This window comes from Litchfieldia sinesaloumensis (genome assembly GCF_900156865.1).
Taxonomy (GTDB): Bacteria; Bacillota; Bacilli; order Bacillales; family Bacillaceae_L; genus Ferdinandcohnia; species Ferdinandcohnia sinesaloumensis.
In genome coordinates, this window is sequence record NZ_LT732529.1 from 4257177 (window position 1) to 4314847 (window position 57671).

Here is a 57671-nt window from a genome sequence, read left to right on the forward strand (position 1 = left end):
CCTTGTGAAGGAAAACAATGACATGCTTTCACGCATTGGACACCAGGAGCCAAGTGGTTTGCTAGGGCCGGTACGATTATTAATAGAAGCATAATGTAGGTTTGTAAAACAGGAATTACAATGTAATTCCTGTTTTATGTTACTCTTTTTCTATTTCTAAATAACTTAATAAACAACACCAAAAAAAGCACTAAAATACCATAAAGAAAAAGTGGTCTTTGTTAGTATGAGTGAGTAAGCGTATATCGCTGCGTATTAACTAATTTACCTCGATAAGTTCTCATAAAAAATAGGAGGATATAGCATGAGAAAAGTCTTAAATCTAAATCATTCTTGGAAATTTTCGAAGCAGCATGAAGAAATTATAAGTGAAGTTTCCTTTAATAATCAAAACTGGGAGGAAGTATCTTTACCACATACATGGAACGCAATTGATGGGGCGAATGGCAATGAATTTTACCGTGGTGCATGTTGGTATCATAAAAATCTTATGTTGCCAATAGAAGAGCAAAGAAACCATGTATTTATTGAGTTTGAAGGTGCAAATAGTGTAACCGATGTGTTCCTAAATGGTAAGCATCTTGGTCAACACCGAGGAGGGTATTCCACATTCCGCTTTGATTTAACGGAGAATTTTATTTTTGGTAAACCAAATGTGTTAGCTGTAAGAGTAGACAATTCTGACTTTAAAGACGTATATCCATTGAGAGCAGATTTTACCTTCTATGGTGGTATTTATCGTGATGTTAATTTAGTCGTTGTCAACCCAGTTCATATAGATTTATTGGATCATGGATCACAAGGTATTTATGTGATACAAGAAGAAGTGACAAATGAGTTGGCTAAACTTCGTTTGCAAACACGAGTTACAAATAATTTGAAGATAGACACCAAGGTTAGACTGTGGGTTGATTTGTTTGATCAAGTGGGTAATCAAGTCAGTAATCGAGCGGCGGAGGTAAACCTCAAAAGTGGAGAAACAAAACCTGTTGATTTAGCTTTATTTATTAATAATCCAAAGTTATGGAATGGCATGGAAAATCCACATATGTACGAAGCGCGTGTTTCCTTACAGAACTACAATGATACACTAGATGAAGTTATTGTCCCATTTGGTGTTCGGTATTTCCATGTTGACCCAAAACGCGGGTTATACCTAAATGGTAAGAATGTACGATTAAATGGTGTAGCTAGACATCAAGACCGAAAAGATATGGGATGGGCAATCACACATAAAGAGCATAAAGAAGATATGGAACTTATAAAAGAAATTGGAGCAACTTCTATTCGTCTAGCACACTACCAACATGATCAATATTTCTATGATTTATGTGACCATGAAGGGATTATTGTTTGGGCGGAAATTCCTTTCATTACTGAAATGTCTGAAACGGATTTAACCGGTCAGAATGCTAAGTTGCAAATGATAGAATTAATTCGTCAGAATTTTAATCATCCGTCTATTCTATTTTGGGGTATTCAAAATGAAATTCAAATTGGAAGCAAATATGAAAAAGAGGTTAGACAAGTTGTTCGTGAACTAAACCAATTGACAAAACAAGAAGATCCAACTCGCTTAACAACAATGGCCAATGTTTTCATGGTAGAGGATACAGATGAGTATAACTTTATGACAGACGTAATTGGATATAACAAGTATTACGGCTGGTACAATGGGAAAGCTGAGGACTTTGCTCCATGGTTAGATAGTTTTCATGAAATAAATTCTAATACGAGCCTTTGTATTTCTGAATACGGTGCCGAGGGAATTATAGAATACCATAGTGATGAACCAAAAGTGAAAGATTACACAGAGGAATACCACGCCCTTTATCATGAAAAAGTCTGGAAAATATTTGAGGAACGCCCTTTTTTATGGGCTACCTATGTATGGAATATGTTTGACTTTGGTGCGAATATTCGTGATGAAGGTGGTGTAAAGGGGCGAAACAATAAAGGGCTTGTCACATACGATAGAAAAGTAAAAAAAGATGCTTTCTTCATGTACAAGGCGCATTGGTCTAACGATCTATTTGTTCACCTAACAGGTAAACGTTATGTAGAACGTGCAAATGAAAAATCAGATTTTAAGGTATATACAAACTGTGAACAAGTTACGTTGTTTGTTAATGGTGAAGAAATTGAAACACAGTCAGCAATTGATAGAATTGTTGTCTTTAAAGATATTATTTTAGCAGACGGGTCAAACTACATACAAGTCAAAGCCCAGACTGGTGATTTGGTATTTGATGATCACGCATGGTTTGAGAAGGTAGCAAATGCAAATCTTAGCTATAATGCACCTGTAGATGATACGGGTAGGGTTGCAAACTGGTTTGACATACCTGAGTTTGATGATGATGAACTAATCGGGGACATTGAAGTCCCAGAAGGCGTGTATTCTACAGGAGATACGCTACAGGAATTGTTTGAAAATGATGAGACAAAAGATATTGTTTTAAGTATATTAGGGGATCTTACAAAAATTCCAATGTATGGCATGATGAAGGGATTTAAACTTGATGTACTTGCATCAATGGCCAGTGCAGAAGAAGGAGAAAACTCACTATTTGACGAACGCAGGCTTAAACGATTAAACCGAGAGTTAGTTAAGATTAAAAAGTAGAAATCTTAGATTGTTCTATTGAAAACGAAAATTAATTTTAGTAGTTTTAAAACAAGAAATTTACTACTGTTTCGGATATAGGAGGAATGAAATTAAGGTAACTTTAACAAACTTGATTGGTTAATAGAGAGACACAACATAGTGATGTTCGAAGGTATGCTACACAGATTAAGAAAGACTAGTTTAACTTACTTAAGAAATCAAAGTATAGGTCAGTATTGATGCTGTCACTTCAACTTATTTTGAGGATCCTTGTTGTGTCTTCTTTATAATATTTTCTCTAAATTGAGTGCTGAAAAACAAATGTTTAGTACAAATGTACCAAAAGTAATACTAAATTGCCATACTGATACCTATAGTTCTGCTAAGATTTACTCGTAAGCGCTTTATTATTTAAATTAATTTGAGGTATTAAAGCTAATTTGTTTAAAGGAGGGAAGAGGGAAAGGTAAATATGAAGATTGAACTGGATTATTTAGGAGATTAATTTTCTGAATAGTAAAACTATTTGGTCCAAAAGTATCATAATAAACGATTAGCTGTTAAATTTTAATTCTTTGAAAATTTGTGAGGGGGGAATTATGATGGATAAAAAGAAAGAGAAAGCGTTAGTAAAAGATCAAGTTGGAGAACAAGAAAACAACATTAATCGTGCCCAGATGTGGCAATTAATATTATTCCCTGCTGGTGGTTTTTCACAAGGTGTATTTATGGGACTAATGATGCTAGTTTCCTATTATGCAGCAGGTATAGTAGGACTCGGTACAGTGGTTGCCTCACTAGTTATAACAGGAACAAGGATATTCGATAGTATTACTGACCCTATTGTAGGTTTAGTTCTAGACAAAACTAAAGGAAAGTATGGTAAAGTGAGACCGTTTTTTCTGGCCGGATTCTTACTAATGTCTCTATCTACTTTACTAATGTTTTTTACAGCTCACCTTGCTCCCGAGGGGATAAAACTTGTTTATTTTATTTTATTATATGGAATTTATATTCTAGGTTACACTTGTACTGGGGTTGCGAATCTTTCAGGTCAAGCAATTATTACTAGAGACCCCAAACAGCGCCCAATACTAGGTGGTTTTCAGACTACTTACACTACTGTTTACTTTGCATTTTTCGGGATGTATCTGTCACTTTATTTAGTACCTAAACACCAAGGTTTTAATAATGCTTCTTTATTCCAAGAATTTGTTATTACTACAGTTATACTTTCAGGAATTTTAGTTACACTAGGTATACTTGCTATTTGGTCAAAGGATAGAGTTGAAAATTTTGGAATTGGGGAAGTAAATAATATTAAAGTTAAAGATATGTGGCAGGTTTTGAAAGGTAACCGTCCATTACAATTATTTGTATTATCAGCAACATCAGACAAACTTGCCCTACAAACCCAATCAAATCAGGTTATTGGAGTTATGTTGTATGGAATAATTATTGGAAATTACGCAATGAGTGGACAAATGGCAATACCTGGACTTGTAGTGAATTTATTAATGTTATTTTTGGGGATTAGATATGCTATGAAGTTTGGTACAAAAAAAGGCTATGTAACTGCGGTATGGGGCTGTATAATTGTATATTCTTCATTGTTTTTCCTTTTATGGCTAGGAGACCCTTCTCAAATAGGTTTCGATAATATCGGCTTTATGACAATTGCTTTTGTAATCCTAGCTCTTGCGGGTCCAGCTTTTATTTTGTTATCTTCTGGTCTCACATATCCGATGATACCTGATATTGTAGATTACGAAACTTCTAAAACTGGCCGCTTTGTGCCTGGAATAATATCAACTACTTATTCTTTTATTGATAAAATGGTTTCTTCACTTTCTCAAACAATTGTTGGTGTAGTTTTAGCTGGTATTGGGTTCAAAGCTGCATTTCCTGATGTAAACACACCATATTCTGAAAGCGTTTTTTGGGCAGCAATGTTCTTAAATATTGGTATAGTACTGATTGGATGGATTATTTCCTTAATTGCTATGAAATTCTATCCTTTAACTAAAGATAGAATGATAGAAATTCAAAAAGAATTAAATGCCAGACGAAAAGATAGTAAAATTGAAGAAGATAGAATGATAAACTAACAATTGAATGGAGTTTTAGTGAAAACTTGTGAAAACGGCTACAAATACGGATTGGAACTACTGAATGTAGGGAATCAGATAACTATAAAGGTAAACACCATTTCATCAATATGTTTTCGATTACCACTATAGCCACGCGGAGGTAGTGTCACGATTCGTTTTAAAATGAAACTGAAATAATAGAAGTTGTTAATAAAAGTGATGAATAGCAATTATCGAGTATTGTGAAAAAAGCCTTGAGAGTTAAGGATAGGATTGGAAGTTCTATGAATGTAGTTCAGGACTTTCAATCCTATTTTGTTATATGTAAATTCTACAGTTTGTTAATGAATGTAAGGGACGTACAATATACATATAGAAAGCCTATTTAAATATTAACCATTGTCGTAACTGGTGTTCTGATATGAAAGGTATTATTACTGAAGAGAACGGGGTGTGTAAATGAGGAAGGTCATGCTGTTTCTAGCTTTTATGTTCAGTTGTACGATTCTGATAGGTTCTTTTCCTTCAATTACAAGTGCATGTTCGTGTGCACAACCACCAAGTGTGGAGGATGAATTAGAACGTTCAAAAGCGGTGTTCAGTGGAAAAGTTATTAATATCAGAGAGAAACGAAGCCTAAATGGATACACCTCAAAGTCCGTTCTCTTTGAAGTAAACAACACCTGGAAAGGTGTAAAGCAATCGCAAATTATTATTACCACTGGTCAAGGTGGTGGAGACTGTGGGTTCGATTTTATAGAAGATGAAGAGTATTTAGTCTATGCTTACGAGTCAACGATGTACGGAGAAGAAACACTCATAACAATCATTTGTGATCGAACAACTGAATTGGGTTCTGCGCAGGAAGATTTGGAAATACTCGGTGAAGGGCAGCCTCCGATTGAAAAAATAGATCTAACGGATAAGCATGAAGGAAATCATCTATATATATGGGGTACAGTGATTTTAGCTACTGCGATAGTTTTGATCTTGATTATAAAAAGACGTAAAAAAACGATGGAATAATTATTTAATACAAGTAGCACAACTAGAAATTCTCACTAGTTGTGCCTTTTTAACGTTTCTTGTAAAGGATTTACAAGCCGTTATTGAATATAAATAGTTCCAACTATAGAATGAATAACCTGCAGCGTCAATTCTGTTTAAATTTAGGACACTTAAAAATTCATACCAACATTAAGAATTTATTGAAAGTCTATTAATCTAGATTTTTCAAAACGTCCTCAGGCCTTTCGTTGTGGAATTATAGATTATTTTTCAAACTCAAACAACATGATATAATACTATTGACTGAAAATTTAAATAAATAAATATTGGGCGGGGGAAATAGTGTGGATTTTGATGTAATTGTTGTGGGAGCAGGACTCGCTGGTCTCGTAGCAACAGCAGAAATAGCTGATGCAGGGAAAAAGGTCTTGCTTTTGGATCAGGAGCCTGAAGCCTCAATGGGAGGGCAGGCATTCTGGTCGTTCGGCGGTTTGTTCCTGATTGACTCACCTGAACAGCGGCGGATGCGAATCAAGGATTCCAAGGAACTGGCATGGCAGGATTGGATGGGAACTGCGGGGTTTGACAGGGAAGAGGATGAGGATTATTGGGGACGGAAATGGGCGGAAGCCTATGTGGATTTTGCTGCGGGAGAGAAGCGGGCTTGGTTATATAATATGGGAGTCCGGTTCTTTCCAGTAGTTGGTTGGGCGGAACGCGGCGGTTATCTTGCTGATGGACATGGCAACTCTGTCCCTCGCTTTCATATTGTTTGGGGAACAGGTCCTGCCATTGTTGCGCCTTTTGAACAACGGGTTCGTGAACACATGAAAAAAGGGCTAGTGGAGTTCCGTCCGCGGCATCGAGTTGATCAATTGGTAACCAATAATGGTGTGGTTGTTGGTGTAGGCGGTTCAATTCTTGTTCCTAGCTCTGCAGCCCGAGGTGAGGATAGCAGCCGAGAAGTGATCAGCAATTTTGAATATCGTGCCCAAGCGGTTTTGGTGTCGAGTGGCGGTATTGGTGGAAACCTTGACCTAGTCCGAAAAAATTGGCCAAGCCGGCTTGGAGAGCCCCCAAAGCAAATGGTTACAGGTGTACCGGCATATGTTGATGGAAGGATGCTTTCCATTACGGAGGAAGCTGGTGGACGAATTGTAAACCGGGATCGAATGTGGCACTACACAGAGGGACTTAAAAACTGGGATCCCATTTGGACTAATCATGGGATTCGAATTCTTCCGGGACCATCCTCCATTTGGCTGGATGCAACCGGCAAGCGTTTCCCAGCCCCAAATTTTCCAGGTTTTGATACTCTAGGCACTCTCGAAGCCATTAAAAAAACCGGTTATGACTATTCCTGGTTTATATTGACACAAAAAATAATTGAAAAAGAATTCGCCCTCTCAGGGTCGGAACAAAACCCGGACTTAACAGGGAAAAGTATTCGTAAAGTATTGGGACGGGCATTGCCCGGTCCATCTAATCCTGTAAAAGCGTTTATGGATCAAGGAGAGGATTTCGTGATTGCGAATAATCTGACCGACCTTGTTAAAGGCATGAATAAATTGACAGGAGAAAATTTACTGAATCTGTCTGATATTGAGCGGCAAATAAAAGCAAGAGACCGAGAAATCGATAATACCTTCACGAAGGATTTTCAGGTTACTGCGATACGAGGGGCCCGCAATTACCTTGGTGACAAATTGATTCGCGTGGTTTCACCACACAAACTATTAGATCCGCAAAACGGTCCGTTGATTGCCGTCCGTCTGAATCTTTTGAGCCGCAAAACTTTGGGAGGACTGCAAACCGACTTGTCGAGCAGAGTCCTGAATTCTGAAGGAAAGCCGGTTCCAGGGCTATACGCTGCCGGAGAAGTTTCTGGTTTTGGTGGCGGCGGTATTCACGGTTATCGTGCCCTTGAAGGGACATTTGTTGGTGGTTGTCTATTTACAGGACGTGTAGCAGGACGGGCAATAGTCGCTGAATTATCGTAAGGTACTTCTAAAATATACACATATGATAGTTTTTTCATTTTTAATGTTACTATGCGTACTCCAAGTGAAATCTTAATAGAATATAAGTGATAGGCTTAGAGGAGATTTTCCTTTAAGTCTTTTTAATTACAAAATTTCCACAAAATATTTAAAAACAGATGCCCCTTTTTCACCACCGCTTCTCTATAACAATGATGAAAGGGTGGTGCATTCGTATGAATTTAAAATCGGGCACAATTGATAGCTTTGAGTACTATTCAAAATTTGGAGACTTACCGGAGTTCAACAGACATATGGAGCTGTGGATGCTTAAATACAAGAATGACTTTTCAAAAGGCGAACTAGTAGGGTTAAAACGCCTTGTTCGTTATTCTGCAAAAATTCCGGGGATTTGCAATGCCAAGATTGGTACGATGCTGAAGTCCATCCATGAGGAATACAATGGAAATGGTGTGTCTCGTTCGACTTTTAAACGGATGGTTCAAAAAGCAGCGGCTTTAGGTATTTTTACAGTTTATGAAACCGAGCGAAAGAATGGCTCACAATCTAGCAATCTTTACGTGTTTAATCGTTACCCAAAAATGACTACAACCCACAATGAACCACCTAAAAAGGAAATTTTGAACCACCCTAAAGAAACTAGTAATCCTTTTAAAACTAAACAAGATATAAAAGTACGTAAAGACGCTCCTCTAGATTTCACATTTACGAGTGATCGTGTTCCTGTTTCCTTTGTGGAAGTAGTAAAACCATTTTTTCCTGAAGCAAAAATAATTGAGGAGTATTGGAAAATGGCGACAATTGCATCTAGTAAACACAACCGTGATCATGAGTGTGTAGATATAATTGAGCTATCTATTAAAGCCTTCAAACAAATGATTATCAAGCTAAAAAGAACTACGGTACACAATCCATTTGCCTATTTTTATGGGGTATTAACACGGAAGTTGGAAGAGTTATACTATCAGGAATTGGAAGAAGTAGAGGAATATTTCGCGGAAAGCATTAGCAAGCAGCGAAAAGAAGCATCAAAAAAATCAGAGCTATTTTTGTTACTTCAGGAGATATTGCCGCTTGCTTAGGTTGTAATCGTGCAAGTGTAACCCCGAATTAAGTGTGTTAAGTATCGATTTCTTTTATAACAAACCCTCTTGCCATTGTATTAAAAATACGGATGAGGCGATCTGTCATTTCACCGGGTGTGACATCAAAGTCCTGAGCAATCCAGTCCATAATTAACCCGGCTGTACCATATGCCATATAACGCTTTTGGTGGTAATCATCAACAGAAGACACGCCGTATTGAATATCAAATTTATTTTTCAATAAATTAAAGATCGCTTCAGGCAGTTGCTGGTGAATATGTGGCAAGGTATCTTTTAATAGTATTAATGTAAAGTAATCACGGTGATCGTAAATATAATACAACAAGTCGAAGGAGTTTGTTGTTAACTCTTTTACTTGTACCCGACTATCGCTTTGGTATTTAGACATGCTGTAATACTGAATGGCTTCAAACATTTCATCCATTAACTCTTCAACAAGATCATGTATGTTTTGATAATACACATAATAGGTTGTTCGATTAAATTGTGCGTAATCAACGATGTCCTTTACAGTGACATGACTATATCCCTTTTTATGTACCATTTCAATAAATGCCTTTTTTAAGAAATTCTTAGTCCTTATTGCTTGGGTGGAATTAGGTTTCATCATATTCCTCTCCTATTAGACAGATTTGATGAAAGTGTGGGTTTCCTCAACATTATAGCAAATTTTAAGGATGGTTTATAGAAAGAGAAACCTAGTAAACTATAATTGTAGCTAGAATTAGTAGGGGAGTTACAAGAAAAAAATTGAGCAATTTGGAGGAGATAGTATGAAAGGTTGGCTATTTTCAGGTACAAATAAACCACTCGAATTGATTGAAAAAGAAGATCCGAAAGCGATTCCAGGTCACGTAGTAATAGACGTGAAAGCTGCTGGTCTGTGCCATTCAGACGTTGCAGCATTAGAAGATCCAGGTTGGATGCCACTTTTCCCAAATGGTCCTGTTATTATGGGACATGAGTTTGCTGGGGTTGTTATTGAAGTAGGTGAAGGTGTAGAAAATATTAAAGTTGGCGACCGTGTTGGAGCTAACCCAATGAATAGAGAAACAAAAGTAACGGCTGGGTATAACTATGACGGCGGGTATGCGGAAAAAGTGCGTGTTCCTGCAGATCAATGCGTAATCATTCCTGAAGGCGTTTCCTTTATAGAAGGGGCAGCTTCAACAGATGCAGGGATCACAGCTTATCGTGCTCTTTTCAGTATTGGACAAGCGAAAGAAGGTACAAAGCTAGGAATTATCGGAATCGGTGGTCTTGGTCAATTTGCTCTTCAAATGGCATTGATTAAAGGGTGCGAAGTGTACGCAACAGATGTTTCTGAAGGAGCTCGAAAACTTGCTGGAGAACTAGGGGCACATAAAGTATTCGATACGGTTCTAGATATGAAAGAAGCAGAATGTGACGTTATTGTGGACTTTGCTGGTTTTGGCCAAACAACTTCTGACGCACTGGAAGCTGTAAGACCAAAAGGAACAGTTGTCATTGTTGGTATGGGTAAATTAGAATCTACTATCAATACTTACTTAATGATCACAAAAGAAATTAAGCTTTTAGGAAGCAATGGTGGGTCGGTAGAAGACCTAAAAGGTGTATACGATTGCTTCGCTACCGGTAAAATGAATCCAGCTCTTATCACAATTCCATTTGAAGAAGTCGACAAAGGGATTGAAAAACTTAAAAATCATGAAGTAAAAGGGCGCTTAGTAGCTGTATTTGAATAAGTGCAAATTTGCTTTGAATAGGGCTTGACCCCATCGTATTAAACATAAGCGTAATTTAGTCAGGCCCTGCTTTCGTATAAGTAAATGATAAGAATAAAGGAAATTCATCGGACAAATAATAGGTCTGATGATAGATCAATATGATTTGTCAATAAAAATTGGAGGAATATGTCATGGGTAAACTAGATGGTAAAGTAGCGATTATTACAGGAGCAGCACAAGGTATGGGTGCTATGCACGCTCGTAAATTCGTAGAAGAAGGGGCAAAAGTAGCCATTACTGACCTTAATCTTGAGGGTGCACAAAAACTAGCAGAAGAATTAGGAGAAAATGCAGTAGCTCTTAAACTAGATGTTGCGAATGAAGAGAATTGGATTGAAGTTGTAGCAAAAACAGAAGAAGCATTTGGTCCTATCAATGTGTTAGTAAACAACGCAGGAATTGGTATCTTCAAAACATTAGAAGAACTAACTGTAAAAGATTTTGAATTAACATTTAAGGTAGATGAGCTTGGTGTATTCTTAGGAATGCAAAAAGTATTGCCTTCAATGAAAAAAGCTGGTGTAGGTTCTATTGTTAATATTTCATCTGTAGACGGTTTGGTGAGTGCGCCAACGGCAATTGCATATAGTGCTTCTAAACATGCGGTAACTGGTATGACAAAAGGTGCAGCTGCAGAGCTTGGGCAACATAACATCCGAGTAAATTCTGTACATCCAGGAATTATCAAAACACCTATGGCAGATCAACCAGATGTTGAAGAATACCTGAAACAACTTGAACAAGATATTCCATTAAGAAGAAGAGCAGAAGTGGAAGAAGTATCTAATTTAGTAGTATACCTTGCTTCTGATGATTCTAGCTATTCTACTGGTGCTCAATTTGTAGTAGATGGCGGAATGATTTCTGACTTATAATACATATAAAAAACCCAAAAAAGGTACAACTAGCGAATCCACTAGTTGTACCTTTTTTGTAATATATTATTGATTGTCCTCTAACTAAGAACCTTACTTCTGTGTTTCGACTTTGTCACTGAATCTCTTGAATAACCTTTTCTAAGAATTCACCCATACGCTTAACGGCTGACTCTGAAAAATCAAAATCGACGCCAGTTTCTTGGTAAATAGCAGCGATGGATTGATTGTAATCCGCACTCGCTCCTTTTTTAAAGGATTCGATCGCTTGCTCAGGGTCTTTCTGATAATTCTCAAGTAATTGTAGAGCACCAAGCATAGACATAGAGTACTCGATATTATAGAAAGGTACTTCGAAATAATGAAGGGTACCTGCCCAGCTCATACCAATTTCTGCCTCGAATCCAGAAGTGTCAACAGGGTTTAGGCCATAACGTTTTGAGATTTCATAGTATTTTTCATCACGCTCTTTGGCGGTATGATTAGGGTTTGTATACATCCAATGCTGGAAGAGGTCTCCTGACAATGGACCGTATAACATTGTGAATGCACGTCTTAACTCTTCACGCTGTGCGCTCTTAAAATCCTCTTCTTCTGGATAAAAACGATCTAGCTTATCCAATAAGAGTAATTCCATCCCGTGGGAATACAGTTCAGCTACTTCCATACGTTGCTGGTAATCTTCAGTTGGGCCATGTTCAGAAAATTGAAGGTACCCATTCACCGCGTGTCCCATCTCATGAATTAATGCAATCAGTGAAAAGAAAGATGGACTGAAGTTGGCAAAGACAAAAGTATCGCCTGAAACAGGTAAGGAGGTACAGAAACCACCAGGGCTTTTACCTTTTCGATCTCCTAAATCTAGTAACCCATGCTCTCTCATGTACTCGAAACGGTCTTTAAAATATGGATCGGTTTGCCCTAGCATCTCAGAAACGCCATCCATAAGAGTAGACACCTCGGAGTATGGTGGGTTTTTCATCAACTTTGCTGTGTTATCCCATGGACGATACGTATCGACACCAAGCTTTGTCTTAAAAACATCTGCTAGTCGATTCCAAGCTGGGATAATATGTTTCTCGACGTTTTCATGAAAGTCATAGCAGTCTTGGACACTATACTCACGATTCTTGACCACAAACATATAGTCACGATAATTTTCAAAACCTGCATTTAAAGCAATTTGATGACGTAGCTTAACCAACTCATCCATGATGGCATCCATATCGGACTTGATTTGACGATAAGCTGCCATCATCGCGTGATATGCTTTTTCTCTGACGTCCCTGTCTAGGTTGTCAAGTTGGGATTGGATAAACGGAAAAGGCTTTTCTTCTCCTTCCCATTCAACGGTTAACCCTCCCATAATCTCACTATACTTCGTACAGAGCTCTTGTTCTTTAACCATTAAAGGAATGTTTTCTTCTCTGAACAATTTAACTTTAGACTCACGAACGCGTCGCATTAGGCCGTAACGGTCTTCATCTAATTCATCTATGTAAGGAGAGTTGATCACTTTCTCATTTAATTTTGCTTCGTATTTCATTAGAAGGGGTTGAATAACTTGCTGATCGTGAAGATACGTTGCTTTAATGTCCGCATCCTCCGTATTTCGATAGAAGTCAACTTGGTGACCCGTAGCCGCCTCTATTATTTTAACCATTAAATCCTTTTCATCTTTCAACCAGTTTTCTAGGTCAGAACCGGATGTAATCGGAGCATCAAGCAAACTCTGAATCTGAGATTCGACTGCTTCTACATCTTTTAAATCAATTAATTCCTTATAATAATTGTGCTTACTAACTTGTGTCATGGACAACTCTCCCCATTTAAATTGTTTAAATTATCTCAATAATAATAGTATAGCTTTTTAGTTATTAATTCTAGTTTTTTAATGGGTTCACTTTAATCAAATACATAAAATTCATCGTTGAGCTTTTTATAAGAGTAGTATATTATTGTATAAGCAAAATGTTATATAAGTGAATCCTTATGTAGGGAGGAGAAGACTGAATGGAGAACATTGAATTAATGGCAAAACAGCTGAAGGCTGTAAGTGACCCCAACCGCTTAAAGCTATTAGCATGTCTTAAAAAAGGGGAAGTCTGTGTTTGTGATTTTGTTGGTGTTTTGAATATTTCTCAACCGGCAGTTAGTCAACAATTGAAGAAGTTGAAGGACGCTGGAATTGTTGTTGAAAGACCCTCAGGTACATGGAAACATTATCGCTTAAATGATGAGTTGCCTCCATATATTCAGTCTATTATTGATCAATTGCAAGAAATCTCAATTATAAAATGCGATTGTTAATTGATCCGACATCAGGGGGATACTAATACATCTATGTAAGTAGTAGGAGGTTTTAGATTGATATCAGTACTTTTAGCTTCATTTATTTTCTTAATTACACTCGTTTTAGTTATATGGCAGCCTAAGGGTTTATCCATCGGTTGGTCTGCTTGTGGTGGAGCCGTCTTAGCCCTGCTTGTAGGAGTGGTAGATTTTAAGGATGTAGTCGATGTTACATCTATTGTTTGGAACGCCACATTAGCGTTCATTGCTATTATTATTATTTCTTTAATCTTAGATGAAATTGGTTTTTTTGAATGGTCAGCACTACACATGGCACGAGCGGCAAAAGGCAGCGGGGTTCGGATGTTTGTGTATGTATCTATACTAGGCGCGTTGGTTGCAGCCTTATTCGCAAATGATGGAGCTGCTTTAATTTTAACTCCTATTGTATTAGCGATGGTACGAAACCTAAACTTTAATGAAAAAATGGTATTTCCTTTTATCATGGCAAGTGGATTTATTGCAGATACAACATCACTTCCTCTCGTTGTAAGTAACTTAGTTAACATCGTATCTGCCGACTTTTTTGGTATTGGATTTGTAGAGTTTGCTTCAAGAATGATTGTTCCAAACTTCTTCTCATTAGTTGCTAGTATCTTGGTTTTATATCTATTTTTCCGTAAAAGTATTCCAACGAATTATGATATGACTCAATTGAAGAAACCAACAGAAGCAATCCGTGATATGAAAATGTTTCGACTATCCTGGGCTGTGTTAGGGATACTACTTATTGGGTACTTTGCAAGTGAATTTACAGGAATTCCTGTATCCATTATCGCAAGTATAGTAGCCATCTTCTTCTTACTTATGGCAAAAAGAAGTAATGCTGTAAATACCAGGTCTGTTATAAAGGGAGCACCTTGGAATATCGTATTTTTCTCAATTGGTATGTATGTAGTTGTTTATGGACTTCGAAATGAAGGACTTACGGATATATTGTCTGATCTTATTCAAGCTACAGCTGATCAAGGTCTTTTTGCAGCAACAATCGGAATGGGATTCATTGCGGCGATTCTGTCTTCAATCATGAATAACATGCCGACAGTCATGATTGATGCTTTGGCAATCGCAGATACGAATACGACTGGAGTAATAAGAGAGGCACTAATTTATGCAAACGTGATTGGTTCAGATTTAGGACCAAAAATTACGCCTATTGGGTCTCTTGCGACATTATTATGGTTACATGTTCTTTCACAAAAAGGTGTCAAAATCTCATGGGGTACGTATTTCAAAACAGGTATCATACTAACTATTCCAACATTGTTCATTACGTTAGTTGGATTATATATTTGGTTACTTATTATTCATTAAACAAAAAAGGAGATTTCGATTATGTCAAAAAAAACAATTTACTTTTTATGTACAGGTAACTCATGCAGAAGCCAAATGGCAGAAGGATGGGGAAAGAAGTATTTAGGTGATGAGTGGAACGTACTAAGTGCGGGGATAGAAGCACATGGTTTAAACCCAAATGCGGTAAAAGCAATGAAAGAAGTAGGTATTGATATTTCAAACCAAACTTCAGATATTATTGATAATGAAATCCTAAACAATGCTGATTTTGTGGTGACTCTATGCGGAGATGCAGCAGATAAATGTCCAATGACACCACCACATGTTAAACGAGATCATTGGGGCTTTGATGATCCTGCAAAAGCAGAAGGAACAGATGAAGAAAAATGGGCAGTATTCCAGCGAGTTCGTGACCAAATCGGTGAAAGAATCAAACGTTTTGCTGAAACTGGTGAATAATAAAGTCAAAAACCAAGAGGATTTTCTCTTGGTTTTTTTGAATAATAACAGTGACAGATAATTCTTTGAATGGGAAAATAAATAAGGTACAAGCTCCTCAAAGGCATTTGTCCCCTTTTATTATTATCCTCAGTTCCTAGAATGCTCCAATCTGCTTATGTGAAAAAAATCATGTTAAAACGAATCCAATCCTTCAAAAGTGTCACAGTAACAGCCGCAAAAAATCCGCCCTTTTCAAAGAGAAATTTAACTCGTTTCAACACCTACAAATCAAAACTTATAAATCCCATTTTAACAACAGCACAAAAAGAAGGTAGTATAAGAGTGTTATTTGGTTAATGTCAGTTGAGACTATTACAGAACTGTATTACGAATGCTTAGACTCCTTATTGGTTACTTGCTTTAATTTCCCTCGAATCTCAACCAACCCTATGAAAGTCTGATTTCCCCTAAAATTGATTTCCCTTTTTTAGAACACAAGATGATGCTGTATTGTTATATTGTTCTCGTGGTATGTATAGAATAATGTTATAATATGATTAGAATAATGTTATAAGGGAGAATCTTATGAATATCAAACCTTCAACAACAATTCGCCAAGACTATAATGGATTTTCAAAATATTGTCATGAATTAGATGAACCAGTGGTACTCACTCGTAATGGTGAAGCTGATTTGGTCGTGATGAGTCATGAAACATTCAGAAGAATGGAAGCAAGATATAAACTCCAATCCAAGCTTTTGGTTGCAGAAAAGCAGGTTGCGGAAGGCGCAAAATTAGTAAATCATGATGATGTAATCGAAACCATTCGGAGAAAAATTAATGCAGCAAAAGAAAGAAATTAAATATACTCCTTCTGCAATAGACGATATGGATGAAATCTTTTCCTATATTTCACACGATAATGTTGCCGCTGGCGAAAGACTCCTTGAAAATCTAGATTTCCAAATAGAAGGCCTTGCTGAATTTCCTTATATAGGTACAGTGCTTTCTGAGGAGAAATATACTCTAGTTGGACGGGGCTTTCGATTTATAGTAGTACCTCCATATCTGATTTTTTATAAAATAATGGATGATTCAATTATTATTCATAGGATATTACATGGGAGAAGAGATTTTCTTCGTGAACTATTTGATGATTTTCAAAAGGAAAAGTAAATTACCTCTGTATGTATATGTCCACAATATAAAAGAAGATATAGCTTCTTTCATAACACAAATTTACGATGTGGATGTAAAGTATGTAGTCGAAATTATAAAAGCCTAGTCTAAGAGCGGGCTTTTGTTTATCATTTATAATCTACGGGACGTCATAGTGAAGGTAGAATGCAAATAGTAACTCAATAAGGAGAACGCAATGAACAATTATAAATTAACGATTCAATATGATGGTGGCCGTTACAAGGGGTGGCAACGCCTTGGGAATAGTGACAATACAATTCAAGGTAAAATTGAAAATGTATTAACAGAGATGGCAGGAGAAAAGATCGAGATCATTGGATCAGGTAGAACAGATGCAGGAGTACATGCTCTTGCTCAAATCGCTAATTTTAAAATGCGTAAAGATGCAACCGAAGAAGATGTCCAGCAGTATCTAAATAGATATCTTCCTAATGACATTAGTGTTGTGGATGTAACACTAACACATGACCGATTTCATGCTCGCTATAATGCGAAGGATAAAACCTATTTATATAAGATTTGGAACAAGCAGTACTCACATCCCTTCATGCGAAAGTACAGTATGCATGTGGAGGAAAAGCTTGATGTTGAAAAAATGAGAAGGGCATCTCACTATTTTCTTGGCAAGCATGACTTTACTTCCTATTCCAACGCAAAGTCGAAGAAAAAGTCCATGGTGCGTGAAATATACTCACTTGAGATAGCTGAAAATGAGGGCTTTATTGAAATCAAAGTGCGAGGCAATGGCTTCCTATACAATATGGTGAGAAAAATTGTAGGAACGTTAATTGAAGTTGGATTAGGAGAGAAAGATGCTGCATCCATTCCGAGTATTCTCGAATCAAAAGAAAGAATTCAAACAGGTCGTCTGGCGGATGCAGAAGGGTTGTATTTGGAGAAGGTTGGGTTTTAAACTATCACCTTTTGATACAGCGTTTATTAATGGTAAAACTGTGAGAGGCCGAAGAGAGGGATTTGATAGTGATAAAAATCGGAGTTATTGGACTTGGAGATATTGCCCAAAAAGCGTATCTTCCCGTTTATAGTGGATTAAAGGAAATAGAGTTTCATTTTTACACAAGAAACCAAGAAAAGTTACAAGCGATTGCTGACCAGTATCGGTTTGAACATATACACACAAATCTTGAATCTCTGGTGGAGAGTGGAATTAAGGGAGCGTTCGTCCATTCAGCGACATCTTCACATGAAGAAATTGTTGAGATGCTTCTTCATCATGGAATCCATGTGTTTGTGGATAAGCCAATTACAAACAACTATGAAAGTGCTAAGAGATTAGTTGAACTGGCGGAGGATCGAGGTCTTATTCTTATGGTCGGGTTTAATCGTAGATTTGCCCCTTCGTATGTAAGTTTAAAAGAAGCATCAGATCCGAATATGGTGCTGGTTCAGAAAAACCGAAATAATTTGCCTGGTGAGCCAAGAACGTTTATTTTTGATGACTTTATCCATGTAGTAGATACGATGAGGTATTTATTCCCTCACCCGATTGAAGATTTAATCGTGAATGGCCGTCTGGAAAATGGATCTTTATATCATGTTGTCTTTCAATTAGTATCGAAAAGTGGCACGGCAATCGGCATTATGAATAGGGATAATGGAACAACTGAGGAGATTGCCCAAGTTATGGGGCCGTTGGAGAAACGTACGGTCACCAATGTATCCAATCTGGTTATTTCGAAGGGATTGGAAAATAGTGAAGTTCGTAGCAGTGATTGGGAGCCAACCTTGGTTAAAAGAGGGTTCGAGCAAATGGTAAACGATTTTATTCACGCCATCAGCACAAATTCAGAACCTCTCATTTCTGCACGAGATGCATTGAAAACACATGAAATTTGTGAAGAAATTCTAAAGAAATTAGCGGAAAAGAAGTAGTAGTATACAAATATGCTGCATAGGATAAATAAAAGGCACCACTCCTTAAGGATTGGTGCTTTTTAGCGTGTGAGCAGCATGGATTATGCAGTGGAAACAAATAATAAAATTTTATTTTACCTTATAGCAAATTGGGTTGTCAACAATAAATTTGTGGTTTTTACAAAAAAATGTTACAATACTCTTACAATTGTTTTTTTGACTAAAGGAAAAGTCGTGTGGGCTTTAAAAGGTAAGTTATTTGAATGAATAATCGGTAGGTACTAGTATCTGAATATTTATTCTACAAGGAGGACTAGAATAATGAATCTAATCAATAAGAAAGTTACACACAAGCGTTTTGGCATGGGAAGTGTCGTTGATCATAATGACTCAAGTATTGAAATACATTTTGAATCGGAAAATAAAAAATTTGTTTTCCCTGATGTATTCGCAAAGCACCTAAAACTGCATGATAAAAATATCGCGAATTCTCTTGAAAAATTGATACGAGAGAAGCAAGCGGAACTTAAGCAGGAAGAAGAGAAGAAGGAAGAGGCAATTAAATTACAACGAAAAAAACACGAACTTCGTTTGGAATATGAAAAACTTATGAAAAATCATAAGCTTCATCCGGAATCTCAAATGGTTTTCTGGTGTGACACCGAAGAACAGGCTAGTTCTCTTTCTGAGTGGAAGGTTTTTTCAGGTTTGATTAAAAGTGGTGTAAATAAAGGAAAGCCCAACAAACCTATCCGTCTACACCAAAATAGCGCTGTTCTTTTAACATCAGTTGATTCTAGTAAGCCTGAAAAAGACAGACGTATCTTAGGCGTGTATATGGTGAGTGAAGGCTTTATTGGTAAGCTTTGTGAAGACGGAAATATTCCTGCACATTCAAAATACAGACTCCAACTTACAGAACAAGAATCGGATCAGATGCTTTTCTGGAACTATTACGTAAATGAAAAGCTTCCTCACAGGATGACTTGGAATACAGGTAAATACCGCTATTTTGAGAATCTGTGGATGGCTCAAATTTTACGTGATATCGTATCGTTGAAAAGTGACTCACGGGAAAAAGAGCTTGCACAACAGTTCTTTGAACACTTTTGTAAAATCAACCAGATAACAGAGCAAGACTTACCAAAGGCTAATGGCGCTTTAATGCGTAATTAGTGGGTAGCAATAAGAATAAGGCAAACCTACATAATTTACCGCCCATTACTAAATGCGGTTTTTAGCTTATATAAAGCTGTCGCTTGGTTTGAGTTGGTTAATAGGAAAGCAGCTGATATAGAGTGAATCTATACCTTCTGCTTTTTTGTAGTTGTCTTACCTTTTTGACGTGTCTATAAAAAAGCGAGCGAATTCCTTGGCTCTTGAAAACAGCTGAAGTTTTTTCGAAAAAAAGTCAATAAAAGGGGTAAAAAGGAAATACTTAATTGTAAGAGGTTCGAATTCGGAGGATGAAGGTAATGAGTGATGTAAAATTAAGGCCATTAGAACGAGTGGACTTAGGATTTGTCCACAAATTAAATATTAATGCAAACATCATGTCTTATTGGTTTGAGGAGCCATATGAGTCATTTGTAGAATTACAGGATTTATATGATAAACATATTCACGATCAGGGTGAACGAAGATTTATTGTGCAAAAAGGCGATGAAATGGTAGGACTGGTAGAATTAGTAGAGATAGATTATATCCATCGTCGGGTTGAATTCCAAATTATTATTGATCCAAATCACCAAGGACATGGATATGCCAAGTCTGCAACATACTTAGCAATGGACTATGCGTTTTCCGTTTTAAATATGTATAAACTGTATTTAATCGTTGATAAAACCAATGAAAAGGCGATACACATTTATCAAAAACTTGGTTTTCAGTTTGAAGGAGAACTAATCGATGAATTTTTCGTTGGTGGCGAATATCATAATGCAATAAGAATGTGTATGTTCCAACATCAGTATTTTAGTAGGGATTCTTGAGGCTTATTAGAAAAACACGTTTAAAAAATAAATGCCCTATCGTTAGATTATGCGCAGTAGCACCAAATCTGGTAAAAGCATGCATAACCTACATTTGCGCATGCTTTAATAGCACTTTTACTTTAAAACCATTTGCAAATGGATAAACATTCCAAATAATGTCACTTTTGGACCTGTATTTACCTGATATTGGAACTTTCGCATGAAATAATGGCACCCAATCTAGTAAAAGCATGCATAACCTACATTTGCGCATGCTTTAATAGCAATTTTACTTTAAAACCATGCGCAAATGGATAAGTATTCCAAATAATGTCGCGTTTGGACCTATATTTACCTAATATTGGAACATTCGCATGAAATAGTGGCACCCAATCTAGTAAAAGCATGCATAACCTACATTTTCGCATACTTTAATAGTATTTTAACTTTAAAACCATTTGTAAATGGATAAACATTCCAAATAATGCCGCATTTGGACAGAATAGAAAGACTACCTACTATAAAGGCCTATTCCTCCTGCGTGATATATGCAGATGGAATAGGCCACGTTAATTATGCTAATACGAAATGTCCAGGTTTTACTTCCTGTAATGTCTCTTGACTGAAATCAAAACTGGGCAATTCCGACATTTCTTGCTTCAGTTTATTTCTCTCGATTGCAGGGTCCGGAACTGGGACTGTTGCTAGCAGTGATTTTGTGTAAGGATGGAGCGGATTGCCATAAAGTTCTTCACTTTCGGCAAGTTCAATAATCTTACCTGCATTCATAACGGCCACTCTGTCACTGATATGCTTCACCATCGATAGATCATGGGCGATAAATAAGTAGGTTAACCCCAGTTTTTTCTGTAAGTCTTTTAATAGGTCCACGATTTGTGCTTGCATGGATACATCCAGCGCAGATAACGGTTCATCACAAACAATGAATTTTGGATTTACGGCAAGAGCCCGGGCGATACCAATTCGTTGGCGCTGACCACCTGAAAATTCATGTGGGAATCGTTGTGCATGTTCTTTTTCCAGGCCGACAAGCTCTAATAACTCCTCAACGCGAGCCTTCCGTTCTGCCTTGTTTTTCACCAATTTGTGAATATCTAAGGAATGTCCGATAATATCTAGAACCTTCATGCGCGGATTAAGTGATGCATATGGATCTTGGAAGATAATCTGGATTTCCCTGCGAAGTTGCTTTAATTCTTTCTTATTTAGTCGATTGATCGCAATACCCTTATAGAGGATTTCTCCTTCGGTTGCATCTTGCAAGCGTAACAACAGCCTTCCGGTGGTCGATTTTCCAGAGCCTGATTCACCAACGAGGCCCAGGGTTTCGCCCGGTTGAATCGAAAAGCTAATAGAATCGACAGCTTTTAACGTTCTACCTCCGCCTAATGGATAGATCTGCTTTAATTTTCGTACCTCAAGTAAGGGGCGATCTGGATTAATATCTTCTGGTAAATCGAGTTGACCCTTCGGTTGTTTCTTTTCATCTAACCGAGGTAAGGCATTTAATAGTTTTTTTGTATAAGGATGTTGAGGTGAGGAGAATATCTTCTCTGTTGTATTGGTCTCAACGACTTCTCCCTTTTTCATGACAACAACCCGGTCACACATTCCTGCAACAACCCCTAGATCATGAGTGATTAAGATGATGGAAGTGCCGAACTGCTTTTGTATTTTCTTCATCAAACGTAAGATTTGTGCCTGAATTGTTACATCAAGTGCTGTTGTTGGTTCATCTGCAATCAATAACTTCGGTCGACACGCAAGTGCCATGGCAATCATAGCTCGCTGTCTCATACCTCCTGAAAACTCATGAGGGTATTGATTGTACCGTTCTTCTGGGTTTTTAATTCCGACCAGTTGCAGCATTTCGATGGACTGTTGCTTAGCATCTTTTGATGATAGACCTTGATGCTTAATTAAGACTTCGTCGATTTGTTTTCCGACCTTAATGGTTGGATTTAATGAGGACATGGGGTCCTGGAAAATCATACTAATCTCTTTTCCGCGAACTTTCTCCATTTCGTTATCAGTAAAAGAAGAAATCTGTTTACCGTCAAATTCAATAGAACCTTCTTTCATTAATGCTGGGGGGGACGGTAACAGCTTCATAATCGATCGAGCCGTAACGCTTTTCCCAGAACCAGACTCTCCAACTATACCAAGTGTCTCCCCTTTGCGAACGTCGAAGGTAACGCCTTTGACAGCTTCGAAATCTTCATTATTAGATAGGAAAGATATATGCAAATTGTTGACTGTAAGTAATTTTTCCATTGTGAAGTGCCTCTTTTTCTAGTAATTATATATATGAATTTTTTTAAGTTGACATGTAAATGCTTTATCAATATACTTTTATACTGTTACAGGTTTTAATATACACTAAAACAATCGGAATTATCAAGATTTATAATCTCCTAGGGGGGTGAGTATTTGCTTTCTGAACAGGATCGTACAAAAGAACAAATAGATTCTAGATTTGCAAAATACTATCGTATTATTCGTTCACAGCCTTTATTGCATTTTTTCTTTATACTACTTGGGCTTCCTGTTCATTTGGTTACTTGGATTTATTACCAATTTAAATCTACTAACTCGTCTTATAAGCAATTACTCCAAAAAGAGACAGAAGCGATTCAACACTCTGCTACATACGGCGAATGGATTGAGCGTTACGAAGACCAATATAAAAGTAAAAAGCGATATTTCAATGAACCGTTAAATGAGCAAGAGATGCATCGTGAGGCTAGGGAGCTTGCAGATGAACAGGCTGAAGACTTGGCTAAAGCTAGAATGATAGATAGTAACATTAAAGAATCGACCTATCAACAATTCTTTGAAGGGTGTTTAAATAAGCCTTCCTTTATTAGGGTTAGTTTTATACCAGGTATCCTCATGTATTTGTTCTTATGGATTTATTCCAAATATATTCTACGATATATATTCGAGCGCTTACTGATGACGATCTTCGTGATTGTATCGGTAGCATTCTTTGTTTTTACAATTTTGCACTTTTCACCATCGGATCCAGCTGCAAACATTCTAGGGGAAGCAGCTACGATGGAACAGCGAGAGGAATTTAATCGCCAATACGGTCTCGATAGGCCGTATATCGTACAGCTTACGGATGCAATAAAAGGGATCCTAACCTTCGATTTAGGGTTTTCCTATACAGGTAATGAGAACATTGCCGAAAGCATAGCGAATAAGTTTCCTATTACGTTGTTAATTGCCGTATTATCCTTGTTGATGGCTATCATTATAGCGATTCCAGTTGGTATTATATCGGCAGCAAAGCGTAATTCCATTTGGGATTACAGTTTTATGTTTATCGCCCTAATCGGGTTATCGATACCAAATTTCTGGCAGGGATTAGTATTTATTTTAAACTTCTCTATTAAATGGCATTTGTTACCGGCGACCTATTCACCAAAAGACTGGCTCTCCATTATTATGCCGGTTATTGTACTCGGAACAGGTTTGACGGCATCGATTGCTCGGATGACACGTTCATCCATTCTTGAGGTAATCAATGAGGATTACATTGTGACAGCGAAGGCCAAGGGATTGAAGCCTAGAAAGATTTTAATCCAGCATGCTTTAAGGAATGCGATGATTCCAATTATTACTGTGATCGGCTTACAGTTTGGCGGAATGCTTGGTGGTGCCGCAGTTACGGAGAAGGTCTTCAATATAAGCGGATTAGGAAGCTATATAGTGGATAAGCAATTTGTACCTGATATTCCATCAATCTTGGCCGGAGTGGTCTATATCGCAATTACAATTTCTCTTGTAAACCTTGTGGTTGATATAATTTACGCATTATTGAATCCGAGAATTCGTTCTCAAATGAAAAGTTCTTAAGAGGTGAATGAAATGACGCCACAACAGGAGTTTACACTAAAACAATCACAAGATTATAAGAATGCTAATTTCTCTCTGAGTCTTTCATTCGTATTAACGTTGATATTTGCTTTCAACGCCTATGATTTTTCACAAGGGATTTGGAGTGTAGCATGGGTAATTGTATCGGCTGCTTATTTTGTTACAACCATATGGCAAGGTCTCATTGCTCTTCTTCTCAGAAAGGATTTAGTAACCTTCGGGGCTGTTCAGAAGCGCACAAGACTCTTGAGTGCTGTTCAAATACTCAGCATTTTTGTCGGGAATATCTTTACCGCGACATTTGCGTTTCGAATGTTAAAAAAGAAGGACTCGATTGAGTACACGTTTGCCTATTATATGTTTCTTACGCATTTTCTGGTTTTTGCCATTTCACTGTTCAATTTGTTTAAACCATATGTTTCGAATAGTTTCGTGATTACGATGACACTATTACTAGTCGCGATGGTCATAGAGTTCATCCTGATCATCATCCTTGCTAGAACTGATTTAGAAAAGGGTGTAAAACCACTTTTTAAATGGTTTGGTATTATCGTATTTTTGATTGGACTAACAGGTAACTTTTTTGGTTTAATACTTGGCTATAGTTTGGTAATGAAGTCAGTAAGCAGTGATGGATCCACCATTGATAAATGGAATAAATTTTGGTTGAGCATGGCCAATAATTTTACTGCTATGCTTGGGTTTTTATTCGTGTTTTTAATGTTTGCGATCTCAATTGTTAGTTACGGAACCTTTGTTGGTACCTTTGCTACAGACAATGCCTATGATTCACTCCTTTTAGAACCAAGCTTGGCACATCCTTTTGGCACCGATAATTTTGGTAGAGATGTCTTTACTCGAATTATTTTTGGAGCAAGGATTTCCTTGATTGTGGGTCTATTGACAACAGTAATCCCATTAGTAATTGGTGGATTTCTAGGTGCCATCTCTGGTTATTATCAAAAAGCGGTTGATAATATTATTATGAGATTGCTAGATGTGCTGTACGCTGTGCCAGGGATTCTTTTAGCGATTGCGATTATAGCCGCATTTGGATCAAGTACGTTTAATTTAATTATCGCATTAAGTGTTGGTTCTATTCCGACCTATGCGAGAACGATGCGGGCAAATGTCTTGATGGTTTCAAACTTGGAATTTGTTGAAGCAGCCAAAGCGTTAGGAGAAAAAGAATGGAAAATAATCTTTAAACAGATTGTTCCCAATGCCTTTGCTCCGATGATAGTTAAAGCTTCGTTAACAATTGGTACGGCAGTTATTGCGACAAGTTCATTAAGTTTCTTAGGCTTGGGTGTGGAACCACATATTCCTGAATGGGGCAATATACTAAAAATCGGAAGTATGTATCTAGAAACCAACCCATACTTAGCGATTTTTCCTGGTATCGCGATTATTCTATTGGTTCTCTCCTTTAACTTCCTGGGGGATGGTTTACGGGATGCGCTAGATCCAAAATTAGATTCATAGTTTTTACTTTTAAATAACAATACAAAACGAAATGAGGTTCAATACTAATGAAGAAATTAGGTTTTCTACTACTAGCACTTATGCTGCTTTTAACAGGCTGTCTTCAAACTGAATCAGATGTAAGTGATGATGCTAAATCAGATTCAAAAGGGGAAGCACCAACGATTGAAATTTTAGGAATGGCAACAAGCGAAGATGATATGAACATTTTACGTGACCAGTTAACAAAAAGTGGTTTCAGTGTAAAATTAAATATCCAACCAGATTACGGCAGCTTTACTGCACAAAAAGAAGCGGGTAATTTTGATCTAGCAGTAAGTAGCTGGACAACTGTTACGGGTAACCCAGATTACGCCGTTCGTTCCTTATTTACTTCTGACGGTGATAATAGCTTATTCGCTGATGAAAAAGTGGATGAATTAGTTGAAAAAGCAGCTACTCAATTACCAGAAGAATACCAAGAAACATACAAAGAATTAGAACAACACGTTGTTTTAGATAATGCCTATATTGTACCGCTATTTACTTCCTATAAAGCGCAAGCTGTTAACGAACAATTGATAGATGAATCAACTGTTCGTCTACCAAAATCAAGAGCGGCAGTGTGGGAAAAATATGATTTCAAAGATCAATCAAAACGTGATAGTGAGGCGTTGATTGTACATCAGGCTATTGGCTCGTTAACTTCTTTAGACCCAATCAAAGGTAATGATGGTTCAATCAATACATTAAATACAAATATGTATGTACGTTTAGTAAACCTAACTGATGATGACCAAGTAGTATCCGATGGTTCTCTTTCTCTAAATCATGCGATTGCTGAAGGAAGCGAAGACTACTACTTCTTACTTCGTGATGATATTAATTTCGCGGCTGTAAGTGATAATAAAGCAGTTGATACGGGTGAACGTGTTGGAGCAGAAGATGTTGTCTTTTCTCTAAACCGTGCAAAGGATTCAAAATCTGTTCCTGACCACCGTACATTCAGTCTGCATGAAAACATGGAAGAAATCTCGATCGTGACTGATGCAAGCGAGCTTGATGGAAAAACGGCAGATGGCAAAACAATTCGTGAAGCACTAGAAGATGGAATTGGCCAAGAAATCTCTCAATTAGTATCAGATAAAACAAAAGCAGATAACAATTCTGGTGTGTATCAGGTTGTGAAAGTAACAACTGTGAACCCATTCCCACAGGTATTGAATTATTTAGCTCACCAATCTGCTGGTATCGTTTCACAAAAACAAGTGGAAAGCATCAATACGTATGATGTAGCAAGCTTTGATATTAATAAAGATATCCCTTATGGAGATCAACGAACTGTAACAGAAGGGGCAAGCTACGATAATCATCTATATGCGAGTGGCCCATATATCTTAACTTCTAAAAATGATTATGAAGCACATTTTGTTAAAAACCCTGCTTATATGGCTGGAACCGAAAATGAACCGAACATCTCTGAAGTTGTTGTGAAGTTCATCCAAGATTCAGACAGTGCTTTATCTGCATTACGTAACGGAGAAATTCATATTTTAAATGGTGTACCTGAAACAAAATATGATCTTGTAAACGAAGATGAAAAATTAACACTTCAACAAAACAAGAGTAATGGAGTTTCTTACCTTGCATTCAATATGAATGGCCGTGAAGTGTCAGAAAGCGCAGCATTACGTAAGGCAATTCTTTATTCTGTGAACCAAGAGGAATTCATTACGTTCTACCAAGGTAACAAAATGAAGGCTGTTTCAACAGTAAGTCCTCTAGTTAACACAGGTTTAGAAGTTGTTGCCGATAGTGCAAAAGCAAAAGAATTTTTGAATGAGTATTTGAGTAAATAAGTTAGGTTAAAATGATGAAGTGCCCGTCTCTTGTGTGGTTTGAATAAGAGGCGGGCACTTTTGTGGTTTAGACATGTGGTAAGGGGCGCGTGGCTTTATATTGGATGTTAATCATTTGAGCGTGTGCTTAATGCATGCGAATGTTGGTTATGCGCATGGTTTTAACACATTTTTCTTTTAAAAAGATGTAGAAATGGAAAATAATAAGATTTTTGATCAATGTGTAGGCCATATTTTCCAAGTCCTGGAACTAGCGCGTGCGGAATTACCAACCGACCCATCGAAAGCATGCGAATAGTGGATTTGCGCATGGTTTTAACACTTTTTTCTTTTAAAAAGATGTGAAAGTGGAAAATAATAACTTTTTTTGATCAATGTTGAGGCTATGTTTTCCAAGTCCTGGAACTTGCGCATGCGGAAATACCAACCGACCCATCGAAAGCATGCGAATAGTGGATTTGCGCATGGTTTTAACACTTTTTTCTTTTAAAAAGATGTGAAAGTGGAAAAAAATAACATTTTTGATCAATGTGTAGGCCGTATTTTCCAAGTCCTGGAACTAGCGCATGCAAAGTTACCATCCGACCCATCAAGTACATGCGAATGTTTCGTTTAATCTCAAAAATATCTCGGAACAAAACTGGATGACCTATTATAAAATCCAATCTGGTGAAAATAAACAGTTTCAATCTGTTTGATAAAAAGTGTGGAATCATGATATAAGTGTAAAAGATGATATTTTGGGAGTAGGTGTAACCTAGCATCCCATAATGAGAGGATTTGAATGAAAGATGAACGAAAATTTCTGGCGTGAATTACCACGGCCATTTTTTATACTAGCACCCATGGAAGACGTGACAGATGTTGTCTTTCGGCATGTCGTTAGTAAAGCGGCGAGACCAGATGTGTTTTTTACGGAGTTTACAAACACGGACAGTTACTGTCATCCAGAAGGACAGCAAAGTGTACGAGGACGTTTGACGTTTACAGAAGATGAACAACCTATTGTGGCACATATATGGGGCGATAAACCTGAACACTTCCGGAAAATGAGTATCGGTATGGCTGAACAAGGTTTTCGGGGTATCGATATCAATATGGGCTGTCCTGTAGATAATGTGATTGAGGATGGAAAAGGATGCGGACTGATTCGTCGTCCAGAGGTTGCAGCTGAATTAATCCAAGCAGCAAAAGCAGGTGGATTGCCTGTAAGTGTGAAAACAAGGCTTGGTTTCGCAGAAGTTGACGAATGGCGTGACTGGCTCACACACATATTGAAACAAGACATTGTTAATTTATCGATTCATTTGCGTACAAGAGAGGAAATGAGCAAAGTGGATGCTCATTGGGAATTGATACCGGAGATCAAGAAACTTCGTGATGAGGTGGCCCCAAATACTCTTTTAACGATTAATGGCGATATTCCTGATCACCAAACGGGTATGAAGCTCGCTCAACAATACGGTGTGGATGGAATTATGATAGGGCGAGGGATTTTTAAAAACCCGTTTGCCTTTGAGAAGGAACCAAGAGAACATAGCAGTGAGGAATTGCTTGAACTTCTGCGATTGCATCTTGATCTTTTTGACGAGTATGCACATTTGCAGTCACGTTCTTTGGGACAACTTCGTCGCTTTTTTAAGATTTATGTTAAGGGATTTCGAGGGGCAAGTGAGTTAAGAAACCAGTTGATGAGCGCAAAGTCAACGGATGCAGTGCGCGAATTACTAGATGAGTTTCAGTCGGAGTCTTGATCTTGATGCAACGGGGAACAGTAAACTAGTGTCTTACAGATAGGCATTACAAATTTCACTATAGAATTAATATTTTCCCGGATTGCTTCAAAGGAATCCGGGATTTTTTTTCGTCCGCCACTATTTGATTGAACGACTAGAGATGAGGCATAATAAAAACGATTATTAGAGGCACAAGAATGAGAGTGATTAGGTTTGATTGATATTAGTAAAATTATTCAAGGGAAAAGTTTAACGGATTTAGACGTTCAAATCGTTAAATATATCGTAAGTAATATTGATAATGTTTTACAAAAAGGAGTACGTGAAATTGCTAAAGAGAATTTCACATCGCCTGCTACTGTTATTCGCTTATCGAAAAAGTTAGGCTATACCGGATTTGTGGATATGTATTATCAACTCTTACCAATGATTAAGAAGGTAGAGGTACCCCAAAATGGTGAAACAGAAGACTTTTTGCAGATAACTCAATCTGATTTTTTAACCCTAAATTCAATAGAAAATATTGAAACATTTATCAGGAAAGTTTTACAACTAGAGCAGAAATATATATTTATATATGCCACCGGTTTTTCATCCATAGCTGCAGAGTATTTTTATAAAAAACTATTAGTATTAGGTCGGAAAACAATTATTGCCAGCGCTACTGATTCAGTTGGCATATTTGAAAATAACCTTGAGGATATCGGGGCATTAGTTGTTATATCAAAGTCGGGTGAGACACAAACTGTAATTGATAAGTTGCATGCAGCCAAAGAACATCATGTGTTTACTGCATCTTTCACGAAGGAAACGGAGAATCGTATTGCCGAACTATCTGAATTAAATTTTAAAATTTCGGATGACAATAAGCTAGATGATCGAAATATGCTGCCAAACAGCTTCTTTCCTAAAATGCTATTGCTATTTGAATTCATTCTTAAGCAGTATGTTGAGAATCTAAGCGCGAAAAAGAATAGTAACCAATGAAACGTGTTTCAATATGTGAAACACGTTTTTAATCATGCTGAAACTATCGACTATAAAACGCTTGCATTGTATTCTAAACGTGTCGAAAGAAATTAAGTGATGTAGGAGGTGCGGCTAAATGAAAGCTCAATTGATGGAAGGTATGCAGCGCTTTTCAAAAGCGATGTTCATTCCAGTGCTTATTTTGCCGATTGCAGGTATATTAATTGCTCTAGGAAATTTATTTACAAATGCAAGGTTATTAGAAGTTATTCCATTTTTAGATAATCCTATTACGACTGGCTTCGGTTCAATATTAACCGGATCGCTTGTTTCGATACTTGGAAACTTGGGACTGATTTTCTGTGTTGGTATTACTGTAGGGTTAGCTAATAAGGAAAAAGCAGTTGCTGGTTTTACAGCTTTGTTAGGTTATTTGGTATTTGTGAATGCGATGAATCGTTTTATGGACCTAAGCGGGGTATTGTTCCAAGGTGACTCCCTGCAAGGTACTGGACAAACTCTTGTTTTAGGTGTTCAAATCCTTGATATGGGCGTTTTTCTCGGAATTATTCTTGGGATTGTAACCGCTCTCGTTCATAACAGATTTGTTGATATAGAATTTAACGGTGCTTTCCAAATCTACGGTGGATCTCGTTTTGTTTTTATTGTACTCATTCCAGTAGTTGTACTTTTATCCATCGCTCTAACGTATATTTGGCCGTTCTTCCAAGGTGGCATTAACAATCTTGGTACGCTTATAAATCACAGTGGTAGCTTTGGGATATTCTTATACGGTATGTTGGAACGTTTATTAATTCCAACTGGGCTGCACCACTTAATCTATACACCATTTTTATACACTTCATTAGGTGGTGTAGCAGAGGTTGGTGGACAAGTCTTTGAAGGTGCTAGAAATATTTACTATGCGGAGATAGCAGATCCAACTGTAAAACAGCTTTCGTCATCCGTTGTTTGGGATGCACGTGGTATTTCAAAAATGTTTGGTCTAATTGGTGCTTGTTTAGCGATGTATCATACGGCAAGGCCTGAAAACAAGGCAAAGGTTAAGGCAATTTTGATTCCTGCCGCCGTTACTTCTTTTATCGCTGGTGTTACAGAACCAATTGAATTCTCGTTCATGTTCGTTGCACCATTACTATTTGTTGTACATGCTGCTTTAAGTGGCTTAGCAATGGTGACATTTAGTCTCTTAGATGTAAGAGCAATTGGGCCGAACGGTATGATTGACTTCCTGTTGTTCAATTTACCACTTGGAATCGAAAAAACAAGCTGGCCTATGTACATTTTAATCGGTTTAGTCTTCTTTGTTATCTACTATGTCCTATTCCGCTTCTTAATTCAGAAATTTAACTTCAAGACAGTCGGAAGAGAAGAAGAAGGCCAAGAGACAAAATTATATACGAAGAAGGATCTAAAGGAAAAGCAAAGCCAAGAAAAAACTGGAACCTCTGGTTCGCAAGGTTCAACTGGTATTGCTCCAGTAATTGTGGATGCTTTAGGTGGAGCAAGTAACATTCAAACAGTAACAAATTGTTATACTAGGCTTCGTTTAACGTTGGATAATCCAGAGATGGTTAATGAGGAAGTCTTGAAACGTGAAACAGGTGCCAGTGGAGTTGTAATTAAGGATAAAAATGTTCAGGTTGTTTATGGCCTACAGGTGACAACGGTAAGAAAAGCTGTTGACAGCTATTTAGGATTAACAACAGACGAATAAACAAGTATTAAAAAAACAAAGAATGCTAGAAGGGAATGGAGAAAATGAAAAAGTTTTCAGTTGTAATTGCAGGTGGAGGAAGTACCTATACGCCGGGCATTGTTATGATGTTATTAGATAATCTAGACCGTTTTCCACTTCGAAAATTAAAATTATATGATAATGACAGTGAAAGACAAGCAGTTTTAGGGGAAGCAATTGAGGTTGTTCTAAAAGAAAATGCACCAGATATTGAATATTGTTTTACAACTGACCCAGAAGAGGCATTTACTGATATCGATTTCTGTTTTGCTCATATCCGTACAGGAAAATATGAAATGCGCGAAAAGGACGAGAAAATACCATTAAAGCACGGTGTTGTTGGACAAGAAACGTGCGGACCTGGTGGGATTGCATATGGGATGAGAAGCATCGGTGATATGATTGAGCTAATCGACATTATGGAAAAATATTCTCCAGAGGCGTGGATGTTAAACTACTCGAATCCGGCATCCATTGTAGCAGAAGCTTGCCGCGTTCTTCGTCCAGATTCTAAAGTGTTAAATATTTGTGATATGCCTGTGGGCACACTACGCAGAATATCACATATTATAGGCAAGGACCCACAAGACTTAGAAGTACGTTACTTCGGCTTAAACCACTTTGGTTGGTGGACAAGTGTAAAAGATAAGGAAGGCAACGAATATCTTCCGCAAATTCGCGATTATGTAGCTGAGAACGGATATCTAACTCAAAAAGAAGTAGATACTCAGCATACTGATGCAAGTTGGCAGGAAACACATAAAAAGGCCAAAGACCTACTAGCGGTCGATCCTAGATTCTTGCCAAATACGTATTTAAAATATTATTTATACCCTGATTATGTAGTAAAAACTTCAAATCCAGATTACACAAGAGCGAATGAAGTTATTGCGGGTAGAGAAAAGACGGTCTTTTCAACAGCAAGAACAATCATTGAAAGAGGAACAGCGGAAGGCTGTGAATTTGAAATGGGTGCACATGCGACATTCGTTGTTGATTTAGCCCGTGCAATTGCATTTAATACACATGAAAGAATGTTATTAATTGTTGAAAACAATGGTACAATTGCTAACTTTGATGATGATGCTATGGTAGAAGTTCCGTGTATTGTCGGCAATAACGGTCCAGAACCATTGAGCCAAGGAAAAATTCCTGAATTCCAAAGAGCGTTAATGTACCAGCAAGTAACCGTTGAAAAATTAGTTGTACAGGCTTATGTAGAAGGAAGTTACCAAAAGTTATGGCAAGCTTTAACACTTTCAAAAACAGTACCGAGCGCAAAAGTAGCGAAAGATATCTTAGATGATTTAATTGAAGCTAACAAAGGTTACTGGCCGGAGTTAAACTAATAAATCAAACACTCAGCATTGTGTAGCTTTGTAGTTACTTTAAGAGTTAACTAGAAAAATAGAATATTAAGCTAAAGGGCTGTCATCAAAAGTCATAATCAATGATTTTTCGGACAGCCCCTTTATATATATAAGCCTTTTAAGTGCTATTATACATGTAAAGATATATAGCAATCCTCATATAATACCTCCATTTTACTTTTCTCATGAACTACCTTCATCCCTTTAACTTCCTTTTGTTACGTCTAATCTTATGGTTACGAATAAAGTATGATTCAATGAATGAAAAACAGTGGCAATATAGAAACTATATTCAAATATATATAGTGGGATTTTGAAAGGATGTATCAAATGGAGTTTTATCGTCAGGATAAAGAGGATGTATTACAGTCCCTGGAATCCTCTATGAATGGACTGGGACAGGAAGAGGTAAAAAGTCGGCTCGAGAAAGATGGCTATAATGAAATTAAAGATCGAGAGAAAGTGCCAACTTGGAAGCTCTTTATAGAAACGTTTAAAGACCCGATGGTACTTGTTTTATTAATCGCAGCAGGAATTCAAGTGGCTTTAGGGAGTCTCGTTGAATCGCTCATTATTTTGCTCGTGATTATTTTAAATTCAATCATTAGTGTTGTTCAAACGAAGAAGGCAGAAAGCTCGTTGGAAGCATTGCGAAGCATGTCAGCTCCTGAAGCGAAGGTCATTAGGAAGGGAACCAAACAAAAGATACCAGCACGTGAATTGGTTCCTGGAGATATTGTGCTATTAGAAGCTGGTGATTATGTCCCTGCGGATGGCCGAATTTTACAGGGAGCATCTTTAAAAGTTAACGAAGGAATGCTTACAGGAGAGTCTGAAGCGGTTGAGAAAAATTCCGACACGATCTTAGATGACGCTCCTTTAGGGGACAGGCTCAATGTGGTATATAGTGGTTCCCTTGTTGTTTATGGTAATGGTACCTTTGTGGTTACAGGAACAGGGGAAAAGACGGAGATTGGTAAAATCGCGGATATGCTTAATAAAGCAGAGCAAAAACAAACTCCGCTGCAAAGAAAGCTTGAACATTTTAGTAAAAGGCTCGGAATTGCTATTTTAATTTTGAGCATTCTTATTTTTGCATTACAAGCTGGTCGAATTTGGTTTGGTGCCGATAATGTTGATATGGGAACAGCACTTTTAAAAGCATTAATGTTTTCGGTGGCTGTTGCTGTTGCTGCCATACCTGAAGCGTTATCTGCAATCGTTACGATTGTACTTTCAGTTGGGACCAATAAAATGGCGAAACAACATGCAATCATTCGAAAACTGCCTGCCGTAGAGACTTTAGGTTCAGCAAGTGTGATTGCTACCGACAAAACAGGGACGTTAACACAAAATAAAATGACTGTTACTGATTATTTTGTGCCTGGAAACTCGAACAAGCAGTTAAATGGGAATCCGGAAAGTTGGAGTGCATCAGAAAAACTGTTAGTTCAAATCGCCGTCCTCTGTAATGATTCCTATATTAATAACGAGGGGAAAGAAATTGGTGACCCTACTGAAGTGGCACTGATTCATTTTGCCAATCAGAACAACAAAGACTATGAGGAGATTAGGAAAACCTACCCGCGAGAAGAGGAGCTTCCTTTTGACTCTGATCGAAAATTAATGTCCACTGTTAACACAATTGATAATGAACGATTGATGTTAACGAAGGGTGGGCCAGATGTCATGTTCTCCCGAGCAAGTCATGTGCTAATTGATGGAAAGGAAGAGCCTCTAACAGAGGAAAGACTTAATGAATTACAACAGGAAAATGAGAGCTTTTCACGTCAAGCCCTAAGGGTATTAGCTTATGGTTATAAAAAGCTGCCAAAGGACCAGCAGTCGATTTCAGAGAGTGATGAACATGAATTAACATTAGTGGGCCTTACAGCAATGATTGATCCACCTAGAGAAGAGGTTTATGAAGCAATACGAAACGCAACGAGTGCAGGTATTAAGACGGTTATGATTACCGGAGATCATAAAACAACCGCACAAGCAATTGGGCGCGATATTGGACTCATGGATGAGGATGATATTGCTGTATCTGGACAGGAACTAGACGCGATGTCTGATGAAGAATTAGACCAGAAACTAGAAGATATTTCTGTATACGCACGGGTATCGCCAGAAAATAAAATCCGTATTGTCCAGGCATGGCAACGTAAAAATCAAGTTACAGCGATGACTGGTGATGGCGTTAATGACGCACCTGCATTGAAACAAGCAGATATTGGTGTAGCAATGGGGAGCGGGACGGATGTAGCAAAGGATGCTGCTGCCATGATTTTAACGGATGATAACTTTGCTTCGATTGTACGAGCGGTAGAAGTGGGACGGACCGTTTATAATAACATTAAAAAGGCAATTGGCTATTTATTTGCCGGTAATATCGGGGCGATTATTACTATTATTTATGCGGTATTGTTAAATCTACCGAATCCTTTTACAGCTCTACAACTTTTATTTATCAATTTGGTCAATGATTCGTTACCAGCCATTGCGCTGGGAGTGGAAAAGCCTGAACCGAATGTGATGAAAAAGAAACCTCGTGATCCAGAAGAAGGAATTTTTGCTGGTGGGACATTACTCGCTGTAATTGTCCGTGGAACATTGATTGGTATAGCTGTGATTATTTCGTTCCATCTCGGTCTAGAACATTCAACAGATATGGGCGTGGCAATGGCTTTTACAACATTAATTCTTTCTAGAACCTTACAAACATTCCCAGCACGCTCAAACGTACAAACGGCTATTCAGGCTGGTTTCTTTAGAAATAAGGCTGTGATAGGAGCGGTGCTTGTAGGCTTTCTACTGTATGGCATCACCGTTCTTCCAGTTGTCCGTGAAATTTTTATGATTCCTTCTGACTTTGGTTGGGACGAATGGTTAATTGCTACCGGTCTCGCACTTCTTGCCGTCATCTTGATGGAAGTGTTTAAAATGCTAAAAAATAAATTTTTAAAAAACGGCTAAGAGGTAAAGTCAGTTGACGCAATCCTATAAATTGAATTAAGATAAACTGAACTTGGTACCTGTTGCGATACGTGACAGGTACTAGTCTTGATATGGAGGTCAACGATGGATAATAACGATATATTAATTCGATTAAGATATGCACTGGAAATAAAAAATAAAGAAATGGCTGAGATTTTTCAGCTTGGTGGTGTCGAAGTCTCAGTGCCAGAAGTGACAAAGATACTCACAAAGACATACGACGAGGACGACCTTGAGAATGAAGATCAAATTAAATGCACTCACAGTATGTTAGATTCATTTTTGAATGGACTTATTATTTATAAAAGAGGAAAACAAGAGCCCAAACCTGGACAGCCTACTCCACCAGAAACTCCTTTAAAGACGAGTGGAAACGTAAATAATCTCCTTTTAAAGAAAGTAAAAATCGCTTTGGCATTAACGACTGAGGATATGCTAGACATCTTTGATTATGCAGGGTTACGGGTTACAAAAGGAGAACTAGGGGCCTTGTTGCGTAAAGAAGGACATAAGAATTACAAAGAGTGTGGAGATAATTTCGCCAGAAACTTCTTAAAAGGGTTAGCGATCAAATACAGGGGATAGTTCTTGAAATACATATTTAACATAGGTAAAAACATAGGTTTTTTTAAATGTAAAAGAAAGAGGGATTCACATCAATATTTTATGGGATTTTGACGGAACGCTGTTTAACACCTATCCGGCACTAGTAAAGGGATTTATCCATCTGAGCGGTAAGGATTTGGATCCGAATGAAGTGCTGAAGTGGTTAAAGGTTAACTCAAAAGTGGCCTTTCAACACTATGGAATTGATGAGAACAAGCGTAACGAATACATCAAATTATATAATCAATATTCATTTGATAGTGCTCCCTTTGAGCATTTAGAAGAGGTATTAAACATTGCCGATGACAATTTTATTGTCACGCACCGGGATAAGGAATCTACCCTGTTCCTTTTGGAAAAGTTTAATTTACTCCATTACTTTAAGGTCGTAGTTTCAGTAGAAGAAGAAGGATTTGACCGAAAGCCACATGCAGCATCGTATAAACATGTGATCAAGGATTATCCCATTGATTTAGTGATTGGCGACCGTGAGCTAGACTTAATTCCAGCTAGAGAATTAGGAATCAAGACAGTTGCCTTTGAAAATGAGGCTATTGATGCAGACTTTCATCTGGAAAACTATGCAGACTTTAAAACGCACGTCCTTCCGTATCTATAAGCGTTCTATTTTTAGTAACCGTACATAATCAAACTAGAGGACCCTTAATTCACTTCATTGTAAAATTTAATAGAAGATAGTAGAGGCTGTGTCTAAAGAGTCATTGGAAGTTGACTTTTTAGGGTAGCCTCTTATTTTTATATAGTTATAAACTATTTTCCTAATGCTAATCTTGTGAATAATGTTCCTATTCTGGACTTCTTAAAATCCCTATTAATTTATTTATTATTCCCCTATAATTCTTAGTGACCTTAATAATAATTATTAGAAAATTTAAATAACAGAAAGGGAAGGTATAATGTCAAATTCCAATAAAAAGGGTTTTATCATGCGTTCTTTAGATGGCATTGAACGTGTGGGGAATAAGCTGCCACATCCGGTAACATTGTTTGCAATTTTTGCATTAGTTGTACTTGTTCTTTCGGCTCTATTTGCGAAAATGGGCTTAAAAGTAGAAGATCCTCTAAATGAAGGGGAATTTATTCACGTTAAAAATCTATTAAACTCTGAGGGAATCGTCTATTTGTTTGATAGTATGGTTACAAACTTTACGGGGTTTGCACCTCTCGGAACAGTTCTAGTTACCATGTTAGGTATTGGAATTGCAGAGCGTTCTGGTTTAATTAGTGCTGCCTTACGCGGACTAGTTACGTCTGTACCTAAGCAACTGATAACAGCAGCGCTTGTGTTTGGTGGTATCATGTCAAGTATGGCCGCTGATGCTGGTTATGTAGTCCTTACTCCACTAGGAGCAGTATTGTTCGCAGGTTTAGGAAGACATCCTTTAGCTGGTTTAGCAGCAGCATTTGCAGGGGTATCTGGAGGGTTCAGTGCAAACTTACTCTTAACGTCGCTAGATCCATTGTTAGGTGGCCTAACACAAGATGCAGCAGCCATTCTAAATCCTGAATATGCTGAAACGATAAACTACGCAATGAACTACTACTTCATGTTTGCTTCTGTATTTGTTTTAACAATTGTTGGTACGTTAGTAACAGAGAAAGTGATTGAACCACGATTAGGTAAATATGAGGGACAAGTTAAGGAAGATGTAGATTACTTAAAACCGGAAGAGAAAAAGGGATTATGGGCAGCATTGTTTGTGTTTATCGCTACGGCTGCTGTGATGGCTCTTCTAGTCATTCCTGAATGGGGACCATTACGTGGGGGAGAAGAGAATATTATCGATGCACCGTTCTTCCACTCGCTAGTTCCAATTATTCTTATTATGTTCTTTATTCCTGGATTCGTTTATGGGAAAATCACTAAATCGATTAAAAATGATAAAGATGTTGCAAATCAGTTATCTGAAACAATGGCGACAATGGGATCATATATTGTCCTAGCATTTGTGGCAGCTCAATTTGTTGCATACTTTAGTGAATCTAAATTAGGGCTAGTGTTAGCTGTAAACGGTGCTGAATTCCTTGAAGCAACAGGATTTAAGGGGATTCCACTTATTCTAGCATTTATTCTTGTATCAGGATTCATCAATCTATTTATCGGTAGTGCATCTGCAAAATGGGCAATCATGGCGCCGGTATTCGTTCCGATTATGATGAACCTAGGGTATTCACCAGAGTTAACACAACTCGTGTACCGAATTGCTGATTCAACAACGAATGTTATCTCACCTCTAATGCCTTATTTCGCAATCGTTATTGCGTTTGCGCAAAAGTATGATAAAAAGGTTGGTATCGGTACTTTAATTTCCACAATGCTTCCATATTCAATTGCATTTACAGTGGTATGGGTGCTCATGTTAATTATCTGGATGCTAACAGGTGTAGATATCGGACCAGGTTCTCCGATACATTATAATCAATAAAAAATGATTGAAACTTTTTGGCTCAGTTCTTGAACTGGGCCATTTTTTTTAAAAAAGTAAAAATATATATATCCAAAAAAAGTGGTGTACGTAGGATCAAATCCAAATACACCACTTTGATTTTTATATATATTAATCTATTTGTTGGGCTCTATCCAATTTTGAGACCATTGTTCAATATCTCTAATAATAGGCTCGATAGATCTACCTTTTTCCGTTAATGAGTATTCAATGATAACGGGTGTTTCTGGAATGACCTCACGTTTCACTATTTTTTGTTCCTCTAAATCCTTTAAGCGATCAGATAGAACTTTCCCACTTATACCAATCGCAGACTGAATTTCACTAAAACGTTGTGTTCCTAACAATAATTGATATATGACTAATGCTGTCCATTTTTGACTTAGCAATGAGATGGCTTTTTCAAACCTTGGGCAAATCGTTGTTTGTTTCATTTTCTTCACCTCTCCTGTTTTATAATATAACATATTTTATTAGTAACTAACTAACAAAAATTAGGTAACTTGACAACACGTTATTTTAATAGTAAAGTTACTTACATTAAGTAACTAAGTTATTTTAAAGAGAAAACAATAAGATACAAATTTTGAACTGGGCATAATAGCAGTATTGTATTTACTTAATTGAATTAGTAGGGGGATTACAATGGGATATCACAGTAAACCAACAACATTTGTCGGCCATGTCAGTATTAAAGTAGAGGACTTAAATAGATCGTTACAGTTTTACAAAGAAATTATTGGATTTGATATTTTAGAACAAACCACATCAACAGCAAGGCTTACTACAGATGGTAAAACAAGCATTTTATCACTGGAACAACCTGAAGATGTAAGACCAAAAGAAGCTAGAACGACGGGTCTGTATCACTTTGCTTTACTTTTACCTCAAAAGTCAGATCTAGCTAATATCGTCATTCATCTGGTAAATAAGGGTATTCGTTTCGGATCATCCGACCATCTTGTTAGCGAAGCATTGTATTTGAATGATCCTGACGGTAACCAAATTGAAATTTATACCGATCGAGATCCTTCAAAATGGAGATGGGATGGCGAAGAAGTGGCAATGACAGTCGACCCATTAGATTTTGATACGCTTTTAAAAAGTGCTAATCCTGATACTGGGTGGAAGGGTCTTCCAAATGGGACAGTAATGGGACATATTCATTTACATGTTGCAGAACTAAAAAAGACAGAAGAGTTTTATGTAAAGGGATTAGGATTTGATGTTGTCAATCGTTATGGAACACAAGCCTTATTCCTTTCAAAAGGAAAGTACCATCATCATATTGGAGTGAATACTTGGAATGGAGTCGGAGCTCCTAAGCCAGCTGAAAATAGTGTCGGTTTGCAGTCATTTACACTAGTACTTCCGGATGAGAAAGCGATTGAACAGACAATTGCTAGCTTAGAACAAATCGAAGTGCCTGTTACAGAAGAAAACGGTAAAATTTTCACTTATGATCCATCTGGAAATCGGATTGAATTAGCTGTTTAAGTAAGGAGGAATAGGCTTGTCTACATTAAAACAGAATGGTATTGAGGTAGGTATATATACACTAGCAGATATAGGCCCGAACCCCCTAACAGGAAAAACGATTAGTCCAAAGGAGAGAATGGATAACATCATTGAGGCAGCAAAACTGGCTGATGAAGCTGGACTAGATATATTCGGGGTCGGGGAGCATCATCGATTAGATTATGCTGTTTCCTCTCCGGCTGTTGTATTATCAGCCATTGCTGCGCTGACAGAGCGTATTAAGTTAACAAGTACGACAAGTGTTTTAAGCACGCTTGACCCTGTTCGGTTATTTGAAGACTTCGCTACACTAGATTTAATCTCAGGTGGACGTGCAGAGATATTAGCTGGTCGAGGTGCATTTGTTGAATCATTTCCACTCTTTGGCTATAGCACAAATGATTATAATGAATTGTTTAGTGAGCATATGGATTTGTTATTGCAACTAAATGAAAATGAGATTGTTACTTGGAATGGAAAATTCCGTTCTTCGCTTAAAAATGCAGAAATTGCTCCTCGTCCTGTGCAAAAGCAACTACCCATTTGGATTGGAGTAGGTGGTACACCTGAGAGTGCTGCGCGAGCAGGGAGGTTAGGAGTCGGCATGGCCTTAGCGATACTTGGTGGAGATCTAAAGAGATTTAAACCATTAGTGGATATCTACCGAGGTGCAGGGGTGGAAGCTGGTCATTCTCCAGAAGAATTAAACATCGGTGTAACGGGACATACGTATCTTGCTGAAACGACAGAAAAAGCAAAGGATGAATTTTATCCTTACTACTCAAATTATTGGTATTATGTTAATCGTCAACGGGGATTGGGGACGAGAATGTCAAGAAACGATTTTGAACAATTAGCAAGTCCACAAAATGCCTTATTTGTTGGAAGTCCAGAACTTATTGTGGAGAAGATCCTTCGCCAACATGAATTGTTTGGACATAGCCGTTTCTTAGCACAAATTGATATTGGTGGAATTCCATTCGATAGAGTCGCAAGAAATATAGAATTACTAGCAACTGAGGTTATACCTGCATTAAAGAAGGCGTTTAGTTGAAAAATTCAAGTCTAAATATTAAAGTAGGCAACTGCCCCATAGTGGGAAGTTGCCTATTTTATTTTTTACTAAATCATAGGCCCATTGATTATTTAAAACTAAAAAATTTGACCTGGGTCAAATTAAAAATTACAAGAGGGCCTTAAAATGAGAGTAACAAGAAGAGATGAAGTGTAGCACATCTTTAGTAGTGATTGTGAAAAAATTCACATTAAAAAGGAGAGATTATTAATGATTAAACTTATACAGGGTAAAAAAATGGCCATTGTATGGACAATAGTGCGTGTTTGGTTAGGACTTCAATGGATAGAAGCGGGTTATCTAAAGATTAAACATGGATTTGATGCAGGTGGATTTATTCAGGCAGCCGCCGATTCACCTTCAGTTCTAAGTTGGTATGCTAGCTTCCTTAAAAAAGTTGCGTTACCCAATATAGAGCTCTTCAACATTCTTGTCCCTTGGGGAGAATTCCTTGTTGGCTTAGGATTAATTGTAGGACTAGCAACAATCCCGGCATTGATTGCGGGTGCCTTCATGAATGTTAATTTTATAATGGCAGGGGTAGGATTAAATAGCCTCGATATGAAGCTCTTCGTAGTGGCAATGATTCTACTATTAGTTGGAGCGGGAAGGCATTACTACGGACTCGACAGATTTGCTATACGCTATATAAAAGCACTCGGAACTAAAAATGATACTGTTAATGAAATAAACGTTTCTGCTTAAAAGAAAATACACATAAAGTTTGACCTCAAGCTTTCGCATGCATTTCTGTGGGGCGCCAGTAAAATGGGATGCGCAAAATCCATTAAGTGGAAATAATCTCCTATAAAACGGCTGGGATTTCAATATATTTCCACATCCGCATCATTTCTAAGCAACAATATGATAAAAGCATGCGCAAATAGAAATGCGCATGTTATTAGGTGAGTAGACCATAAAGAACCATGCGCAAAACCCACAAAGTGGAAATAAACCCCTATAAAACGGCTGGAATTTCAATATTCTTCCATATGCACATCGATTCTAAGCATCAATACGATAAAAGCATGCGCAAATAGAAAAGTGTTCTTAGATAAGTAGACCGTAAAGAACCATGCGCAAAATCCATTAAGTGGAAATAATCTCCTATAAAACGGCTGGGATTTCAATATATTTCCACCTGCACATCAATTCTAAGCATCAATACGATAAAAGCATGCGCAAATAGAAATGCACATGTTTTTAGGTGGGTAGACCGTAAAGAATCATGCGCAAAACCCTAAATTAGTAAAACGCACCTGTTAGTACCTGGCACGGAGACATCACTATATAAAGAAAAACACTTTCTCACTATAATAAAAGAAAATTCAATCAAACGCTTGATTGAATTTTGGAAACGGCTATTCCAAAAGGTTTACAAGCTAAACAAATGTTTGATTGAATTTTTGTTCGTATTCCAATTGCATATCTTACGATAACACTCTATTCTAAAAATGGAACTGTAATTATTTCTGAGAGTGTAACAAGTTCTGCTTCTTTTTCGTACTCAGGAATATAGGTTTTTAAGGCACTGACGACACGATCTCCAGTAATCCCAACATGTCCAATCGCTATGATTTGTTCATGCTTTTGTAATTGTTTTGTTATTTTAGACGCTTGACGATAGATATGAGTTTCAGAATATACGTGGTCAAAAAATATATCGTTTTCTAAATATGGAACAGATAATTCTTTTGCAAGTTTGGGGATGACACTTTTTCTGGCTGTTTTACTATCGAGATAATAGAGGTTACGTTCCTTGCAAACCTCAAGAATAATCCTCATGATTCGTTTATCTTCGGTTACTTTGGAGCCCATATGATGATTCATTCCCACGGCATATGGAACATTATCAATCGCACTTTCAATCCTCTTCCTAACTTCTTTATCACTTAGATCAGAAGTAATTGCCCCAGGCCCTAACCAGCTTTTTTTACCATGCTTTGGTTCCATAGGTACATGAACGATCACCTCATGCCCTTTCGCATGTGCTAATTTAGCATCCTGTTCTGTTGTAGGTAAGAAGGGCATTACAGCTACAGTAAGTGGTATCGGTAATTCTAGTATCTCTTCAGTACCATCCATATCATTACCGAAATCATCAATCACGATGGCAAGGACTTTTTTCGAATCCTTTATTTCTGTGGCATGACTTTCGGTTGTGAAACTAAACAAGAGTAGAATGAGTGTAAGAAGTTTTAATTTCATTGTGAACTCCTTTTTCTTTTAAGGTCTCACAAAAATGACCTTTTCATTCGGAAATAGGATACACACGGCGTAAAATGTATAACATTGACTTTTTACCCCACGGGGTATAAAATTACACATGTAGTGATATTTCAAACAAACTTTTTAAAATCAAATAAATACCCATATGGGTATGAACAAAATTGTTAAAAATTGAAATTTAGGACAGATATAATAAAAGAAGAATTGGAGGGTTTTCTATGTCAAAGAAGGTAGTAGTTGTCGGTGGGGTCGCAGGTGGTGCATCAGTTGCAGCAAGGGTAAGGCGATTAGATGAGAATGCAGAGGTAATTATGTTTGAAAAGGGTCCTCATGTTTCGTTTTCCAACTGTTCATTGCCCTATCATTTAAGTGGGATTGTTGAAGATAGTGAGAAACTTGTCTTAATGTCCCCTGAAATGTTTAAAAATAGATACAATATTGAAGCGAGAGTCCATCAAGAGGTTATCAAAATTAACCGTGAGCTGAAAACAATAACGGTTAAGGATTGGGTAACAAATAATACCTATGAAGAATCATATGATAAATTAGTACTCTCACCAGGTGCTACACCAATTCGTCCCAACATAGAGGGAATCAATAATTCGAATGTCTTTACAGTACGTAATGTAGCTGATATTGAGAGAATTAATTCATATATTAAACAAAATGGTATTAAGGATGTAGCAGTTATTGGTGGAGGTTATATTGGGGTAGAGGTTGCGGAAAATCTGAAATTAGCTGATTATAATGTAACTTTGGTTGAGTTTGCGGATCAAGTTATGGCTCCTTTTGATTATGATATGGCACAAATCCTTCATAAAGAAATGATGGACCATGGTCTAAACCTTATTGTTAATGATGGATTAGCCAAAATTGAGGATGGATTTGTCACAACAAATTCAGGTAAGAAAATCGATGCACAGGCGGTCGTTTTAGCTATAGGTGTAAAACCTGAGACAAGCATAGCGGCGGAGGCGGGTCTGGAAGTTGGTGAGACTGGTGCGATTAAAGTAGATCATAACTACTTAACAAATGATAAAAGTATTTATGCGGTTGGTGATGCGATTGAGGTGTACCATCGCTTATTACACAAGCCAACTAGATTAGCTTTAGCAGGTCCTGCCCAAAAGCAAGCAAGGGCAGCTGCCGACCATATGTATGGTATACCTAGTAGAAATTTAGGTGTCATAGGATCATCATCGATTCATCTCTTTGATCTAAATGCAGCTTCGACTGGACTCAATGCTAGAGTAGCAGAGCAGGCAGGAATGAACTATGATTATGTGTATTTAATGCCAGGGGATAAAGTAGGATTGATGCCAAACAGTAATCCCATGCATTTTAAGTTGATCTATGAATATCCGACAGGACGGATTCTAGGTGCTCAAGCAATTGGAAAAGGAAATGTAGATAAACGAATTGATGTCATAGCTACAATGATTACGATGAATGGAACACTAGAGGACCTAAAAGATCTTGAATTGACTTATTCACCAATGCTAGGAACTGCGAAAGATGTAGTAAATCATGCGGCTTTGGTCGGTTTAAATTTACTTCAGGGAAGGTATAAAGAAGTGAAGGTCTCTCAAGTTCGTGACTTAGTAGAAAATCACGCGTTCATAATTGATGCTCGTGAAAAAGGTGAATATAAGGCAGGGCATTTTAAAAATGCAGTTAACATTCCATTAAGTGAATTTAGGAATAGACTCGATGAAATTCCAAGCGACCAGCCTGTATATATTCACTGTCGATCAGGTCAAAGAAGCTATAATATGGTGATGGCCCTGCAACATCTAGGGTATGAGAATGTCTACAATATCTCTGGATCTTATTTAGGGGTTAACCTTTATGAATACTTCAATGATGTTGTAACAGGTAGAGAAAAAATTGTAACGGAATATAATTTTAAATAAATTTTATAAATGGAGCAAAAATAAAACAACAGGGTTTCTAAATCCCTGTTGTTTTAGCTTAAGATTAGATTTGAGAATCAACCCTATCGAAAGGGGGCACTTACATGGATTATGATGAAAAGACAAAAAATAGGATTAAACGTATTGAAGGGCAATTGCGTGGTATCTTACGTATGATGGAAGAAAATAAAGAATGCAAAGACGTTATTACACAGCTGTCCGCTGCAAGAACTGCCATTGATCGTACAATTGGTGTAATTGTAAGCTCTAATCTAGTTTCGTGCGTACGAGATGCAGATGAAAAAGGAGAAAATACAGAGGGTTTGGTTAAAGAAGCTGTAGAGTTACTTGTTAGAAGTAGGTAAAAAGCCACATTAACCATTGCTGGAAATTTGGGACCTGTATGGGTCTTTTTTATCTTGATGGGAAGTTCTAAGTTATATTACGATGATTTAAGGCATTTCTCGAAGATCGAAAAATATTACCATTTACGACTGTTCATACGATATAAAGTAGGTTAATCCTTATGAATACTGGGTTAACGCTAGTTTTTGTATAAAAGTCGTTTCCGTTGATTCTTTTATTATTTTGATATACCATTATTTCGAGATACCTTGATTAAAGATAAATGGAGGAGACTTTATATAATGAATATATTAGTAGTAAAAGCGAATAATCGTCCAGCTTCTGAAGCTGTTTCAAGTAAAATGTATGAAACTTTCATAAACAACCTAGAAGGTGTAAATGTGGAAACTTACGATGTTTTTGCAGAAGATATGCCTTACCTTGGTCAAGATCTATTCAATGCTTTCGGTAAATTAGAATCTGGCGAAGAAATGACAGACGTAGAACAACGTATTTTAGCAGCAAAACAAAAAGCGATGGATGCATTAACTGCAGCAGACGTAGTTGTATTTGCTTTCCCATTATGGAACTTAACAATTCCAGCTAAATTACAAACATTTATCGACTATGTGTACCAAGCAGGGTACTCTTTCAAATATGATGAAAATGGTCAAGCAGTACAATTAATGACTGACAAAAAAGCGATTATTCTAAGTGCTCGTGGTGGGATTTACTCAACACCTGAAACAGCTCCAATGGAGATGGCAGCAACTTATATTAAAAACGTTGTTGGTGGAGTATTTGGTATGGAAATTAAGGATGAAGTTATTATTGAAGGTCATGCGGCAGCACCAGATCAAGCTGAAAAAATTATTGCTGAAGGTCTAGAAAAAATTGAAGCTGTAGCTAAAAGTTTATCAGCCGTATTAGTTTAATATGTATGTATTCACAAGGGATTGGCTTTGAGCCAGTCCCTTTTTCTTATACTGACACAACGTTATTCTAAAACCATCGTTTTGTAATGATTTATAAGTAGAAATCGACCATTTTGTGACATTTCTCACATTACTAAGTGCTTTGGTACTTCTTGAAATATAATAGGTAGTAAGTAATGTAGTAGATGATAAGGGGCTTCTGAAAACTTCTAGAGAATAATCCCTTTAAAAACTTCTAAATTTATATCCTCAATACAAGTGCCTGAGAGGTACATCTTCACTTAACAAAAATAATACTACTGGTGATAACTTATGAGAATTATAGATACAGGTGAAAAAGTACTTACTGAAGTTAATCCGCAATCAAAAGGTAGGGAGCAGACTACTATTAATCATGTATTAAAAGAACTTGAGATGATGAAGTATGCACTTGATCAATCTTCTATTGTGGCAATAACCGATAACCATGGAAGGATTACCTATGCAAATGAGCAATTTTGCAAAATGTCACAGTATACATACGAAGAACTTATCGGTCAGGACCACAGTATTTTAAACTCAGGTCACCACCCGCCCGTGTTCTTTAAAAACATGTGGGCGACAATTGGAAGAGGAAAAACATGGCGTGGTGAATTAAAAAATCAGGCAAAGGATGGAAGCTACTATTGGGTCGATACGACAATTGTCCCCTTTTTAAACAACAAGGGTAAACCCTATCAATATATCTCTATTCGAAATGACATTACTACCAGAAAGAATATAGAAGAGAGTTTAATACAAAGTGAGGAAAAATATCGTATAATCGCAGAGAACTCATCAGATTTAATTTCAATCATTGATAGCGATGGCAATTATGAATATGCATCGCCTTCCCATTCTGCTCATCTTGGATATAGTTTAGAAGAAATTCAGTCGAGTACGATATTTCGTTGGATTGATGAACATGATCGAGCAATAGTGAGATCTCATATACAAGATATCATTGGAAATGTACAACGGTTTTCGCAACTCCAGCTACGATTGAAGACAAAAAGAGGGAAGTTGATTGATGTCGAGGCTACTCTGAACCCTATTAGAGATAACTCTGGACAAATCAGGCATATTTTGTTTGTTACTCGGGATATTACAGAGAGAAAAAAGACAGAAAATATGATCTACCATCTAGCCTTCTATGATACATTAACTGATTTACCTAATCGCAGACTCTTCATGGATTTACTATACAAAGAAGTTAAGAAAGCTGAAAAATGTCAATTGAAAATTGGGTTAATTTCCGTTGATATTGACCGTTTTAAATATATCAATGATTTGTGTGGGCACGAGATTGGAGATCTTATCTTAGTTGAGACAGCTCAACGTATAAATAATCATATCCGAAAAGAGGATGTAGTATCTCGCTTTGGTGGAGATGAATTTACAATTATGATTAAGAATGTTTCTAGTAGGTCAGAAATTGAGGAAGTTGCACAGCGATTTCTCACATACTTCCGAAACCCTATTATTATGGGGGAACGATCCTTTACAATTTCATGCAGTTTTGGAATAGCGATGTATCCAGATGATGCAGAGGATGCTGATACACTAATAAAGCGATCGAACATTGCTCTAAATGCTGTTAAAGAAAGCGGAAGAAATGACTATTTGCTTTTTGAAGAAGAAATGGAAAGACGGTCTCTAGAACGAATTCAGTTTGAACATGAGTTAAGGCAGTCCATACATTCCGAGCAGTTCTTTATTGAATACCAGCCTAAAATTGATCTAGTAACAACTCAAATCGTTGGGCTAGAGGCTTTAATGAGGTGGAGGCATCCTGCATTAGGATTAATATCACCGTCAACATTTATTCCGTTGGCTGAGGAAACAGGTCTAATCTTACCTCTAGGGGAATGGATACTTCGAAAAGCATGTGAGCAAAATAAGGAGTGGCAAAACCAAGGATTTGAACCAGTCCGAGTTTCTGTCAATTTATCGGTCCAACAGTTGGGTCAACCTAAACTTATAAACCTAATTAAGCAGATTCTAGAAGATACTAAATTAAATCCTAAATGGTTAGAGCTCGAAATCACAGAAAGTATTTTTGCTGATATTGAGAATGTCGCACCCGTTCTTCAAAAGATAAAAGACCTTGGGATACATCTCTCAATTGATGATTTTGGTACTGGTTATAGTTCGTTAAGTTATCTTAAAAGCTTGCCAATCGACATCTTAAAAATAGACGCCTCTTTTATCAGGGATTTACCGAATGATGAAGAAAGCAATGCTATTGTTAAGGCTATCATTACTTTCGCAAAAACACTTAACCTGGACGTAATTGCAGAAGGAATTGAAAACAAAGAGCAATTGCTTCTTCTAATCGAGAATGGGTGTGACAAGGGGCAGGGGTATTTCTATAGTAGACCATTGCCAAGCTTGGAAGTAGCGAGGTTATTCAGCAAACCTTATGAAAGAGAAACGGTGTTAATGTGATAAGAGCAATGAAAAGTTAAACTAAGACAAAAAAAGCACCTTTCCCTCAGTCTATCTGGGGGTAAGGCGCTTTTTTTTGGTTACTATTTATTTTCCAATGAACATTTGTGTCCAATAATTTCCTTCAACATGACCTACACCAATATGAGTAAAGGTAGAGCTTAATATGTTTTTTCGATGTCCTTCGCTGTTCATCCAAGCATTCACAACTTCTTGTGGAGAGCGTTGGCCCATTGCAATATTTTCACCAGCCGCACGGTATTGAACACCAAATTGCTTCATCATCTCGAATGGTGAACCATAGGTTGGGCTTGTGTGAGAAAAGTAACCGTTTTGCTTCATATCAGATGATTTAAGTCTAGCAACTTCACTCAATTTTACATCGAGTTTAAGAGGTTGTAAGCCGTACTTTGCACGCTCATTATTCGTTAATGTCACAACTTCTTGCTCAAACTGACTTACTGAGTGAGTAGCCGGGTTCGTTGTTTCATTAGTTGGTTCTGATGGTTTTGGTTGAACAGGCTGTTGAGTAACAGGTTCCTTAACAGGTTCTTGTGCCTTTGGTGCTGTTGGCTGTTCAACTGGTTGTGCTGGTTCCTCTACCTTAGGTTGCGTTTGATTGTATTGGGAATAATATTTTTTTAATATACTTTGAATCAAGTCATTCCAATTCGTAGTTTGGTTAACTGAAACCACGTAACGACCTTCATAAACATTTTTAGAACTATCTAATTCTGACGCAGAACTAGCTAACGGCCCTGTTACTAATAGAGCGCCTGCGACTACTAATGATAATACAGTTTTCTTCATATTCAGTCCTCCTTGTTATGTGTACCACTGATACATCACCATCATAGCACGCGTTTTTTGTAATAATTAAGGAAGACTTTTCCTTATCTACCTTTTCTACTATATTAATCCCGAGCAATAGTTGAAAAATAATAGATTTGGCACATTCAAGATACAATTTAGTTCTGACTAATTGGTAAAAAAGGAAGAAAACACTAGGAATCTCCTATTGACAGGTCTCCACAAAACGCCAAAACATGACAAAAATTACTACAACATAACAATTGTGTCGATAGCACGCATGAACTGATTTCGAATCCCACATTTTTGGAGAACCTGTCCAAATTTTTTGTGTTTTACTATTGCGAGTTTTGTGTGTTTTTGTGGTAATATATTAGTATATGTTCTTGTTAAAGTACTCTATTATAGTTAATTATTTTTGAGTACTAGGGACCATACTAATAGAGGGTATCAATTAGTAATAGGAGGCATTATGTTGGAAAATAACCAAAGTCAGCCGGAATTAGAAGTAAGAGTGAAAAATATCATTGATGTCGATAATCTTAAGTTTAAAGATTTAAATAACAATGGGAAGCTTGATCCATATGAGGATTGGCGCTTAAGCCCAAAAGAGCGTGCAGAGAATCTGGTATCACTGATGAATATCGATGAAAAAATCGGTATGATGCTTATCAATACCCGTAGAATGGGGCTCTCTCAAAAAGATAAAAGCAAAACAAGCCATGATGGTGTAATAGATGAAGCAATTGTTGAAAAGGGCGAGAATATATTTGCCATTGCTAAGATGTATGGTACAACACATACGATTGCAAATATGCATTTACGTCATTTTATTTTAAGGGACAATTATAGTCCTGCTGAAATGGCAGAGTGGATTAATAAAATGAACGAAATCGCAGAGGGAACACGCCTAGGTATACCTGTTATCATTGCTTCGAATTCTAGAAATGAAAATGCTGAGCCTGTATTTGGCATGAATGATGCAGCGGGGATTTTCTCTACTTGGCCAGGTACATTAGGACTTGCTGCAGCAGCTAAGGGCGACATCAAAAATGGTGGGGACGCTTCACTCATCAGCGAATTTGCTAGAATTGCACGTAAAGAATGGGACGCAACTGGAATTAGAAAAGGTTATATGTATATGGCTGATGTTGTGACAGATCCAAGATGGCAACGTACATATGGAACGTTCGGTGAAGACCCAGAATTTATTGCCGATGTAATCGGTCGTATTATCGACGAGTTCCAAGGTGAAGAGTTAGGAAAGAATAGTATTTCCATGACAACGAAGCATTTCCCAGGTGGGGGCGCAAGAGAAAATGGTTTTGACCCTCATTATGAGGAAGGAAAGTGGAACCTATATCCAACTCCAGGAAGCTTAGAAAAATATCACTTACCACCATTTAGAGCAGCAGCTGAACATGGAACTTCTTCAATCATGCCTTATTACTCGATTCCAAGCATTAAGAAGAGCGTGGTTCAAGACTTCGAAGGTGAAGATATCCCGTTTGAAGAGGTTGGCTTTACGTTTAATCATTATTTCTTAAATAAAATCCTTCGTGAAAAGCTTGGATTCAAAGGCTATATAAATAGTGATAGTGGTATCGTTAACAAAATGAGCTGGGGCATGGAAAATAGCAGTGAAGCAGAACGATTTGCGAAAGCAATTAATGCAGGTACTGATTTAGTAGCTGATACAAATGATATTGAAAATCTTAGAATGGCAATCAGCAGAGGCTGGATTAGTGAAAAGCGTATAGATGAAGCAAATGTAAGATTGCTGACAGAAATGTTTACTCTAGGTTTATTTGATGACCGCACGTACAACTCTCCAGAAAAAGCTACTGAAGTTATTCGTACACCTGAACATTGGGATGCGGCATATGAAGCACATAAAAAGTCTGTAACCATCCTTAAGAACTCTAATGAAACTCTACCTTTAACAGCTGACAAGCTAACTGATAAAAAGGTTTATGTGGAAGTTTTCCATAAGGAACTAGAGAAAGCAGCATCCTTCACTGAACAAGCTAGAAGTCAGGCTAAGGAACTTGGACTATTTACTCTGACAGAAAACTATGAAGAGGCCGATACAGCTATTCTTTTCTTAAATCCAAAATCCGGTGCTTATTTCGATGCCACTCCAGGGTTATTAGAGCTTGAAATCTGTGAAGATAAGGTAAACACGGCATTGGATGGTGCCTTGTATCAAGAGACTACATTAAGTAAAATGAAACATCTTAAAGAAATTGCAGACAGCATTCATAACCGTGGTGGAAAAGTAATCATGAGTGTAAATGTTGTATTGCCATGGATTCTCGGTAATGTTGAGCCGTTAGCTGATGCTCTTATCGCCGGCTATGATACATTCTTTAATGCACAGTTTGAAGTAATGGCAGGTAACTACAAGCCATCAGGCGTATTACCATTGACATTGCCTGCAAGTGACCATGTTATTGCAGTTAAACAGGATGGTGAATGTGTATCTCCAAATGACGTACCTGGTTATGATAAAGACAAATACATGCCAGCAGGATTAAGCTATGCATACAAGGATAGCGACGGCAACGTATACAAACTAGGCCACGGATTAACCTATTAAGGAAAAGGGGCCGGTTCCTTGTCCCACTTATCTTGATTGAAGTGGGATAGGGGACATTCTTCTGTCCATAAAAAACGTCAAACCTTATTTTTTAGAGTTTGACGTTTTTGTTGTTTATTAATATCCGACTTCAACTGATGCGACAACGATATACATTAAATCATTTTGGTCGCCTTTTTCTTCAATCACAATTCCACTTGTTGTCAGCATGCCTCCATCCATCACTTCCACTGTTTTTTTTCCGAATGGAATGGTCTCCTTAACAGCCTCGATATCAAGCAGTTCTTTGTCACAAGGTACCGCTAATTTTACATTTACAACCATATTATCTAAACTATTTCCTGGTAGGACAGAACGAATGCCAGGCATTGAATTGAAATGGATTGCATTCTTCACAGCACGAACGGCAGCCTTCGTAATATTTTGGCCGTGAACATCAATCCCCATCCCAGTCTCGATAAACATCAATTTCTCCATAACATACACCTCATTAAAAAGTATTTGCTTCTATTTTACCAAAAAACAGTGGGACAAGTGGATAGGTACCGCTGCCAACCACTTTTTTGGTCGAAACAATTCAACCTTTTTTAGCGAGATATATATAGTTTTGGGTGTTGATAATGATTGAGGACATGTAATACCGTGTCCCTCCTGTTTTTTAACAGTCAACAAGGAGCCTCTCAAGACACGATCTCAAATACTGTCCCTTTATTATAATCAGTTACTTTCATCGAGCCATGAGTTCCTAGATATAACCTCGTTTGGTTAAGGTTTGTTCCTAAGCTAACGAAATATGCGGATTGAGACCCGAAGTCATAGACGGTGTCTATAAGTTGGTAGTTATTTGATTTACCTCCAGTTCGCGCTCGAGTATATGCTAAAGCTCCTTTAACTGAGGGTTGCGATTCATCCTTACGGGCAAAATCAGTAAATACGACACTTCCTGATAAGGCTGGGATTTGGTTTCCCATATAGACTTGCACTCCTGTAAGCGCAGTTCCTTTAAATGTATTGGTACGAGGATCCTGATGGTAATAACTTGTAAGAGGGTGAATCCGGCGCACTAAAGTTTCAATTGCTTCTTGATAAAAGGCAATCGACTTTTCATCCAAATCCTCATTTGTATTACAATTCTTTATTATCGTTGTTGGCAAATCACCTTCCCATCCTCTCCAACCTAGGTTAATAAACCCATCTTGGTCTGTTGGAGACAAATCCGGTGTTCCTGGAAGAACAATGGATCTGTTCCTGTGATCCACGAGCTGAGTAACAGGAATAGGTTTGTAGTGGACAAATGAAAAGATGGATTCGACTAGTTCCTGTCCGACATTCCCGACATATTTTATAAACTGATTTTGATATCTTTGATAGGTTATTCCGAGTATATTTCGAACTCCTTTGGCTGTAACGGTAAGTGTTTCCTGAATTCTAACAGGCAGTTCATTGAAACGCGAGACAACTGGTGGATTATTCATTGTGTTTTTATTTACATCAATCTCAATAATCTTCCCACATATCTCCATTGCATCCTGACTTAAATTGAATGGGTCATAGCCTGAACCACCATCACCAGTGGTTAGTACAAGTTTCCCTGTTTCAGGTGAAAATTGTAAGCTGTTTACGCCATTATGGTTTGAAAAGGGTCTTCTAAGATTAAGGATCGTTCTTCGTTTTTGCGGTTGGCCGTTAGTTTGTAAAATCCATTCCTCAACCGTATCGATATGGTCATATTGGGTATCTCGATTTGTCCACTTTAGTGATAATGTTTTTGGATCGCAGGGGTCAGGAGTATACGACTTAGGAAGAGCACCTGGACCTTGTGTTCCAGCTACAGAATAATGAAGGTAAAACAAGCCGTTATTATTAAATTGGGGGTGAAACGCTAGTCCTAACAATCCTCGTTCGTCATATCCACCGAGTTCAATAATGCGAGAGCGGATATCTAAAAAAGTCCTTATCTCTCCGTTACCTACGAAGAAAATCTCTCCCACCTGTGTTGCAATAAATAGTCTTTCCATGGAATCTCCAGGAAGTAAGGCTGTTTTCAATACGGTGGGTAAATTTAACCTATTTACAATAGGGTGTAATCGAACCTTAAGTTGTGTCAAACAGTTTACCCTCTTTCTACTGGTGTCTTTTTATCAGAATATGAATAGTAATGAACTATTAGTACTCAATGGGGGTCTGCCTTTAGGACCTATTAGGGAGCGATGTCAGATGCAGTCGTTACGAAAAAAAGTAAAATCGATTGTATGGGGAGAAGATATCTACCCAACAATTGAAGGATACTCTAAGACAACAAAACTTATTATTGGAGCATTACTAGGTTCATTAACTGTCATTTTACAATCAGCTGGAATTTTTGCAGGGTTAGGTTATGTACTAAGCATGATGAGTACTGGACCGCTAGTAGTGGCGTGTCTTCTGTCGCTCAAAATTGGTGTGATGACTTATTTAGTAACTTCATTATTATTGGTATTCATTCAGCCAACTGAGCTCTTGGTTTTCCTTTTTACTACAGGACTATTAGGCTTAAGTTTAGGTATTGGACTGACTTATTTTAAGAAAAGAATGTATGTGGTTTTATTTGCGGCGCTATGTTTGACAATAGGGATTTGTACGCTCCTATATGGGTTTAAATTTGCAGTTTTAGGATCGTCGGTATCAGTTCAAATAAATGGCAAACTTATTCTCGGGACATTCCTTTTTTCTTTACTGTATAGCTGGATATGGCAGAAGATAAGCAGATCGCTCATTAAAATCTTAAACAAAATACCTAATTCACGACGGGGGGAGAAGTAGAAAACAGTCCCTTCTGCATATAAACAATTAATTAAAGTCATAATAGAATTGGTAAGATTTGAAAAACTACATTTCAAAGAAAGAAGGAGAATACGACAGTGTCAAATGTAAAACTAGCGGTCATTTTCTACAGCATGGGTGGTACAAATTATCAGTTATCGAAATGGGCAGAAGAAGGGGCGAAAGAAGCAGGTGCTGAGGTTAAAGTATTAAAGGTTCAAGAATTAGCACCAGAATCTGTAATTGAGTCAAATGAGGCTTGGAAAGCAACTGTCGAAGCAACAAAAGATGTGCCTGTGGTTACTTCTGAAGATATTGAATGGGCAGATGCAATTATTTTCAGTGTACCGACTCGTTTCGGGAATATGCCTTCTCAAATGAAGCAGTTCCTAGATACTCAAGGTGGACTTTGGGCGACAGGTAAAACAGTTAATAAAGTTGTAAGTGCAATGACTTCTGCTCAAAATCCACATGGTGGACAAGAAGCAACAATTCTATCATTATACACTAGCATGATGCACTGGGGCGCGATTATAGCTACTCCTGGTTATACGGATCCAATTATATTTGGTGCGGGTGGGAATCCTTACGGTACAAGCGTAACAGTAGGTCAGGATGGAAAAATGATTGAAGATGTACAAGCAGCGGTTAAGCATCAGGCAAAGCGAACTGTCACTGTTGCAGAGTGGGTTAAAAAAGGAAATCAATAAAAGTCAAAGCCAACCGAAAATTTCGGTTGGCTATTTTTTGTTTTATGGAGAAATTGTTTGGTTTATAAAATTTAAATTAAGAAAGTCAACCGAATGTTAAAGATTGTAAAAATACGGTAAAAGGGCTTTTTTGAGCCGAAAATTGTGGTTAAATGGGAATGTAATTTAGAGAGGAGGCTACGCATGAGTCAGGTCGAGTTGATTAACATCTCCAAATCATACGATAAGCAAAAGGATGTTTTAAATGAAATCAATGTTTCCATTAAGGAAGGGGAGTTCTTTGTACTTGTTGGTCCATCTGGATCTGGGAAGAGCACGTTGCTCAGGATGATAGCGGGACTTGAAGAAATCTCCGGAGGGATACTGAAGATAAATAATGAAGCGGTCAATCATCTTCCGCCGAAAAATCGAGATTTATCGATGGTCTTTCAAAATTACGCGTTATATCCGCATTTAACTGTTGAACAGAATATCCTGTTTGGTTTAAAAGCAAGAAAGGTCGATAAAAAGGAACAGCAAAAAAGGCTAACTGAAGCAGCAG

Annotated in this window: 47 protein-coding genes (2 of these 47 cut by a window edge); 39 read left to right on the forward strand and 8 right to left on the reverse strand. The window is 37.5% G+C overall.

Annotation, left to right across the window (positions count from 1 at the left end; translation table 11 throughout):
* The 6 genes from CZ490_RS20815 to CZ490_RS20840 form a co-directional block, all read left to right on the forward strand.
* On the forward strand, positions 1-94 hold the final stretch of the coding sequence (locus tag CZ490_RS20815) for a glycosylhydrolase-like jelly roll fold domain-containing protein (protein WP_077620650.1). Its footprint begins 2543 nt before the window's first position; 94 of the gene's 2637 nt are visible here — the last part of the coding sequence; its start codon lies beyond the left edge, outside the window; it ends in the stop codon at positions 92-94.
* Between the two features lie 210 nt (positions 95-304).
* The gene (locus CZ490_RS20820) at positions 305-2626 is read left to right on the forward strand and encodes a glycoside hydrolase family 2 protein (RefSeq protein WP_077620651.1); all 2322 of its coding nucleotides are present in this window, start codon (positions 305-307) and stop codon (positions 2624-2626) included.
* Between the two features lie 584 nt (positions 2627-3210).
* Positions 3211-4716, forward strand: a complete 1506-nt coding sequence (locus tag CZ490_RS20825; RefSeq protein ID WP_159439999.1) for an MFS transporter — start codon at positions 3211-3213, stop codon at positions 4714-4716.
* Positions 4717-5157: 441 nt separating this feature from the next.
* Positions 5158-5724, forward strand: coding sequence for a hypothetical protein (locus tag CZ490_RS20830; RefSeq protein WP_077620653.1), 567 nt, complete (start codon positions 5158-5160; stop codon positions 5722-5724).
* Between the two features lie 326 nt (positions 5725-6050).
* Complete coding sequence (locus CZ490_RS20835) at positions 6051-7706, forward strand: FAD-binding dehydrogenase (RefSeq protein WP_077620654.1); 1656 nt, start codon at positions 6051-6053, stop codon at positions 7704-7706.
* Positions 7707-7921: 215 nt separating this feature from the next.
* Positions 7922-8788 (forward strand): hypothetical protein, encoded by an 867-nt coding sequence (locus CZ490_RS20840; RefSeq protein ID WP_234987270.1) that lies wholly within the window; start codon positions 7922-7924, stop codon positions 8786-8788.
* Positions 8789-8825: 37 nt separating this feature from the next.
* On the opposite strand, the gene CZ490_RS20845 is transcribed toward CZ490_RS20840, so the two are convergent.
* Complete coding sequence (locus tag CZ490_RS20845; RefSeq protein WP_159440000.1) at positions 8826-9419, reverse strand: TetR/AcrR family transcriptional regulator; 594 nt, start codon at positions 9417-9419, stop codon at positions 8826-8828.
* A 166-nt stretch (positions 9420-9585) separates the two neighbouring features.
* Here CZ490_RS20845 and CZ490_RS20850 point away from each other — a divergent pair, with 166 nt between their 5' ends.
* Positions 9586-10539, forward strand: coding sequence for a zinc-binding dehydrogenase (locus CZ490_RS20850; RefSeq protein ID WP_077620656.1), 954 nt, complete (start codon positions 9586-9588; stop codon positions 10537-10539).
* Positions 10540-10712: 173 nt separating this feature from the next.
* Positions 10713-11456, forward strand: coding sequence for an SDR family NAD(P)-dependent oxidoreductase (locus CZ490_RS20855; RefSeq protein WP_077620657.1), 744 nt, complete (start codon positions 10713-10715; stop codon positions 11454-11456).
* Between the two features lie 115 nt (positions 11457-11571).
* Here the strand turns inward: CZ490_RS20855 and CZ490_RS20860 are convergent, their stop codons facing one another.
* A complete protein-coding gene (locus CZ490_RS20860; RefSeq protein WP_077620658.1) occupies positions 11572-13269 on the reverse strand; it encodes a M3 family oligoendopeptidase in 1698 nt (565 codons plus the stop codon).
* Between the two features lie 200 nt (positions 13270-13469).
* On the opposite strand from CZ490_RS20860, the gene CZ490_RS20865 reads away from it, so the two are divergent.
* The 9 genes from CZ490_RS20865 (at position 13470) to speG (ending at position 20612) form a co-directional block, all read left to right on the forward strand.
* Positions 13470-13766 carry an ArsR/SmtB family transcription factor gene (locus CZ490_RS20865; RefSeq protein WP_077620659.1) on the forward strand — a complete coding sequence of 99 codons (297 nt, stop codon included), beginning with the start codon at positions 13470-13472 and terminating at the stop codon, positions 13764-13766.
* A gap of 57 nt (positions 13767-13823) precedes the next feature.
* A complete protein-coding gene (locus tag CZ490_RS20870; RefSeq protein ID WP_077620660.1) occupies positions 13824-15122 on the forward strand; it encodes an arsenic transporter in 1299 nt (432 codons plus the stop codon).
* A gap of 21 nt (positions 15123-15143) precedes the next feature.
* On the forward strand, positions 15144-15563 hold the full coding sequence (gene arsC / locus CZ490_RS20875; protein ID WP_077620661.1) for an arsenate reductase (thioredoxin): 420 nt from the start codon (positions 15144-15146) through the stop codon (positions 15561-15563).
* A 567-nt stretch (positions 15564-16130) separates the two neighbouring features.
* A complete protein-coding gene (locus CZ490_RS20880; protein ID WP_077620662.1) occupies positions 16131-16409 on the forward strand; it encodes a type II toxin-antitoxin system Phd/YefM family antitoxin in 279 nt (92 codons plus the stop codon).
* Positions 16387-16722, forward strand: a complete 336-nt coding sequence (locus tag CZ490_RS20885) for a type II toxin-antitoxin system RelE/ParE family toxin (RefSeq protein ID WP_077620663.1) — start codon at positions 16387-16389, stop codon at positions 16720-16722. Before CZ490_RS20880 ends, CZ490_RS20885 begins: the two co-directional genes overlap by 23 nt.
* A gap of 199 nt (positions 16723-16921) precedes the next feature.
* Positions 16922-17659, forward strand: a complete 738-nt coding sequence (truA, locus tag CZ490_RS20890) for a tRNA pseudouridine(38-40) synthase TruA (protein ID WP_077620664.1) — start codon at positions 16922-16924, stop codon at positions 17657-17659.
* A 68-nt stretch (positions 17660-17727) separates the two neighbouring features.
* The gene (locus CZ490_RS20895) at positions 17728-18639 is read left to right on the forward strand and encodes a Gfo/Idh/MocA family protein (RefSeq protein ID WP_200801613.1); all 912 of its coding nucleotides are present in this window, start codon (positions 17728-17730) and stop codon (positions 18637-18639) included.
* Between the two features lie 303 nt (positions 18640-18942).
* The gene (locus CZ490_RS20900; RefSeq protein WP_077620665.1) at positions 18943-19797 is read left to right on the forward strand and encodes a malate synthase; all 855 of its coding nucleotides are present in this window, start codon (positions 18943-18945) and stop codon (positions 19795-19797) included.
* A 299-nt stretch (positions 19798-20096) separates the two neighbouring features.
* The gene (gene speG, locus CZ490_RS20905; protein WP_407639793.1) at positions 20097-20612 is read left to right on the forward strand and encodes a spermidine N1-acetyltransferase; all 516 of its coding nucleotides are present in this window, start codon (positions 20097-20099) and stop codon (positions 20610-20612) included.
* 555 nt (positions 20613-21167) lie between these two features.
* On the opposite strand, the gene CZ490_RS23065 is transcribed toward speG, so the two are convergent.
* Positions 21168-22889: an ABC transporter ATP-binding protein gene (locus CZ490_RS23065; protein ID WP_077620667.1), complete on the reverse strand. Its 1722-nt coding sequence runs from the start codon at positions 22887-22889 to the stop codon at positions 21168-21170.
* A gap of 156 nt (positions 22890-23045) precedes the next feature.
* Here CZ490_RS23065 and CZ490_RS20915 point away from each other — a divergent pair, with 156 nt between their 5' ends.
* From CZ490_RS20915 to CZ490_RS20965, 11 genes are all read left to right on the forward strand, one after another.
* On the forward strand, positions 23046-24476 hold the full coding sequence (locus CZ490_RS20915; RefSeq protein ID WP_077620668.1) for an ABC transporter permease: 1431 nt from the start codon (positions 23046-23048) through the stop codon (positions 24474-24476).
* A 12-nt stretch (positions 24477-24488) separates the two neighbouring features.
* Positions 24489-25982 carry an ABC transporter permease gene (locus CZ490_RS20920; protein WP_077620669.1) on the forward strand — a complete coding sequence of 498 codons (1494 nt, stop codon included), beginning with the start codon at positions 24489-24491 and terminating at the stop codon, positions 25980-25982.
* A 47-nt stretch (positions 25983-26029) separates the two neighbouring features.
* Positions 26030-27820: an ABC transporter substrate-binding protein gene (locus tag CZ490_RS20925; protein WP_077620670.1), complete on the forward strand. Its 1791-nt coding sequence runs from the start codon at positions 26030-26032 to the stop codon at positions 27818-27820.
* A gap of 791 nt (positions 27821-28611) precedes the next feature.
* Positions 28612-29574, forward strand: a complete 963-nt coding sequence (locus CZ490_RS20930; RefSeq protein WP_077620671.1) for a tRNA dihydrouridine synthase — start codon at positions 28612-28614, stop codon at positions 29572-29574.
* A gap of 195 nt (positions 29575-29769) precedes the next feature.
* The gene (locus tag CZ490_RS20935; RefSeq protein ID WP_077620672.1) at positions 29770-30543 is read left to right on the forward strand and encodes a MurR/RpiR family transcriptional regulator; all 774 of its coding nucleotides are present in this window, start codon (positions 29770-29772) and stop codon (positions 30541-30543) included.
* A gap of 118 nt (positions 30544-30661) precedes the next feature.
* Complete coding sequence (locus CZ490_RS20940; RefSeq protein WP_077620673.1) at positions 30662-32263, forward strand: PTS transporter subunit EIIC; 1602 nt, start codon at positions 30662-30664, stop codon at positions 32261-32263.
* A gap of 107 nt (positions 32264-32370) precedes the next feature.
* A complete protein-coding gene (locus CZ490_RS20945) occupies positions 32371-33633 on the forward strand; it encodes a 6-phospho-alpha-glucosidase (RefSeq protein WP_407639818.1) in 1263 nt (420 codons plus the stop codon).
* A 351-nt stretch (positions 33634-33984) separates the two neighbouring features.
* Positions 33985-36633 (forward strand): cation-translocating P-type ATPase, encoded by a 2649-nt coding sequence (locus CZ490_RS20950; RefSeq protein WP_077620675.1) that lies wholly within the window; start codon positions 33985-33987, stop codon positions 36631-36633.
* 105 nt (positions 36634-36738) lie between these two features.
* Entirely contained in the window at positions 36739-37239 is a 501-nt protein-coding gene (locus tag CZ490_RS20955) for a YehS family protein (protein ID WP_077620676.1), read from the forward strand.
* Positions 37240-37315: 76 nt separating this feature from the next.
* Entirely contained in the window at positions 37316-37879 is a 564-nt protein-coding gene (locus tag CZ490_RS20960) for an HAD-IA family hydrolase (protein WP_268762201.1), read from the forward strand.
* Between the two features lie 298 nt (positions 37880-38177).
* Positions 38178-39707, forward strand: coding sequence for an AbgT family transporter (locus CZ490_RS20965; RefSeq protein WP_077620678.1), 1530 nt, complete (start codon positions 38178-38180; stop codon positions 39705-39707).
* 137 nt (positions 39708-39844) lie between these two features.
* Here CZ490_RS20965 and CZ490_RS20970 read toward each other — a convergent pair whose 3' ends face one another.
* A complete protein-coding gene (locus CZ490_RS20970; RefSeq protein ID WP_077620679.1) occupies positions 39845-40162 on the reverse strand; it encodes a winged helix-turn-helix transcriptional regulator in 318 nt (105 codons plus the stop codon).
* 211 nt (positions 40163-40373) lie between these two features.
* Here CZ490_RS20970 and CZ490_RS20975 point away from each other — a divergent pair, with 211 nt between their 5' ends.
* The 3 genes from CZ490_RS20975 (at position 40374) to CZ490_RS20985 (ending at position 43026) form a co-directional block, all read left to right on the forward strand.
* Complete coding sequence (locus CZ490_RS20975; protein WP_077620680.1) at positions 40374-41225, forward strand: VOC family protein; 852 nt, start codon at positions 40374-40376, stop codon at positions 41223-41225.
* Positions 41226-41241: 16 nt separating this feature from the next.
* On the forward strand, positions 41242-42300 hold the full coding sequence (locus CZ490_RS20980) for an LLM class flavin-dependent oxidoreductase (protein WP_077620681.1): 1059 nt from the start codon (positions 41242-41244) through the stop codon (positions 42298-42300).
* A gap of 234 nt (positions 42301-42534) precedes the next feature.
* Positions 42535-43026 (forward strand): DoxX family protein, encoded by a 492-nt coding sequence (locus tag CZ490_RS20985; RefSeq protein WP_077621131.1) that lies wholly within the window; start codon positions 42535-42537, stop codon positions 43024-43026.
* A gap of 738 nt (positions 43027-43764) precedes the next feature.
* On the opposite strand, the gene CZ490_RS20990 is transcribed toward CZ490_RS20985, so the two are convergent.
* Positions 43765-44529, reverse strand: a complete 765-nt coding sequence (locus CZ490_RS20990) for a divergent polysaccharide deacetylase family protein (RefSeq protein WP_077620682.1) — start codon at positions 44527-44529, stop codon at positions 43765-43767.
* Positions 44530-44768: 239 nt separating this feature from the next.
* Here CZ490_RS20990 and CZ490_RS20995 point away from each other — a divergent pair, with 239 nt between their 5' ends.
* From CZ490_RS20995 to CZ490_RS21010, 4 genes are all read left to right on the forward strand, one after another.
* Positions 44769-46463 carry an FAD-dependent oxidoreductase gene (locus tag CZ490_RS20995; protein ID WP_077620683.1) on the forward strand — a complete coding sequence of 565 codons (1695 nt, stop codon included), beginning with the start codon at positions 44769-44771 and terminating at the stop codon, positions 46461-46463.
* A gap of 104 nt (positions 46464-46567) precedes the next feature.
* Positions 46568-46828: a metal-sensitive transcriptional regulator gene (locus CZ490_RS21000; RefSeq protein ID WP_077620684.1), complete on the forward strand. Its 261-nt coding sequence runs from the start codon at positions 46568-46570 to the stop codon at positions 46826-46828.
* A 282-nt stretch (positions 46829-47110) separates the two neighbouring features.
* Positions 47111-47743, forward strand: a complete 633-nt coding sequence (locus CZ490_RS21005; RefSeq protein WP_077620685.1) for an FMN-dependent NADH-azoreductase — start codon at positions 47111-47113, stop codon at positions 47741-47743.
* A 312-nt stretch (positions 47744-48055) separates the two neighbouring features.
* A complete protein-coding gene (locus CZ490_RS21010) occupies positions 48056-50209 on the forward strand; it encodes a bifunctional diguanylate cyclase/phosphodiesterase (protein ID WP_077620686.1) in 2154 nt (717 codons plus the stop codon).
* Between the two features lie 87 nt (positions 50210-50296).
* Here CZ490_RS21010 and CZ490_RS21015 read toward each other — a convergent pair whose 3' ends face one another.
* Positions 50297-51019, reverse strand: coding sequence for a CAP domain-containing protein (locus CZ490_RS21015; RefSeq protein WP_077620687.1), 723 nt, complete (start codon positions 51017-51019; stop codon positions 50297-50299).
* A 472-nt stretch (positions 51020-51491) separates the two neighbouring features.
* Here CZ490_RS21015 and CZ490_RS21020 point away from each other — a divergent pair, with 472 nt between their 5' ends.
* Positions 51492-53618 (forward strand): glycoside hydrolase family 3 protein, encoded by a 2127-nt coding sequence (locus CZ490_RS21020; protein WP_077620688.1) that lies wholly within the window; start codon positions 51492-51494, stop codon positions 53616-53618.
* 117 nt (positions 53619-53735) lie between these two features.
* Here CZ490_RS21020 and CZ490_RS21025 read toward each other — a convergent pair whose 3' ends face one another.
* Both CZ490_RS21025 and CZ490_RS21030 read right to left on the reverse strand, forming a co-directional pair.
* A complete protein-coding gene (locus CZ490_RS21025; protein WP_077620689.1) occupies positions 53736-54095 on the reverse strand; it encodes a Lin0512 family protein in 360 nt (119 codons plus the stop codon).
* A gap of 203 nt (positions 54096-54298) precedes the next feature.
* On the reverse strand, positions 54299-55726 hold the full coding sequence (locus CZ490_RS21030) for a PQQ-dependent sugar dehydrogenase (RefSeq protein WP_077620690.1): 1428 nt from the start codon (positions 55724-55726) through the stop codon (positions 54299-54301).
* A 109-nt stretch (positions 55727-55835) separates the two neighbouring features.
* Here CZ490_RS21030 and CZ490_RS21035 point away from each other — a divergent pair, with 109 nt between their 5' ends.
* The 3 genes from CZ490_RS21035 to CZ490_RS21045 form a co-directional block, all read left to right on the forward strand.
* Positions 55836-56420, forward strand: a complete 585-nt coding sequence (locus tag CZ490_RS21035; RefSeq protein WP_077620691.1) for a hypothetical protein — start codon at positions 55836-55838, stop codon at positions 56418-56420.
* Between the two features lie 98 nt (positions 56421-56518).
* Positions 56519-57130, forward strand: a complete 612-nt coding sequence (wrbA, locus tag CZ490_RS21040; protein ID WP_077620692.1) for an NAD(P)H:quinone oxidoreductase — start codon at positions 56519-56521, stop codon at positions 57128-57130.
* Between the two features lie 183 nt (positions 57131-57313).
* Positions 57314-57671, forward strand: partial view of an ABC transporter ATP-binding protein gene (locus tag CZ490_RS21045; protein WP_077620693.1) — the 5' end (the start) only. 764 nt of this gene lie beyond the right edge of the window; the window shows 358 of its 1122 coding nt (coding positions 1-358); the start codon lies at positions 57314-57316; the stop codon falls past the right edge of the window.

What these genes read in the sequence shown, in the direction of transcription:
- CZ490_RS20820 (WP_077620651.1), top strand. Translation starts at nt 305, where the DNA reads ATGAGAAAAGTCTTAAATCTAAATCATTCTTGGAAATTTTCGAAGCAG.
- CZ490_RS20825 (WP_159439999.1), top strand. Translation starts at nt 3,211, where the DNA reads ATGGATAAAAAGAAAGAGAAAGCGTTAGTAAAAGATCAAGTTGGAGAA.
- CZ490_RS20830 (WP_077620653.1), top strand. Translation starts at nt 5,158, where the DNA reads ATGAGGAAGGTCATGCTGTTTCTAGCTTTTATGTTCAGTTGTACGATT.
- CZ490_RS20840 (WP_234987270.1), top strand. Translation starts at nt 7,922, where the DNA reads ATGAATTTAAAATCGGGCACAATTGATAGCTTTGAGTACTATTCAAAA.
- CZ490_RS20845 (WP_159440000.1), bottom strand. Translation starts at nt 9,419, where the DNA reads ATGAAACCTAATTCCACCCAAGCAATAAGGACTAAGAATTTCTTAAAA.
- CZ490_RS20850 (WP_077620656.1), top strand. Translation starts at nt 9,586, where the DNA reads ATGAAAGGTTGGCTATTTTCAGGTACAAATAAACCACTCGAATTGATT.
- CZ490_RS20855 (WP_077620657.1), top strand. Translation starts at nt 10,713, where the DNA reads ATGGGTAAACTAGATGGTAAAGTAGCGATTATTACAGGAGCAGCACAA.
- CZ490_RS20860 (WP_077620658.1), bottom strand. Translation starts at nt 13,269, where the DNA reads ATGACACAAGTTAGTAAGCACAATTATTATAAGGAATTAATTGATTTA.
- CZ490_RS20865 (WP_077620659.1), top strand. Translation starts at nt 13,470, where the DNA reads ATGGAGAACATTGAATTAATGGCAAAACAGCTGAAGGCTGTAAGTGAC.
- arsC (WP_077620661.1), top strand. Translation starts at nt 15,144, where the DNA reads ATGTCAAAAAAAACAATTTACTTTTTATGTACAGGTAACTCATGCAGA.
- CZ490_RS20880 (WP_077620662.1), top strand. Translation starts at nt 16,131, where the DNA reads ATGAATATCAAACCTTCAACAACAATTCGCCAAGACTATAATGGATTT.
- CZ490_RS20885 (WP_077620663.1), top strand. Translation starts at nt 16,387, where the DNA reads ATGCAGCAAAAGAAAGAAATTAAATATACTCCTTCTGCAATAGACGAT.
- truA (WP_077620664.1), top strand. Translation starts at nt 16,922, where the DNA reads ATGAACAATTATAAATTAACGATTCAATATGATGGTGGCCGTTACAAG.
- CZ490_RS20900 (WP_077620665.1), top strand. Translation starts at nt 18,943, where the DNA reads ATGAATCTAATCAATAAGAAAGTTACACACAAGCGTTTTGGCATGGGA.
- speG (WP_407639793.1), top strand. Translation starts at nt 20,097, where the DNA reads ATGAGTGATGTAAAATTAAGGCCATTAGAACGAGTGGACTTAGGATTT.
- CZ490_RS23065 (WP_077620667.1), bottom strand. Translation starts at nt 22,889, where the DNA reads ATGGAAAAATTACTTACAGTCAACAATTTGCATATATCTTTCCTATCT.
- CZ490_RS20920 (WP_077620669.1), top strand. Translation starts at nt 24,489, where the DNA reads ATGACGCCACAACAGGAGTTTACACTAAAACAATCACAAGATTATAAG.
- CZ490_RS20925 (WP_077620670.1), top strand. Translation starts at nt 26,030, where the DNA reads ATGAAGAAATTAGGTTTTCTACTACTAGCACTTATGCTGCTTTTAACA.
- CZ490_RS20930 (WP_077620671.1), top strand. Translation starts at nt 28,612, where the DNA reads ATGAACGAAAATTTCTGGCGTGAATTACCACGGCCATTTTTTATACTA.
- CZ490_RS20940 (WP_077620673.1), top strand. Translation starts at nt 30,662, where the DNA reads ATGAAAGCTCAATTGATGGAAGGTATGCAGCGCTTTTCAAAAGCGATG.
- CZ490_RS20945 (WP_407639818.1), top strand. Translation starts at nt 32,371, where the DNA reads ATGTTATTAGATAATCTAGACCGTTTTCCACTTCGAAAATTAAAATTA.
- CZ490_RS20950 (WP_077620675.1), top strand. Translation starts at nt 33,985, where the DNA reads ATGGAGTTTTATCGTCAGGATAAAGAGGATGTATTACAGTCCCTGGAA.
- CZ490_RS20955 (WP_077620676.1), top strand. Translation starts at nt 36,739, where the DNA reads ATGGATAATAACGATATATTAATTCGATTAAGATATGCACTGGAAATA.
- CZ490_RS20965 (WP_077620678.1), top strand. Translation starts at nt 38,178, where the DNA reads ATGTCAAATTCCAATAAAAAGGGTTTTATCATGCGTTCTTTAGATGGC.
- CZ490_RS20970 (WP_077620679.1), bottom strand. Translation starts at nt 40,162, where the DNA reads ATGAAACAAACAACGATTTGCCCAAGGTTTGAAAAAGCCATCTCATTG.
- CZ490_RS20975 (WP_077620680.1), top strand. Translation starts at nt 40,374, where the DNA reads ATGGGATATCACAGTAAACCAACAACATTTGTCGGCCATGTCAGTATT.
- CZ490_RS20990 (WP_077620682.1), bottom strand. Translation starts at nt 44,529, where the DNA reads ATGAAATTAAAACTTCTTACACTCATTCTACTCTTGTTTAGTTTCACA.
- CZ490_RS20995 (WP_077620683.1), top strand. Translation starts at nt 44,769, where the DNA reads ATGTCAAAGAAGGTAGTAGTTGTCGGTGGGGTCGCAGGTGGTGCATCA.
- CZ490_RS21000 (WP_077620684.1), top strand. Translation starts at nt 46,568, where the DNA reads ATGGATTATGATGAAAAGACAAAAAATAGGATTAAACGTATTGAAGGG.
- CZ490_RS21005 (WP_077620685.1), top strand. Translation starts at nt 47,111, where the DNA reads ATGAATATATTAGTAGTAAAAGCGAATAATCGTCCAGCTTCTGAAGCT.
- CZ490_RS21010 (WP_077620686.1), top strand. Translation starts at nt 48,056, where the DNA reads ATGAGAATTATAGATACAGGTGAAAAAGTACTTACTGAAGTTAATCCG.
- CZ490_RS21015 (WP_077620687.1), bottom strand. Translation starts at nt 51,019, where the DNA reads ATGAAGAAAACTGTATTATCATTAGTAGTCGCAGGCGCTCTATTAGTA.
- CZ490_RS21020 (WP_077620688.1), top strand. Translation starts at nt 51,492, where the DNA reads ATGTTGGAAAATAACCAAAGTCAGCCGGAATTAGAAGTAAGAGTGAAA.
- CZ490_RS21025 (WP_077620689.1), bottom strand. Translation starts at nt 54,095, where the DNA reads ATGGAGAAATTGATGTTTATCGAGACTGGGATGGGGATTGATGTTCAC.
- CZ490_RS21035 (WP_077620691.1), top strand. Translation starts at nt 55,836, where the DNA reads ATGCAGTCGTTACGAAAAAAAGTAAAATCGATTGTATGGGGAGAAGAT.